We start from the raw sequence: 57671 nt of genomic DNA, 5'->3' as shown, positions 1-57671 counted from the left end.
CCGCCGCCGGTACCGGAACCGCGCTGGCGGCCCACGGCGTCAATCTCATCGACGAAGATGATGCACGGGCTATTCTGCTTGGCCTGCTTGAACAGGTCGCGCACGCGGGAGGCACCGACGCCGACGAACATCTCCACGAAGTCGGAACCGGAAATGGAATAGAAAGGCACGCCGGCCTCACCCGCAACGGCGCGGGCCAGCAGGGTCTTACCCGTGCCGGGAGGGCCGTACAACAGCACGCCGCGCGGGATTTTCGCGCCCAGCGCGTGGTAGCGCTCCGGATCATCCAGGAAGTCCTTGATCTCCTGGAGTTCATCCACCGCTTCATCCGCACCGGCAACATCCGCAAAGGTGTTGGTGGGCATGTCCTTGGTCAGCTCCTTGGCCTTGGAGCCACCAATGCCGAACATGCCGCCCGCGCCCTGCTGCATGCGGGTCATGAGCCAGAACAGCAGCGCGAAGAGGATCAGCATCGGCAGCAGGAAGCTGATCATGGAACCGATGAAGGAATCCTGCGTCACCTTGGTCTGGTACTTCTCCGCACCAGAGCCCTTCACCGCATTGAAGACCTGCTCGGAGGCGCGGGCCGGGTACTTGGCAATGACCTCTTCGACGCCCTCCTGCTCCTCCACCGTCACCGGCTTCTTGAGCTTGAGGCGCAGCTGCTGCTCGCGGTCATCGATCTGTGCTTCCTCGACGTTCTTATCCGTCAGCTGCTGCATGGCCACGGAGGTGTCCACCTGCTTGAAGCTGCGGGCATCATTGCTAAAGAACGTGAAAGCGTACAGCAGGATGAGAACTAGGCCCGCGATCGAGCCATAGCGGATGATGTTCTTATTTTTCATTAATTACCTTGCGAATTCGAGGCCTCATGCAACAGAGGGCAAGAAAAACTAGTCGTTGCTGTATACCGCAGGCTCCAGCGTGCCCACATACGGCAGGTCACGGTAGCGCTCCGCAAAATCCAGGCCATAGCCCACGACGAACTCGTTGGGGATATCAAAGCCCACGTCGAAGAGATCCAGCTCCGCCTTGACTACCTCAGGCTTGCGCAGCAGCGTGACCACTTCCAGGGAACGCGGCTGGCGACCCTGCAGATTGCGGATGAGCCAGGACAAGGTCAGGCCGGAGTCGATGATATCTTCCACGATGACCACATCGCGGCCCTCGATATCGCGGTCCAGGTCCTTCAAAATACGCACCACGCCCGAGGAGGAGGCCGAGTTGCCATAGGAGGACACCGCCATGAACTCCAGTTGGGACGGAATGGTGAGCTTGCGGGCAAAGTCCGTCAAGAAGAAGACCGCACCCTTGAGCACGCACACCAGGATGAGGTCATCATCGGCGTTGCTGTATTTCTCGGAAACGCGGTCCGCCATCTCTTGGATGCGCGCCTGAAGATCGTCTTCGGCGACGAGTACGTTTCTAATGTCCTCTCCATAAGGATTGGCGGGGACGGCTGAATCATGGTTGTCGTGCACGTGAGCGCTCCTTTGCTGACCGAGGCAATAGTGACAGTTTGCCACCAACGCGTGCGACTTCCAACCTTGTACCTCTCTTTTCACCACGGACGGCGACTGGCCCCTGCCCGTGCCACTGCACGCACAGGGCATCGATGCCGCGCACCGCCTCGCGCGTAACCTCTACCCCTTCCTCGCGCAGCCACGCGGCAATCGCCCGGCGGCGCTTCGGCTCGGGAAGGGCGGCCAGCTCGGCGCAGTCGGGGGTGGGGTGGGTGGTGAGGAAGGCGTCGTCAAGCGCGGCGTCATAGGCTGCCTGGGCCAAAGCCGGCACGGGGTCACCACCCAGGATCTCCTGCAGCTGTGGGAGGATCTCGCGGCGCAGCGCCACGCGGCGAAAGGCCGGATCCTGGTTCTGGGGATCGTGCCAGACGTCCAGCCCTAGCTCCGCGCAGGCGGCCTCGGTCTGGGCGCGGCGCACGCGCAAAAGGGGGCGCAGCACGCGCACGCCCTCCACCTCGGAGCGCTCGCACATGCCCGCCACCTTCCCCCGCAGGGCGCTCAGCAGCAGGGTTTCGGCCTGGTCATCGGCGGTATGAGCCACCGCCACCTCGCCCCAGGGCGCGAAGGCACGGTACCGGGCGGCGCGGGCTTCGGCCTCAACGGAGCCGTGCTTGGCGACGTCCACCGGCAACACCTCCGCCCCCGCTCCCAATCCACGAGCCTGGTCGGCAGCCCGGCGCGCCTGTGCGGCCGAGCCTTCCTGTAGGCCATGGTCGACGCAGAGCGCTGTGACCTCATGCCCTTCTGCGGCGAGGGCCGCGGTCAGCGCCAGCGAGTCGGCCCCGCCGGACAAACCCACCGCTATGGCCCGCGGTTGCTGCCCCACCACGGCGCGGGCGGCCACCCGGCAGGCCAAGAAGTTGGGGCTTTTGCGCGGCCAAAAAGGTTTCTTAGAAGTCATGGAGTGCGGCGGCGAGGGCGTCTTGGGCCTGGCGAGCGGAGGTGACTTCGCCGTCGTTGACCAGGAAGGCGAAGGCATAAACCCGGCCCGACTGGCCTTGGGCGGTGCCGGTCAGCGCAGAGGTTCCGGTGAGTGTGCCGGTCTTGGCGCGCACGAAGCCGCGGGCGGGCGAATCGGAATAGCGCTCATAGAGGGTTCCTTCGCCGCCGGCGAGGGGGAGGTAGCCCAACAGTGGGCGAAGCTCTTCGGTGGCCACGGCTTGGTCCGCGATGTGCGCGAGGAGGCCTGCCGGGATGCGATTATCGCGGGAGAGACCGGAACCGTCCTTTAAGGTGACGCCGTTGACGTCGATGCCGGCGCCGCTGAGCGTGTCGAGGGTGGCCTGCGCGGCACCGTCAAAACTTGCCTCCGCATCTTGGCTGATGGCCAGCTCGCGGACGATGGCCTCTGCCATGACGTTGTCGGAGTCCTTCGCCGCTTGCTGCGCGCGCAGGGCCAGCGGCTCGGACTCGCTGGAGGCGATGGCCTCCGCGTTGTCGGGTGCGGGGGCCATGTCGGCTTTATCGGTACCCAGGCGGTTGGCGAGCGCGCGGGCGACGTCGAGTGCCGGCTCATGGGAGCGCGGGACGTCCCCGGTCTTCTCCCCGATGCGCCCGCCGTAGAGCATGGCTGGCTGGATGGGTGCGACATAGCCACCGTCGATATTGTCATCGTCCCAGCCGGGAGCCTGGTCGGGGCCAGCCCAGACGGAAGTGTCGATGGATACTCGGTTGACGGTGCTCATGTGCTTCTTGATCTGCTCCGCGAGCTCATCGAGGCGCTCGTCCGTCAGCCACACATCGCCGGAGGCTTTGATGACCACGTCGCCATCGTTATCGCCCTTGACCACTTCCGTAGTGAGGCGCTCTTCTTCATCGAGCGCGAGCGTTGCTGCGGCGAGGGTGAGGACCTTGGTTGAGGAGGCGGGCGTGAGCGGCTTTGCGGGTTCGCGCTCCCACAGCACCTCGTGGGTGGTGGTGTCGATGACCTGACCGCCGAAAGTGGCGAGGGCTTTGTCTTTGCCCAGTTCATCCAACTTCGCTTTAAGCGCGGCGGTGTCTATCTCACCAGGCTCGACGGGTTGGAGCAGCGTTTCGGGTTCTGCCTGCTTATAAGGTTGGCCGTGGTCCAGTTGATCGTAGGTGCGCTGGACTTCTACGCCCACTGCGGCCGTCGCCGCCACGACGCCGGCCGTGACGAGGGCCGCAGTACTCCACCAGACATGCTTAGCTTTCATCGCCCTTTAGACTAGCGCGGTAGACTATGCGGAGCACATGCCAACCTATTAGTTATGGAGGATTCAGCCGTGAGCGTTGAAGTAACCATCGAGATCCCTAAGGGCTCCCGCAACAAGTACGAGATCGACCACGAGACCGGCAAGGTCCACCTCGACCGCTACCTGTTCACCCCGATGGCCTACCCGGCTGACTACGGCTTCATCGACCACACCCTGGGTGAGGACGGCGACCCGCTCGACGCACTAGTGATCCTCCCGGAGCCGGTCTTCCCGGGCGTTGTCGTGGAGGCCCGCATTCTCGGCGTATTCAAGATGACCGATGAGGCCGGCGGCGATGACAAGCTGCTTGCCGTCATCGATGACCCGCGCTGGGAGCGCTACCAGGACATCAACGATGTGGAGCAGCACATCAAGGACGAGATCGAGCACTTCTTCGTCCACTACAAGGACCTGGAGCCGAACAAGGAAGTTACCGGCTCCGGCTGGGGCGACAAGGCTGAGGCAGAGAAGATCCTCGAGGAAGCAAAGGCTCGCTTCAAGTAAGCCGCTGCTTCCGCGTGCCAGCGAGAGCACTGTCAGGTACGTTTTGGTAAATAAGGGCTGAAAACCTACCAGTTTTTCGCCACTATTTGCGAAAACGTACCTTTTTCGTTCCGGGGGGAACATTGATTGAGATTTATCGGGGACGCGATGTCTCCCGCGGGGCTCGGCGCAAGGGAGCCATCAAGATTGCGAATGGCTTTTACCTCTCAAAGGAGCCAACACCGCTTCAGCTAGCACAAATCATGTCGCGTGAATGGCCTGACTTAGCGCTTGACGGCTATTCCGCCGCTCGCCGGTACTTAGAACAGCCCCTTCAATTCCCGCTCGAGTTTATTCGCGACTCCACTCTCCCATCGAGCACGTACTTTCGCAGTCGGCGGGCGCGCCCCAAGGCGCTGGGCAGCATGAACGGAGTCAATGTATGTAGTCCCCTGCAATGCATTGAGACGATGGCGCAGGAGGATGCCGTAGCCTTCATCGAGGCCTTCTTCGCCGGGCCGCACGGACGCTCGCGCATCGAGACCGAACAGCTAGACTTTCGCCGCCTGCCCAAGCACACGCGTGAAATCCTAGAGAAAGCCATCGTTGGGGCGGATAGCAAGCCGGAGCGCGACCTCACCCGAGGCCTCGAGCCGCACGTCAAGGTCCGCAACAACGTGCGGGTTGGGTCCTACCGCTGGGACTTGGTGCTAGAGGAGTACAAGGTGGCCATCGAGGTGGACGGCTATGCCTATCACAAAGGCGAGAACCGGCAGCGTTTCGAAATCGACCGCCAGAAGCTTAACGACGCCATCCAGCGCGGCTACCGGCCCCTCCACTTCACCGCCGCCACGATTGAGCACCACCTCGACGTCGCTGTGTACCAGGTTCTCGCGGTCATACAAGGGCGGGGTGAGTTCGTGCCTCCGCCGTGGAAGTGGCACCACTACTGGCGGTGGGAAGGCGAGCGTTGGGCGGGCTAGCGTTGCAGCTGTTCAGCCGCAACGTGCCGACAACGAACTGGGCTGACTAACGCTGCGGCTTACTAACACTGCAGCTAACTAACTACAGTGGGACGCGAGCCAGCCGTCGAGCTCGGATTCCGGGGCATCGGGAGCGATGGGGTCCTCGGCGAATTCCTCGCCCGTGCGCGCCTTGTCCTTGGCCGTGGTGAGCATGAGCGAGCGGCCGTCCGGATAATCCAGGACCACGTTGGCAGAGGCGTAGCCGGCAGTCGGCTCACCGAAGGTCCGCACGTTGTCCAGCCCGCGGAAGGCCAAGAGGGTGGCTTCGGCGGAGGAGGCGGTCTCACCGTCGGTCAGCACGGCGACGGGAACGTCGAGCTTGCCGCCCGCTGTGGTGGTTGCAGTACCTCCGCCGGTCACGGAGTTTCCGTCGATGACCACGTCAGTTGTGCCCATACGGCTGACGAAGGAGAGCGCGGTGCCATCCGGTAGCAGGGGGCTTAAGCCCGCATACATCGGCCCCATGTCGCCGCCGTCATTGCTCCGCAGATCCACCACGGCAGCGCAGGCCTCCGGGTGCGCGGCCAGACCTTGAGCGAGCGTATCGGCGTAGGCCTGGCCGTCATCGTGGCGGCCGATGGAGGGCACGGTCGCGCGCAGGACGCCGTCCTCGAAGTCGACCGAAGGCTCGGTGCTTTCGGCGGCCTTTTCCTTTTCGGTGCTAAAGACCTTGGAGTGCTTGCCGCCGGCGGCGTTGATGGCAGCATCGAGGAGCTCGGTGTTCGTGGGGTCCTCCTTGAAGGCCTCGCGTGCGCGCTGGAATTCCTCACTTTCGCCATAGATTCCGGAGAGCGCTGCGGTATCCACCATCGCGGTATTGATGCGCTTCTCGCTGGCATTAAAAAGAAACACGGGTTTTCCGAAGAATGCCCCACCGTAAGAGGGGCCGAAGAAATACACGGCCGCAGCCACGGCGATGAGGGCAACGAGAAAAAGTCCGCCGAAGATTTTCAGTACAGTTTTCATTCTTTTCTCCCTCCGGTTCGCAGCACGTAGCCGCGCAGGGGCTCAACAAGGATAATGGCAAGCAGCGTGACCAGCCAGCCCACGGCTAGGAATCCGAAGGCCATGAGCAGACGGCCAAGAACGTCGACATTGCTTTGTTCGACGCTGGAGAAGAACATCAGCGAGGCGATCCCGCCGCCGAAAAGGAAGCCGAAGAAGCTCAATCCCACCACAGGCCCCATGATGGTCAGGACACCGGAGCGGAACTGGAAGCCGCGCGGCACGCCCATGAGATCCAGGGAGCGGATGAGCTCCTTGTCCTCAAAGATGCCGGAGACCTGCCCCAGAATGATGGACATGGTGGTCAGCGTAAAGCCGAAGATGAGGGTTAATAAGACGCCGGTGGAGATGTCCTTAAATACCACGTTCATCCCCGGGTCCTCTTTGAGAACCATGGCCAAGGCATCAGAGCCCAAGGGGGCGGCAACGAGGAAGCCCGCCAAGTAGCCGAAGAACGCGATGGCCGCACTTCGCTTCCATGCCGGGCGCGCATTGCCCGCCACTCGCTGGCAGGCCACGAAGTGCGCGGTGCCAGGAAAGAGAGACATGATGTGTGCGCCGAGCTGCAAGATAAAAGGGGAAATGAGGTTGATGCTCATCACCATGCCAAACATGACGACGATGACCATGGCGGTCGGCGGGCCCGCCTTCCCGGAGAGCAACACACCACCGATACCCGCGATGATGAGGAAGACGATGACGCGCCACCAACGATAGGCCGCGGGCATCTGGCGCTTGGCCACACCCAGGGGGCTCACGCGCACGCGCTGCATGCCGACGAGTGCCGCACCGATGGCCAACACAAAGAGCACACCGGCCACGGCTAGATAACCCCACCACGGGAGAAGAATCTCGGATACAGCAATAGAACGCATCTGGAAGTCCACCTGCGTAAAGACCGGCGCGATGAGCAGGCTGATCAGCCCACCGAGCACGATGCCGATGATGGCTTGCAGGCCCGTCTCCACGATGGCCATGCGCTCCACCTGGCGGGAGCTCAACCCCAGAAGACGCAGGGTGGCCAGGCGCTGCTCCCGGCCGGAGGCGCCGAGGACGGCGGCTTGGGCTGTGAGGTTAAACAGCGCCGGAAGAATGAAGGCGCAGGCCAGCAGGGCCAGGGCAAACCAAGGATAAAGAAAGGCCTCCATCTCGTTACCGAAGGCCTCCTTGAGCGCGGGCGCGGCTTCCTCGACGTGCTGGGCGCGTTGCCAAAACATCCACGTACCGCCCGCGACGAGGAAGGCAATGGCGGAACCAATGGTCAGGCTCACAATGGCCAGCAAGGAAACAATTCCTGTTCCGGAGCGCGCACGAATGGATTCGCGCTGCAGGTCAAAGACTAAAGTCGCGGTGTTCATCGGATCACCTCGAGGCGGCGGTCATCGTGGATGATGCCATCGCGAATCTCCACGCGGCGCTGCATCCAGTCGGCCACCTTCGGGTCGTGCGTGACCATGACCAGGCTCGCCCCGGACTGGCGCACGATGGTGGTCAGCATCTGCATGACCTCGTGACCCGTGGATTGGTCCAGCGCACCGGTGGGCTCGTCGGCGAAGACGACGCCCGGATTGGCCACCAGCGCACGCGCGATAGTCACGCGCTGCGCCTGGCCACCGGACACCTGCGCCGGGCGGCGATCCGCCAGGCCGCCCAGGCCCAGCTGGTCCAGCAGCTCCATCGCGCGCTTGCGTGCAGCACTCCGACCCATACCGTTAAGCATGGCTGGCAGCGCCACGTTATCCACGTTGCTCAGCTCCGGCAGCAATTGACCATCCTGGAAGACGAAGCCGAAGTTGCGCAGGCGGAGGCGGGAGCGGGGGCCGTCGCCAAGCGCGGAGAGCTCCTCATCTCCGTAGTGCACGCTGCCGTGCGTGGGGGTGAGCACGCCGGACATGCAGTGCAGCAGCGTGGACTTGCCGGAGCCGGACGGCCCCATGACGGCCACGAGCTCGCCCGGCGCGATGTCGAGGGAGATTCCGGCGAGCACCGGGCCGCCGCCAAAATCCTTGGTGATGTCTGTCAGGGAAAGTGTCTGTGCCATGTCTCTCATTCCACCGTGAAGGGCCCGCAGAAAGAACAGCCCTAGCGTTGCTCTTTACGGTAGTGCCAGCACTACCCCTGTAGTCGGTGGCGCCCGTTATGCTGAAAGCCGTGTTCCGAAGAAAGCCCCAGCCCGCCAACCATGAGCAACAGCAAGCACAGAAGATTGCGCAGCTCACGGCCTCGCGCCGCGCCATCGCGGATGCCTATGAGGTGGAGCGCGCACGCATCGAGCGCGACCTGCACGACGGCGCGCAGCAATACCTCGTGGCCGCGAGCATGAAGTTGGGTGAGGCACTTCTCGACGCCCCCGCAGACCTCGCTGAGCTGCTTACCGCCGCCAAACAGGACGTGGAGCGCGGCCTGCACTCCCTGCGTGCCACGGTGCACGGCATCCACCCGCAGGTCCTGCAGGATCATGGTTTGGTGGCCGCGCTTGCCGACGTCTCCTCTTCCCACGGCCCCCACGTCAGCGTCTTCGCCCCGCATCCTTTGCCAAAGCTCTCCGCTTCCGTGCTGGCCTGCGGCTACTTCTTCGGCACGGAAGCTCTGACGAATGCGGCCAAGCACGCGCCCGGCGCGCCGGTCTCCGTTTTAGTGACCGCAGATGCCTCTTTAAAAATCACCGTGGTGGATGAGGGGCCGGGCGGCGCGCAGGTTGTACAAGGCCACGGCTTGGCGGGGATGGCCGAGCGCCTCGCCGCTTTCGGTGGCGAGATGACGCTGTCCTCTCCCCCGGGCGGGCCGACGAGGCTGGCGTGCTCAATTCCCCTTCTTCTCGATCGCGGACAGTCAGGAGTTCAAGCATGAGTTTGAGAATCGTCGTGGCGGATGACTCCGCCATTCTGCGCGAAGGCCTCGCCGGCCTATTGGAACGCCGCGGGCATTTAATTGTGGGCCAGGCTGATTCTGCCCCTTCGCTGGAGGCCGTGGTAGACCAACTTCGGGATGAACTTCCGGACATCGTCATCACCGACGTACGCATGCCGCCGGGCATGGGCGATGATGGCTTGAAAGCCGCCGTGAACTTGAGAAATGCATACCCGGGCTTACCCGTCATGGTGCTCTCCCAGTATGTAGCGCCCGCATATGCGGTGGAGCTCTTCGACTCCCCCGATGCCGGCACAGGCTACCTGTTGAAGGACCGCGTCTCCGAGGTGCGGGACTTCCTCTCCAGCCTGGACGTGGTGGCTCAGGGCGGCACCGTCATCGATCCCACCGTGGCGCAGGCGTTAATGAGCTCCGGGCGCAGCGGTCTGGGCGAGCTCACTCCACGCGAGCGCGAGGTTCTCGAATTAATGTCCCGCGGCAAGTCCAACAAGGACATCGCCGCCGAGCTCGTCCTGTCTTCCGCCGCGGTGGCCAAGCACGTTTCCAATATCTTCACCAAGCTGCGGCTGGACCCCAGCGAAGACAACCGCCGCGTCAAGGCAATCTTGGAGTACCTCTCCGCGCACCGCTAAACCGGCCGCTGCCGTTTTGACCCCGTACTCCACACGGGTAGCAGCTGTATGCTTTCGCCCCTCGAGCACGTTATCTTGACTACGTTCACGGTAAATAAGGCCCAAATTTTCGCGATTTTTCGGCCTTATTTACCGTGAACGACATCAAACCCCCTCGCACACTCACACAAAGAACCGGTGCCACATCCACGGCGGGTCCAGATACCGTTTCGTCCCTTGTGCCACCCCGCGCACCTGCTCCACCACCTTGTCCAAATGATGCTCAATCGTGGTCGCGGTGAAGTGGAGGGGCGTATAGCCGCGATGCACCACATCATTCAACTTTTGGCGGTCAAGCTCGAACTGCCGGCGGTTTTCCCCGCGGTGATAAGCGTAGCCGTCGACCTCGATGGCAATCTTGTGCTCTTCCAAAAGGAGATCCCACCGGTAGGGGCCAATTTTCGCGTTGTTGAGCACCTTAAAGAAGGGCTCCAGAGCACGAGTAAGGGCCCGCTCGGGCACACTATCCGCACCGATGACTGCTTTCTCTAACACTCGCCGAGTGTGTTGCGGGAACCGCCGAAAGTCCATGGAGAGCAACTTCAGCCGCTTTTCCGCGTCCCTACCAGACAAGAACGTTTCCAGGAACTTCACCGCATGCGTTTCTTCTATGGCCTCCACCGCCTGCAGTGGATTGCAGACGTTTATCCCGTCATAGGGGAATACCCCCTTTGGGCGGGCACGGCGACCGACATAAAAGCGCGTATCCTCTAAGCCTTTTTCGCGAATGAGCTGCAGTGGAAAGCCAGGTTTCCGCTCAAGAAGCACCATCGCTGCGGAATATCCGTCCAACGCACTGTCTGGCCAATGCCGGCTGAGCACCTGCGCTAGCTCGTATGCCGTTGGTTCACGCGGTAGGTACAGCCCCCGCGTAATTTTGATCGCCTCACCTTTGGCCGCTGCCGCTGCGCCTGCGCGGCCGACAATCTCCTCCATTTAGCCCCCTCCGATTGATTACCCCACCCCGTACTCCTCACAGTAAAGTGCCCCAACCAGTCCCGCAAGAAAACCCCGTAAGCTGGTGCGCATGCAGAACGTACAACCCACTGAAGTACCTGAAAGCGCCCAGCTCATCGACGTCCGCGAGGGCCACGAGTGGAACACTGAGCATGCCCAAGGCGCCACGCACATCCCGATGGGAGACCTCGTAGAGCGCCTCGACGAGATTGACCCAGACCGCGATATCTACGTCATCTGCCATGCAGGCGGGCGCAGCATGCAGGTCTGCCAGTACCTCGAGCACGCGAAAGGCTGGGACGTCATCAACGTCGACGGCGGCACGGACGCATGGAAGGCCCAAGGCCGCCCCATGGTTTACCCAAACTAATGGGCCATAACCCATGATTTAAGTTTGCTACGGTAGGCGCGTAGTATCGTCGGCATGCCTACCTTTAACTCCGTATCGATTCCCACCTCGCTCCTCGAGTCCCCCTCCTTCCAGCTGGAGCGCCTCCGCCGCCGCACCCGCGAAGGCGTCGAGGCCGCGCTGCAAACGCAGCGGACCACCCTGCGCGAATACTGGGTTCTCACCTGCCTCGTTGCGGAGACCGCGTCCTCCCAGTCCGCCCTGTCGGAGACCCTGGCCATTGATGCCTCCGACATGGTGCGCCTCCTCGATTCACTGGAGTCCCGCCACTGGGTCAAGCGTGAGCGTGACTCCAAGGACCGCCGCCGCCAGATCATTGCTTCCACCAAGAAAGGCACCAAGGCCCACAAGGAGCTTGCGGTCTTGGTGGCGAAAGCGGAGGACGAGGCCCTCGACGAGTCCACCAACAAGCAGCTCAAGCACCTGCGCAAGCTGGCCACCGCCATCATCGCGGCCGACGCGCCCGGTGATGCAGAAAGCAGTGATGCCTAAATGACGGAGCCCGATAATCTTCCTAGTACCGGAGGCCGCCACGCCCTCCAGGCGGACGAGCCCGAGACCCCAGCAATGCCCGAGGTTCCCGCGCACTACCTCCTAGGTTCCGAGGCCGCACCGGCGCGCACCCTGTGGGACGTCGTGCGCACCACAGCAGAGAACTACCCCGAGGCTGCCGCCCTGGATGACGGTGAGATCCTGACCTACGCCGAGCTGCTTGCCGACGTCTCCGCCTGGGCCACCGAGCTCCACGCCAGCGGTGTGCGGCGCGGAGACCGCATCGGCATCCGCATGACCTCCGGCAAGCGCGAGCTCTACCTGGCCATCCTGTCCACGCTCGCCGCCGGCGCGGCCTACGTACCCGTCGACGCCGACGACCCCGATGAGCGCGCCGAGATGGTCTTCGGCGAGGCTGACATCGACGGCGTCTTCACCGACGAGGGCTTCCGTATGCTGCGAGAGGGTGGGGCGCGCCCCACGTTCGACGAAAAGGACAGTGGCGGCACCGCCCCCTTCGACGAACCGCGCCCCGAAGACACCGCCTGGATCATCTTCACCTCCGGTTCCACGGGCAAGCCCAAGGGCGTGGCCGTCAGCCACCGCTCCGCGGCCGCCTTCGTCGACGCCGAGGCAGCCCTCTTCCTGGCGGATAATCCACATGGCCCGCTCGGCCCGGACGACCGCGTTCTCGCGGGACTCTCCGTGGCCTTCGATGCCTCCTGCGAGGAGATGTGGCTGGCCTGGGGCCACGGTGCTTGCCTGGTCCCGGCCCCGCGCTCCCTAGTGCGCTCCGGCATGGACTTAGGTCCCTGGCTCATTCGCCGCGACATCACGGTGGTCTCCACCGTGCCAACCCTGGCTGGCCTGTGGCCCGCCGAGGCCCTGGATAATATCCGCCTCCTCATCGTCGGCGGCGAGGCTTGCTCCCAGGAGCTGGTGGACCGCTTGGCCACCGAAGACCGCGAGATGTGGAATACCTACGGCCCCACCGAGGCCACCGTCGTGGCCTGCGCGCAGCGCATGCTGCCGGGCCAGCCCGTGTCGATCGGGCTGCCGCTGAAGGGCTGGGACCTGGTGGTCGTCGATAAGCACGGCGTCCCCGTAAACACCGGTGAGGTGGGCGAACTCGTCATCGGCGGTGTGGGCCTGGCTGCCTACCTGGACCCGGTGAAGGATGCAGAGAAGTACGCGCCGCTGGAGTCCATGGGTTGGGAGCGCGCCTACCGCACCGGTGACCACGTGCGCTTGGAAGAGGACGGCCTGTACTTTGTGGGCCGGGTCGATGACCAGGTCAAGATCGGTGGCCGTCGCATCGAGCTCGGTGAGGTGGAAGCCAACGTCGCCTCCTTGCCGAACGTGTACAACTCCGCCGTGGCCGTACAGAAGACACCGGGCGGCGAGTCCGTGCTCGTCGGCTACGTTTCACTGGATGACCCGGATGCCGGTTTCGACCATGAGGCCGCGCATGCCCGCCTGGCGGAATCCATGCCGGCCGCGCTCGTCCCGCGCATCTGCGTCATGGATGAGCTGCCGATTCGCACCTCCGGCAAGGTGGATAAGAAGGCGCTGCCGTGGCCGCTGCCGGGAGTGGGCGTGGAGGCAGACGGCCTCAACCCCACCGAGCAGTGGCTGGCGGAGCTGTGGGTGGACACCCTGGGTGTTTCCGTGGAGGACGTCAACGCTGATTTCTTCTCCCTCGGCGGCACCTCGCTGGCCGCGGCGACCTTGGTCGGCCGCATCCGCGAGCGCTTCCCCACCGTGGCCGTGCGCGATCTCTACGACCACCCGCGCCTGGGTTCCCTGGCGGAGCAGCTTGCCGGTGCCGAGTCCGTCGAGGACGCCGGACCCGCACGCGAGGTGAAGCCCGTCGGCGCCGGCACGCGCCTCGCGCAAACACTCATCCAGATCCCCGTGATGACGCTGGCCGCCACGACGTGGCTGGCCTGGCTGCTGCTGGGCTCCAACCTGGCGAACCTGCTGGGCGTGGAGTGGGCCATGACCACGCCATGGTGGCTGGTCATCCTCCTTATCGTCATCTTTGTCACCCCCATCGGCCGCATCCCCATCGGCGGTTTCGGCGCGCGGCTTATCACCGCCGGGATTAAACCCGGCGACTATCCGCGCGGTGGCTCAACACACCTGCGTATTTGGGCAGCGGAACGCTGGGCCGATGCTTCTGGCTCGCGCTCGATTGCGGGTGCTACGTGGGTCAACAACTATGCCCGCGCGCTGGGAGTGAAGATGGGCCGCGGAGTGGACCTGCACTCGCTGCCGCCTGTAACGGGTCTGCTAACCCTGGGCAAGCACGCCGCAATTGAGCCCGAGGTCGATCTCTCCGGCTACTGGCTCGACGGCGATGTTCTGCACGTTGGTGCCATTGAGGTCAAGGAAGGTGCTCGCGTGGGCGCGCGCTCGACGCTGCTTCCGGGCGCCGTCGTGGGCAAGGATGCCCACGTCGAGGCCGGCTCCACCGTCACTGGGCGCAAGAAAATCAAGGACGGCCAGCGCTGGTCCGGCTCGCCCGCCAAGAAGGTGGGCCGCTCCAAGCATCGCTTCCCGTCGCGTGCCCCGAAGCGCCGCCCGTGGTGGGTAGCCATCTACGGCGCTACTTCTATCCTGCTGGCCCTCCAGCCCATCGTGGCGCTGGCCGTGGGTGCTGCCGTGGTCGTTGCCCTCATCGCGGTGACCGACGGTTCCCCTTACGTCGGCTCTATCTTCTTCGCTCCGCTCGGTGCCCTGGCGGCATTCGCCACCTTCATGCTGCAGACCTGGCTGGGCGTGCGCCTCCTGTCGCTGGGCATCAAGCCCGGTGTGGCGCCGGTGCGCTCCGCCAAGGGCTGGCGTCTGTGGGCCATCGAGCGCCTCATGGACGAGGCACGCACGCAGCTCTTCCCCATCTACGCCTCGCAGCTCACCCCGGCGTGGTTGCGTTCGCTGGGCGCGACGATTGGCAAGGACGTGGAGATTTCCACGGCCGTCATGGTTCCCAAGCTCACCGAGGTCAAAGACGGCGCCTTCCTGGCAGATGACACCATGATCGGCGGCTATGAGCTCGGTGGCGGCTGGATGCTCACGGGTGAGACCAAGGTGGGCAAGCGTTCCTTCGTGGGCAACTCCGGCATCACCGGACCCGGACGCAAACTATCGAAGAACTCGCTGGTTGCCGTGCTCTCCTCGACGCCGAAGAAGACCAAGTCCGGTGCCAACTGGTGGGGTTCCCCGCCGGAGCGCATGCGCCGCGTGGAGGCCCACGTGGACGGTGTGGAGGGCGAATCCCTCACCTATAACCCGGGCTTTGGGGTCAAGGCCGCGCGTGGTGCGATTGAAACCATGCGCCTGCTGGCGCCGATGACCTCGGCCATGTTGCTGGCGGGCACGTTGGCATCGCTCTACGCGCTTGCCGACGCCCTCGGCATCGCCGCCGCCTGGGCCCTCGGCGGCCTCATCCTCATGGTGGCGGGCGCCATCGCGATGGCGATCACCGTGGCGGTCAAGTGGATCTGCGTGGGCACGCAGACCGCCGGCGACCACCCGCTGTGGTCCGCTTTCGTGTGGCTCAACGAGCTGCAGGACACCTTTGTGGAGGCTGTTGCTGCACCGTGGTTCTTCACCCACACCTATGGCATGGGTGAAATCAACCAGGGCCTGCGCGCGCTGGGCGTGACGATTGGCCGCGGCGCGTGGATCGACTCCTACTGGTTCCCGGAAACGGACCTGTGCTTCGTGGGCGAAGGCGCTTCCGTCGGCCCCGGCACCGTGGTGCAAACGCACCTCTTCCAGGACCGCGTGATGAGCCTGAACACCGTGACCATCAAGGCCGGCGCGACACTTGCCTCGCATTCGGTGGCTCTACCAGCCTCGGTCATTGGCAGCGTGGCAACGGTGGGCCCAGGCTCCCTGGTGATGCGCGGCGACCAAGTCCCAGGCAACTCCGAGTGGCAGGGCAACCCGATTGAGCCCTGGAAGAAATAGATAAACAGAAAGGAGGCGGCAGGTTTTCCTGCCGCCTCCTTTTTATGCCTGACTCGCTAATAAGCGGTCGGGGTGCGTGACTAGTCACCGATCTGGTCGCGTCCGCGCTTCACAATCTTGTCATCCACCTGACCAACGACCTCATGGTCCTTGTTGGTGTACTCAAACTTGGAAAGCACGTAGCGCATAGCGTTGATGCGGGCGCGCTTCTTATCGTTGGACTTAATGGTGATCCACGGGGATTCTTCGGTATCCGTGTAGCGGAACTGCTCTTCCTTCGCGCGGGTGTAGTCGTCCCACTTGTCCAGGGAGGCCAGGTCCATGGGTGACAGCTTCCACTGGCGGACCGGGTCGATCTGGCGGATGGCGAAGCGAGTGCGCTGTTCCTTGCGGGTCACGGAGAACCACAGCTTGGTCAGGGAGATACCGGAACCCAGAATCATGTTCTCCAGCATCGGAACCTCACGCAGGAACTCTGCGTGCTGGGACTCCGTGCAGAAGCCCATGACGCGCTCCACGCCGGAGCGGTTGTACCAGGAGCGGTCGAAGAAGACGATCTCACCGCCGCACGGGAAATGCTCGATGTAGCGCTGGAAATACCATGAGGTGGACTCGCGCGGGGAGGGCTTCTCAAGCGCCACGGTGCGTGCACCACGCGGGTTGAGGTGCTCGTTAAAGCGCTTGATGGTACCGCCCTTACCAGCGGCATCGCGGCCTTCGAAGAGAATGATGTGGCGCTGGCCGGTTTCCTTGGTCCAGTTCTGCCACTTCAGCAGCTCAATCTGCAGGGAGCGCTTAATAGACTCGTACTCGTCACGCGTCATGCGCTCCTCATACGGGTAGTTCTCGCGCCAGGTTTCAACCGGTGAGCCATCCGGCATGATGAGCGAGGGATCGTCTTCATCAGAGTCATCGACGACGTAGCCGTCGGTCTGCGCAAGGTCGATCTCGGGGAGTTCGTCGTCTTTAATGTCAGCCATGCCTTTAATTCTATCTAGGAAGCAGACATCTGGCGCGATAAAAGAAGTTGTAGCCGCGTGTTTTACCCCCGTATGCCCGACGGGCGGCAGCAGCCACCCAGAATGTACGTTTCTAACAATTAGTGCCCCGAAAATCGAAGATCCGAGGCCCTAATTGATCGTTTCGTACCTGCCGCGCGTACGCGTTGGTACGTTTTCGCACGCAAGCCCATGAAACCGCCTGATTTCGGGAGCTTATTTGCGAAAACGTACCACGCCACCGAGCTGGCCGAACTCAGTCCGGCGGCCCAGTCCTGGGCGTCCGTCCGACGGCGAATTTTGGAAATGTGAAACCCCGCTGCCCAAATGGGTCAGCGGGGTTAACGCTTAGTTCTGCGTGAGCAGCGTGCTTTTTAGAGCAGGCCGATCAGCTTGGAAGCGCCGCCAGCCATGTCGCCCAGGTTGTACAGAACAGAGAGGATATCGCCGATGATACCGGTGGAGGAAAGGATTCCCATTGTAATTCTCCTTGGAAATTAAAGGTTTTATGTATGACGTGCCCTAAGGCACGTAAGGTTTACTTGGTGGAGGACATCCAGTCGAACTGCTCGGTCTTAGGAGCAAACTCGTAGGAGTCACCCTTCTGGACAGCGCCAGCGATGGTATCGAAGACGCCAGCGAAGCCCTGGAACAGGTTCTTGATACCGGATGCGAAGTCAGCGAAGTTACCGAGCTGGTCGCCGATGAAAGAAAGATCCATTATGGTCTCCTTTTTGTGAAGTCCGGGTAAAGAAATTGCCCGGAGGGGTTTGCGGTTTTGCAGACACCCTCAGCGGGCGTCACACGGAACTATTTTGGCACACCACCGAAACATTGCAAGTGGATTAGTGGGTGATTTTTCACGCAAAGCGCTTCGACAATCAGAATCACTTTTCAGGTTATTAATTCATCTTCTATTAACCTAGCCCGCAACAACGCGCCTATCTGCAGAAATAGGTAGCGCTTGAAATGAAGGCTTAAGAAATCTTCCTCAGAACGTAACGTTAGCTCCCTGAACCACGATTCATAGGCTTGCTTTACAGCATAAACTCGCGAAACATTTTTCGCAGGAGCGCTCCAAATTACCCCTATTTGGGGTGATACAAGGACACAAAAGGGTCTCAAGAGGAAGAAAGCTCCCCACGGTCAACCGTGGGGAGCTCGTAATTTGCTAGGGGGCTGAGGCCTAGAAGCCCATACCGCCCATTGCGTCGGCGTCCGGCATGCCAGCACCTGCACCAGCCGGTTCCGGCTTATCAGCCACAACCGCCTCGGTGGTCAGGAACAGAGCTGCGATGGACGCAGCGTTCTGCAGCGCGGAGCGGGTGACCTTCACCGGGTCGTTGATGCCCGCAGCCATCAGGTCCACATACTCGCCAGAAGCGGCGTTGAGGCCCTGGCCAGCCGGCAGGGAGGCGACCTTGTCAGCGACAACGCCCGGCTCCAGACCAGCGTTCTGAGCAATCTGCTTCAGCGGAGCAGACAGCGCCTCGCGGACGATCTTGACACCGGTTGCCTCATCACCAGTGAGGTCGGAAAGGGAATCCAGAACCTCGGCTGCCTGCAGCAGAGCCACGCCGCCACCGGCGACGATGCCCTCCTCAACAGCAGCCTTAGCGTTACGCACGGCATCCTCGATGCGGTGCTTGCGCTCCTTGAGCTCCACCTCGGTAGCAGCGCCAACCTTGAGGACTGCCACGCCGCCGGCCAGCTTGGCTAGGCGCTCCTGCAGCTTCTCACGGTCGTAATCGGAGTCGGAGTTCTCAATCTCGGCGCGGATCTGCTTGATGCGGCCGTCGATCTGCTCCTGGGAACCAGCACCCTGAACGATGGTGGTCTCATCCTTGGTCACGACAACCTTGCGGGCCTGGCCGAGGTACTCGAGCTCGGTGGTCTCCAGGGAGAGGCCGACCTCCTCGGAAATGACCTGGCCTCCGGTGAGGATAGCCATGTCCTGCAGGGTGGCCTTGCGGCGGTCACCGAAGCCCGGAGCCTTCACAGCGACAGACTTGAAGGTACCGCGGATCTTGTTGACCACGAGGGTGGACAGGGCCTCGCCCTCAACGTCCTCAGCGATAATCAGCAGCGGCTTGCCGGTCTGCATAACCTTCTCCAGCAGCGGCACAAGGTCCTTGATGTTGGAGATCTTGGAGGAGACGAGCAGGATGTACGGATCCTCAAGGACTGCCTCCTGGCGCTCCATATCGGTAGCGAAGTAACCGGAGATGTAACCCTTGTCGAAGCGCATACCTTCGGTGACCTCGAGGTCAACGCCAAAGGTGTTGGACTCCTCAACGGTGATAACGGAATCCTTGTTCACGGAGCCGTTGCCCACGGTGTACATAGCTTCAGCGATCTTCTCGCCGATTGCCGGGTCAGCAGCGGAGATACCTGCGGTGGTAGCGATCTCTTCCTGGGTCTCTACTTCCTTCGCGGAGGAGAGCAGGGAGTCTACAACCTTCTTGGTGGCGGCCTCGATGCCGCGCTTGATGCCCATCGGGTTGGAACCAGCGGCTACGTTGCGCAGGCCCTCGCGGACAAGCGCCTGTGCCAGAACGGTAGCGGTGGTGGTGCCGTCACCGGCGACGTCATCGGTCTTCTTGGCAACTTCCTTGACCAGCTCAGCGCCGATCTTCTCGTACGGGTCCTCGAGTTCGATCTCGCGCGCGATGGAGACACCGTCGTTAGTAATGGTCGGGGCGCCCCAGGACTTCTCCAGGACGACGTTGCGGCCCTTGGGGCCGAGGGTGACCTTGACGGCGTCGGCAAGCGTGTTGAGACCACGCTCGAGGCCGCGACGTGCCTCTTCATCGAAGGCAATGATCTTTGCCATGTGTTTGTGCTCCTTAAGCTTTGTTGAGGACGACACTCACGTCTGATCTATGACGGACGCCCGCGACGGCACGGCTGGCGAGTGTTCTCCAGCCCCAACCACATAGATGACTCTGTTTATTTCTGGCACTTGCCATGTGGAAGTGCTAGCGACCATTCTGGCACTCAGACCTAGCGACTGCAAGGTTCAACACGAACGCTATAAGCGAACGGGCGGTGCAACAGCACCGCCCGTTAATACGAACCGCCCACTAAATCGAACCGTCCATTAAACCGAAGTCCTAGCTCCGCTTAAGCCTCTGCCTTCTTCGCCGTCCACTTATAAGCCGCAGCAATACCGCCAACGAAGAGGATGACGCCAACAACCTTGGCTGCCGTCCCGCCCTCGAAGATCTCCAGCGGGGACTCGCCCGCCGAGGCCGCGATAATGCCCGCGTTGACCACACCAAAGAGGGACTCACCCACGATGAGTCCAGTAGCCAGCAGCGTACCCATTCGCTTGACAAAGTCCGGCTTGGACTGGCGTGCCGCCCAACGGTTGTAGAAGTAGCCCAGGAAAGCACCGATCGGCACCACAATGGTGATCGCCGCCGGCAGGTACATGCCCATACCCACGGCCAGCGGGGACAGGGAGTACTTGTCGGTGAAGTGGCGCAGGCACTCGTCCACGATGATGATGACGGCACCAATCGCCGCGCCCAGGCCAATAAGATCCCACGGCAGGGAGTTATCAAAAATACCGGAGGCCACCGAGGACATCAGTGCGGCCTGCGGTGCAGCCAGCGCATCCTCGCCAGCGCCCTCCATGCCCTGGAAGCCAAAGCCGGTGAGCATAACCTGCAGAATCGGCGGAATCACCAAGGAACCGAAGAGAACGCCAATGATGAGCGCTACCTGCTGCTTCCATGGCGTTGCCCCAACCAGCTGACCAGTCTTGAGATCCTGCAGGTTGTCATTGGAAATAGTCGCAATGCCGAAGACAATGGCCGCGGTAAACAGCGTGTAAGCCACCAGCGAGAGCGGCTCCGCATCCGTACCGCGGGTCACGGCGGCAATCAGCAGCGCGGCCGCGATGACCGCGATGATGCCGATAGATGAGATCGGCGAGTTGGACGCACCAATGAGACCAGCCATGTAGCCACACACCGACGCGATAACGAGGCCCACAAGCAAGGTAAAGAGTACAGAGACCGTGATGAGGACGGCCATGTGGTCATGAATATCGGTGCCGCGCACGAAGTTCCACAGCAGCAGTCCAATCGGGACCATGAGAAGAAGGATCGTGCCAACGACATACGGTGCCGGAATATCGCGCTCCTCCACCGCCACCTGGTGGCCGTCCTTGCGGTTGCGGGAGGACGCGAAGGACTCAGCCATGCCCTTGACAATCGGACCGGAAATCTTAATCAGCGTCCAAATGGCGGCGATGGCCATGGTGCCCACGCCGATGAAGCGGATCCTGTCGGAGAAGACCGTGTCGACGGTGTCCATGATCGTGGCCGGGTCACTCAGTGCCTCCCCACCGGTGAGGATGGGCAGCAGGATGAGGTAGGAAATGACCACGCCGACGAGCATGGCGATACCCACCGCCAAGCCCACGAGGTGGCCAACACCGACCAACGCCAGGGACAGGGAGGTGCCGAGCGTCGTCGCACCCGAGCCCAGCTTGAAATAGGTGGCCACCTCAGAGGCTGCAGCCTTCATCGCGGCAAGCAAAGCCATGACGGCGGAAAGGATGCCACCGAAGACGATGACGCGCAGGCCCTTCGCGTTTTCCTCGTGCGCGGCCTCACCGTCCTCACCAGAGCTATCGCCCACCTTGAGAACCTCGGCCGCGGCCACGCCCTCCGGGTAGGGCAGATCGGAGCCCGTCACCAGCGCACGGCGCAGCGGGATGGAGTACATCACGCCGAGCACACCACCGATGGCGCAGACAGCGGCGGTATCGACGAAGGAGAAGCCCTGCCAGTAGCCCACCATGACCAGGCCGGGGAGCACGAAGATGATGGCGGACAAAGTGCCGGCTGCCGACGCGATGGTTTGCACAATGTTGTTCTCTTTGACGTTGTGCCCGGCGAAGCGGCGCAGCACCGCCATAGAAATCACGGCAGCGGGAATGGACGTGGCAAACGTCAGACCCACTTTGAGGCCCAGATACACGTTGGCGGCGGTAAAAACGAGAGTGATGAGCCCACCAATGATGATGCCCCGGAGCGTAAGCTCGCGGACCGTGGACTGGGAACCTTCGGCGGTGGTAGTCGCCATGTCAGGTCCTTTCTAAAAGAATTTGGACTAGAACCATGAATATATTACTACCTAACGCTCGGCAGGCCGATTCGAGGATGCGAGTAGGTTGGAGGGCATGAGCAACATTTCTGAGTTTGTCAGCAACGACCGCGATACCATTTTCCAGCAACTCAAGGAGCTCGTCTCCTTCAATTCTGTCCACAACGAGCCGGGCCTCGAGGACCAGCCCGCGAAGGCTGCCGAGTGGGTTCAGGCCGCGCTTGTCGACGCCAACTTCACCCCCGAAGCCATCACCACCGCTGATGGTTCCACGGCGATCGTCGCCAAGCGCCCCGGCAAGGAGGGCGCGAAGACGGTGCTGCTGTACTCGCACTACGACGTGGTTCCTGCCGGAAACCCCGACGCGTGGGACTCCGATCCTTTCACCCTGACTGAGCGCGAGGGCCGCTGGTACGGCCGCGGCGCCGCGGACTGCAAGGGCAACGTGGCCATGCACCTCGCCGCGCTGCGCGCGCTCGACGCTCAGGGTGGAACCGATCTCAACCTCACCGCGCTCATCGAGGGCTCTGAGGAACGCGGCGGCGAGGGCCTGTCCGCGCTCATCGAGGAGCGCCCGGAGCTCTTCGCCGCCGACGCCATCCTCATCGCCGACGCCGGCAACGCCAAGGCAGGCGTGCCGACTTTGACCACCTCCCTGCGCGGCGGCTCCCAGATCAACGTCAAGGTCTCCACCCTCAACTCGGCAGTGCACTCCGGACAGTTCGGCGGCGCGGCTCCCGACGCCGTCAAGGCCCTCATGCGTGCACTGGATTCCCTGACGGATGAGTACGGCCGCACGACTATCGACGGCGTCGATTGTGAGGGCACCTGGCCGCTGGCCGAGGGGCAGGACACCGCCTACCGCGAGGAGGACTTCCGCGCCGACGCCCAAATGCTCGAGGGCACCGAGATCATGGGCGCGAAGGATCCGGAAGGCGCCACCGCCATCGCTGACATGATCTGGGCCCGCCCCGCCGTGACCGTGACCGGCTTTACCTCCACCCCGGTCTCCGAGGCGGTCAACGCCGTGCCCGCTACCGCCGAAGCCAACATCAACCTGCGCACCCCCGCCACCATGGACCCCCGCTCCACCGCGGAAGCAGTGGCCGAGCACCTGAAGAAGCACATTCCGTGGGGCGCGCACATCGAGGTCACCATCCTCGAGGCCAACCTGGGCTTCGAAACCGATCCGTCCAAGCCCGCCGTCGCCCTGCTCGGTGAGTGCCTGGGCGAGGCCTACGGTTCCGAGACCATCACCCAGGGCATGGGCGGCTCCATCCCGCTGACCGTGGAGCTGCAGGAGAAGCACCCGAACGCAGAGATTGCGCTCTTTGGTGTCGAGGAGCCGCAGTGCACCATCCACTCCGCTAACGAGTCGGTCGACCCGACTGAGATTGAGAAGATTGCGATCGCTGAGGCGCTCTTCCTCCAGCGTTTCGCTTAGGCGAAACGATCCCTGCCCGACCGCGCAATCCACTGGGCAGGGATCGTCTTCTTTTCAGTTGGCCGCTTGGCGACGTGGCGGAACGCCAACAGGAGACACAGGCATAACTGTATGAAACGAAAATCTGAAAATTGGGATTTCAGACTGTATCGTGAGCACTAGTGAACGCCCGCCGCTGCGGTGGGGTTTGCCCAGTCCCCGACAAGGAAAGGACGCCACCGCAACCTCGTGCTCACTCTCTTCAGCGCCTTGGTAGTAGCCACCATCGCCGCCCCATTCCTCATTTTCTACCTTGGCCGCCGCGCCTTCGGGCTCTTGGCAATCGCCCCTGCGGTCGGCTTCTTTTGGGTGCTCCAACAGCTCACCACTGGAACGCTGCGTGACGGCAATCAGCTGGCGTATGACCTCAACTGGATGCCCGCCGCGCACCTGACCATCAGCCTGCGCATGGACGCGCTTTCCGCGCTGTTCAGCCTCATTATTTTGGGCGTAGGCGCGCTGGTTTTGTTGTATTGCTGGGGCTATTTCAACCACTCCCGGCGGCGCCTCGCCCTCTTCGGTGGCCAGATGGTGGGCTTTGCCACAGCCATGTATGGCTTGGTCATTTCCGATAATTTCCTGCTGCTCTACGTCTTCTGGGAAATCACCTCCCTGCTGTCTTTCCTCTTGGTGAGCTATTACGGCGAGCGAGCCTCGTCACGTCGCTCAGCGCAGCAAGCTCTCATGGTGACTGTTCTGGGCGGCCTCGCCATGCTGGTGGGCATTACGCTCCTCGGCCGCCAGACCGGCGAGTGGTCTTTCAGCGGAATCGCCGCCACCGAGGACCTGGCCAACACGCCTTTCCTCACCGTGGCCATCGTGTTGATTCTCTGCGGTGCGCTCTCCAAATCCGCCATCGCCCCCGCCCACTTTTGGCTGCCCGGCGCCATGGCCGCGCCGACCCCGGTCTCTGCCTACCTACACTCCGCAGCAATGGTGAAGGCCGGCATCTACCTCGTCGCACGCCTAGCACCCTCGGTGCATGACATCCCCACCTGGCACCTCGTGGTCATCCCCTTGGGTGCCTTCACCATGCTGCTCGGCGGCTGGATGGCGCTCAAGCAGCGTGACCTAAAGCTGGTTCTGGCCTACGGCACCGTCTCGCAGCTGGGTTTTATCACCGCCATCATCGCCATCGGCTCCCGCGAGGCCATGCAGGCAGGCCTGGCGCTGACCTTCGCGCACTCCCTCTTCAAAGCAGCACTCTTCATGATCGTCGGCGCCATCGACCACTCGGCGGGCACGAGGGACATCGACAAGCTGGCAGGCCTGGGCAAGAAGAAACCCGCGCTGTACATCCTGGCCATCCTCCCCGCGATGTCGATGGCCGGTATCCCGCCGCTGCTGGGTTTTGTGTCCAAGGAGGCCACGCTCGAGGCGATTATGCACGAGGAGCTCTTGGTCGGCATGCCGCGCAACATGCTGCTCGTGACGGTCGTCGTCGGCTCCGCGCTGACCATGGCCTATGCACTGCGCTTCCTCTGGGGCGCGTTCTCCTCGAAGGGGCAGGAGGAGCCCTCTGAGGCAGTAGCGAATATGCACCACATCGGCCCCTTCCTGTGGATCCCGCCGACGGTGCTGACTCTGCTGACCATCTTCTTTGGTCTGCTGCCGCTGCCTTTGTCCCACGGCATCGCGCAGCACCTGGACAACACCTTTGGCGCGGAGCAGGCCTCCGAACTAGCGCTGTGGCATGGCTTCACCATCCCGTTGCTGCTCTCCGTGCTCATCATCGTGGCCGGTTCTCTCCTGCACTGGCAGCGCCAGGCCCTCGCGAAGGCCCAGTTCACCTACCCGGCCTTGGGCTCGGCCGATGACTCCTACGACGCCGTCATCAACGCCCTGCGCCAACTCTCCCTGCGCATCACCGCCTCCACGCAGCGCGGTTCGCTGCAGTTCAACCTCACGGTCATCTTTGCCACGCTCATGGTGCTGCCCATCGTCATGCTCATCCGCGGCGACCTCACCAACGTGCACATGATCGTGGCCGAGAACCCCTGGCAGGCCATCGCCGCGGTGGTCATCATCATCGCCGCCATCGCCGCCACGGTGCTGGATAACCGCCTCTCCGGCGTCATCCTGGTCGGCGCGACGGGCTACGCCTTGTCCTTCATCTTTGCGCTTCACGGCGCGCCGGACTTGGCGCTGACGCAGCTCCTCGTGGAGACCATCATCATGGTGCTCTTCATGCTCGTGCTGCGCCGCATGCCGGCGAATACCGAGTGGAAGCAGGACCCCAAATCCGGCCGCCTGCGCGCGTGGCTGGCGGTGGGCGTGGGCCTGGCCGTCACCGTGGTGGGCATGTTCGCCATCAACGCCCGGCGCGAGGAACCCATCTCGCAGTACATGCCGGAATTGGCCAAGGAGATCGGCCACGGCGCCAACACGGTCAACGTCTTGCTCGTGGACCTGCGCGCGTGGGATACCTTCGGCGAAATCACGGTGCTCATCATCGCGGCGACGGGAATCGCCTCACTGATCTACCGCACGCAGAGCTTCACCCGCTCCTCCCGCCGCCCGACTTTGCAGGTCACCGGCCGCCGCTGGCTGGCCGCGGGTGTGGAATCGGAGAAGGCGCTCAACCGCTCGCTCATGGTGGACGTGAGCACCCGCATCCTCTTCCCCTCGATGATGGTGCTCTCCCTCTACTTCTTCTTCGGCGGCCACAACGCCCCCGGCGGCGGTTTTGCCGGCGGCCTCGTGGCGGCCTTGGCGCTGATTCTGCGCTACCTGGCCGGCGGGCGCGCGGAGCTCGATGAGGCGCTGCCTCTCGACGGCGGCCGCACCATGGCGGTCGGCCTGCTGCTCTCCCTCAGCGCAGTCATCACCCCGATGCTCTTGGGCTACCCGCCGCTGACCACCGGGTACACGAAGGTCGGGGTGCCACTCATCGGTGATGTATCCCTGCCTTCGGCGCTGATTTTCGACGCCGGCGTCTACCTCATCGTCGTCGGCCTCACGCTCTACGTCCTGTCCTCCTTGGGCGCCAAGCTCGATGAGGAAGAAGAGATACGTAAGCAACGCGCCCGCGACCGCGCCCGCTCCCTGGCACGCCGGGCGAACGAGAAAGAAACCACTGCCACTGCAGAGAAAGGACGCGCCTAATGGATGCCAACCTCATGCTCCTACTCGCTGCGGGCGTGCTCTGCGGCGCCGGGGTGTACTTATTGCTGGACCGCGCCATGACCAAGATGCTGCTCGGCATCTTGATGCTGGGCAATGGTGCGAACCTCTTCATGCTCATGGCCGGCGGTAAGGCTGGCTCGCCGCCAATCGACGGCCGGACTTCCCTGCCCTATGGCGAGGAAATCGCCGATCCGCTGGCTCAGGCGATGATCCTCACGGCCATCGTCATTTCGATGGCGCTGACCGGCTTCATTCTCACCTTGGCCTACCGCCAATACCGCTACCGCACCGCGGACGTGATTGAGGATGACACCGAGGACACCGCCATCGCGGCGATTGCCTCGCGCCCGGGCAATGCCTCGGCCGCACCCGACCACGATGCCTCCAATGATCCGACCACCGGCCGCACCACGAAGGAAGGCGATAAGTTTGGCCCCGAGTTCTTCGAGGCTCCCGTGAAGGAGGCCACCGATGAGTGAGACCATCTCGCCCCTGGTGGATCTGTTGCTGCCGTATATCAGCTACCTGATCCCCCTGCCGATCATCATCCCGGCTTTGGCCGCCGCGCTGGCGATGCTCTTTGCGCGCAATGCCCATGCGCAACGTCGCATCGCCTTCTTCTCCCTGCTCACGCTCGCCACGGTGAACGCCGCGTTGATTTTCATCGCGGATACCACCGGCATTCAGACCGTGCAGGTGGGCGGCTGGGACGCACCGGTGGGCATCACGCTGGTGGCGGACCGTTTGTCCACGGTCATGCTCTTTACCTCCTCCGTCGTCCTGTTCTCCGTGATGTGGTACGCCATTTCCCAGGGCGTGCGCGACGGCACCAAGGACGAGCCGGTGGCGGTCTTCCTGCCCACCTACATGTTGCTGACCATGGGCGTAAACGTGTCCTTCCTGGCCGGTGATTTGTTCAACCTCTACGTGGGCTTCGAAATCTTCCTCGTGGCCTCGTATGTGCTGCTGACCCTCGGCGCCTCGCCTGCGCGCGTGCGTGCGGGCGTGGGATATGTCATGGTCTCCATGGCCTCCTCGCTCATCTTCGTGCTGGCCTTGGCTTATATCTACGCCGCGGTGGGCACGATGAACATGGCCCAAATTGGTATCCGCATGGAAGATATCCCGGCGGGCACCCGCTCCGCAGTGTTCGCCGTGCTACTCATTGCCTTTGGCATTAAGGCAGCCGTCTTCCCACTGGACGCCTGGCTGCCGGACTCCTACCCCACCGCACCTTCGCTGGTCACCGCAGTCTTCGCGGGCCTGCTCACCAAGGTCGGTGTCTACGCCATCATCCGCGCGCGCACCTCCATCTTCACCGCTGGTGGGTTAGATAACCTGCTTATGTGGGTCGCACTGGCCACGATGCTCGTGGGTATTTTGGGTGCCATCGCCCAATCGGATATCAAACGATTACTGTCCTTCACGCTGGTCAGCCACATCGGTTATATGATCTTTGGCGTTGCCCTCGGAACCGCGCAGGGCTTGTCAGGCGCCATCTTCTACGCTGTGCACCACATTCTGGTGCAGACCGCGCTCTTCCTGGTGGTGGGCCTCATCGAGCGCCAAGCCGGCACCTCTTCGCTGCGGCGCTTGGGCTCGCTGATTTATTCCGCACCGCTCATCGCCATTTTGTACTTCATCCCGGCCATGAACCTGGGCGGCATCCCGCCCTTCTCCGGCTTCCTGGGCAAGATCATGTTGATTCAGGCCGGCGCGAACGAGGGTTCCTGGATGTCGTGGGTCCTCATCGGCGGCGCTGTCCTCACTTCGCTGCTGACCCTCTACGTCATGATCCTCGTGTGGGCCAAGGGCTTCCTGCGTGACCGCAGGGATGCCCCCGAAGGCAACCTCGCCATGGCGCGGCCCTCCCCGCTCGGGGAGGTCACCGAGTACGTCGAATTGGAGGAGCGCGCCGATGTCGGCCGCGTACCCTTCGGCATGCTGGCTTCCACGTCCCTGCTCGTCATCGCTTCAGTATCGATGACCTTCCTCGCCGGCCCCATCTCCGGGGTTACCACCCGCGCGGCGACGTCCGCGCAGGATGACTCCATCTACCGCTACGCGGTACTGGGAGATTCCGCCGAGGACCCAACGCGGCACTTGGACCCCGCCGAACGCTACGAGGAGGGCGCCGACTCACGGAAGAACCGCAGCGAGCCCCTCCCGGATCCGGAGCCGGTGGCGCCGACAACGAGGACGTCGCCAAGCGCCACGCCTGCATTGCCCACCTCCGTGGATAAGGAAGAAAAGGAGGTTTCGCGATGAGATTCTCCGGAATTAAGCACCGCTTCCGCCCGTGGTTCATGGTGTGGATCATCGTCATGTGGTGCATGCTCATGGGCGAAGTCACCGTGGCGAACCTGGTGGGCGGGCTGATTGCCAGCCTGTTCATTGTCTTCGCGCTGCCGCTGCCGGCGATGCCCGTGGCGGGGATTTCGGTGAGCTGGGGCAAGCTGATTGTCTTCATGGCGCAGTGGTTTATAGAGCTCATGGAAGCTTCCATCAAGGTGGGCTGGCTGGCCGTGCGCCCGCAGGAGGTGCCGAAGACCGCGATTGTCAGGCTCCCGATGCGCGTGGAGAATGAGTTCGTTCTGGCGCTGGCGGTCAGCTTGTACAACCTGCAGCCGGGCGGCACGGTGTCCGATATCGACATTGCGAACCGCATGCTCACCATCCATCTCCTCGACGCCGATTCTGAAGCCCACCTGGGGCGTGAGATCGCCGCGGTGCGCAAGCTGGAGGCCGATATGATTGCCATCTTCGAAAGGAGCCACCCCTGATGGATACTGACGTGTATAACATCCTGCTCACCGTGGCCGCGGGCTTCCTCGTGGTGGCCTTCCTCATCACCACGTGGCGCATCGTCATCGGGCCCAACTCGCTCGACCGGCTCATCGCGATGGACGGGCTCGTGGCCATGTTCCAATGCGCCCTGGCCACCTATATCTGTTGGACGCTGGACACGACGGTCTCCAACGCGATGTTGGTGGTGGCGCTCCTCGGATTCATTTCGACGGTCTCCGTTACTCGCTTTAGGAAGAGGGACTCATGAGTTATGCAGTAGTTGCCGATATCCTCTCCATCATCCTCATTCTCCTTGGCTCGATACTCACCTTGGCGGCCGCGATTGGAGTGGCGCGTTTTAAGGACACGATGGCGCGCGTCCACGCCATTGCCAAACCTCAAACTACCGGGCTCATCTTCACGATTTTGGGTGCCATCATCAAGGTGACGGGTTCGGAGAGCTTCAGCGTGGCTGAGCGCGGCGACCTGGGCATCCTGGTGCTGCTCGTCCTTTTCGCCATGATCACCAGCCCGGTGACTGCACAAAGAACCACGCGTATCGCCCGCCGTGAGGGCCTGTACGGCCCGCCGGAGTCAATGCTGCGCAATGAGGCCCCTGCCGCGCGTTCCATGCGCCGAAAGTAGGGACACGGGCGCCTTCTCCCAGGAAATGAGGGGGAATTAATATAGGCTGCAAAAGGCAATAATTGGTGGTCATCCGAGGAGAGTCGACGTGAAGAAGCTGCAAGGCGTACCAACGATATGCGCTGTCCTCGCGCTGTGCATCGCCGTGATGGTGTACAAGTTCAGCCAGTTCGATGGCCCCCATGCCTTCATCAATATCCTCCCCTTCGACCTCTCCATCTACCGCATGGCGGGCGAAGACCTCAACGCGGGCGGCCTGCTTTACGACGCCCCCTACATCTTCGAGTTCCCCTTCACGTACCCGCCCTTTGCGGGTTTGCTGTTTAAGGTTTTGCCCTTCTTCAGCAAGGGTGCGCTGACCTTTATGTGGCCCTCGCTCATGTTCCTGGCGGTGTTGGCGATCATCATCATGATCTTCCGTGAGCGGGGCATGAAGGTGACCCCGGCGGCCGTCCTGGTAGCGGTGCTGCTCACCGCCCTGACCCCGGCGAATGAGGCGATGCACGGCTCGCTGTACTACGGGCAGGTCAACGTATTCTTGATGCTGCTCGTGGCCCTAGATTTCCTGCCGCTCAAGCGCCGCCTGCCGGGCGTTGGCATCGGCTTGGCCGCGGGAATCAAGCTGACCCCGGCTTATATGGGGTTGGCTTTGCTCTTTGAGAAGCGCTGGTGGGCAGCCCTGGGAGCGGTCATCACCTTCTTGGTGACCGTGGTGCTCGGTTTCCTCTTCGTGCCTGATGCGATGGTTTTTTGGACAGATGCCATGTTCAATTCTTCCCGCGTGGGCGAGCATGCCAACCCGGGGGCGAAGTCGCTGCGCTCGCTTATGTTCCGCGAGCTCGGCATCGACGGCGGCATCTGGTGGCTGCTGGCGGTCATCGTGGTCTTTGCGCTTACCTGCCTGGCGCTGCGTACCGCATACCTGCGTGGCAACCGCTCGGCGGCTTTCGCGTTGACGGGCCTGAGCACCTGCTTGGTCTCCCCCTTCTCGTGGTACCACCACTTCGTGTGGACTATCCCCTTCGTGGTCATGGTCTTCGTATCCGTCAACCAGGCACTCAGCGCGCGCCTGTCCGGAAAGTTCGGCGAGCAACTCGCCGGACTCGCCTCCGTGGCGGCGCTGTTCGTGGTGTCGCTGCCGTTTATGTCGGTGCCAGTGTGGTTCACCATGTCCACGGCCAACCTCGATGCGATCGAGTCCTTCCAGCCGTGGGCGACTTCTCTGTGGACGCTGTCCTGCGTTGCCTTCATCGCCGTCTACGCGGTGTGGGGATTCGTCGCGCCACGCAAGCGCGCGGTGGCGGAGAGCTAGGGGACGTTTCGATCAAATAAGGGGGCAAAACCCGCCCGTTTTAGCGCACTATTTGATCGAAACGTCCTCGTCGAGGCGAGGCAGCTTCCCAAAAGGACGTTTCGATCAAGTAAGGCCCGGAAAACCATCAGTTTCCGGGCCTTGATTGATCGTTCGGTACTCAGGCTAGAGCGGCAAGAGCTGCTCCATCTCATCCGCGGTGGCCTTGACCACCTTCTGCCAGCTGCCGGTCTCCTCGTACAGGCGGCGCTGGCGCTCATAGCCCGCCCCGGAATCGATGATTTCCTGCACCAGCTGCAGCTCCCGGGCACAGCCCAGCTCCTCGGACAACGGGGCCAGCTCCACCAAGAGATCCGCCAGCTCATCCTTGATCCAACGCTCATCGGTCTCGCGCGAGGTGATGACCAGCGCGTCCATGCCATAGCGCGCACCGCGCCACTTATTCTCCGCCACGTGCCACGGCTGGAGAGTCGGCAGCTTCTCGCCCGCGTCGATCATGCGGTCATAGTGCACCACCAGGCAGTGCGTCAGCGCCACGATGGCGGAAAGCTCGCGGAGGTTGGAGGCAGCGTCGGAAATGCGCACCTCCACCGTGCCCCACTTGGAGGCCGGGCGAACATCGAAGTGCATCGAGCCGGTGTGGTTGATGACCCCCGAAATAGCCTGGTCCCGCATGTAGGCCTGCCACTGCTCCCAATTCTCAAACTGGTAGGGCATGCCCGCGGTGGGCAGCTGTTGGTAGAGCATCGTGCGGTTGGAGGCATAGCCAGTATCGAGCCCCTCCCACCCCGGCGAGCAGGCAGAAATGGCCAGCAGGTGTGGGTACTTCGTCATCAGCGCGTTGATGATGGGCCACACGCGTTCCTCGTGGCTGATGCCGACGTGCACGTGCGTGCCCCACAGCAGCATCTGCTGGCCCCAGTACTGGGTGCGGTTGATGATTTCGGAGTAGCTCTCCTTCGCGGAGACGGGGTTCTTCCGAAAGTCCGTAAACGGGTGCCCACCCGAGGCCCACAGGCGCACGTCCATGGAATCGGCCGCCTCACGCACTGCGCTGAGCGACGCCCGAAGGTCCCCCATCGCCTCCGGCACCGTCCGGCACACCCCGGTCACCAGCTCCACCGTGTTTTGGAGGAATTCCTTTTCCAGGTGCACGGAGGGGTGGGAGGCGCGGACAACGTCGATAAGCTCGGCGCCGCGCGGCACGAGATCCCAGTTCACTGGGTCAACGAGGGCAACTTCCCACTCAACACCCAGCGTGGGCTCGGGCGAACGGGCGAAGTTCTCTTCCGGAATATTCACCCATTCATCCTATCCACCAACAGGGTGAATTTAATAAGTTTTTATTCCCTAGGCTTGGGGAACGGCGAGGACCACGACGACGGCATCGCCCTTGGTGTAATCCCCGGTCAGCTCGGCCGGGTACGGCGCGATGGCTTCCGCCGGAACGTTGCCGCCGTAGTACTGGGCGGCGACTTCCTTGGCCAGGTTCTCGGCCGCGGCATCACCCTGTGGGAAGAAGATGGTGGTCTTCGGCGCGACGAGGACATCATCGCTGATGTTTCCTACCTCGGCGACCCTAAACTTTTTGCTCTTGAGGCGCTCGGCCTCATCGGCGGCGTAGTTGACGCGGCCGGAGTTGTTGTAAACGTTGACGGGTATTTCCGCCTGCGGGCGATCGGCATTGCCTGCGGGTGCACCGGCCTCGGCGTTCTCACCATGCTCAGCGCCGACCTCAGCAGCGTTCTCCGAGTCGGCGTCGGTATCAGCCGGGCGCTCGTTCTCGTCGGCGTCGTTATTCTTGTCGGCTTCGCCCGCAGCGCCGCCGGTATGGGCGTCGCCCTCGGCGCCACCGGTGGCGGGTCCGGACACGGCGGCGTCGTTGGCGGGCGCGTCCTGGGCGGTGTCCTCGGAGCTATCCGAGGTCATGGCGTACAGAGCCCACATGCCGAGCATGACGGCCACGGCGATGAGCACCATGGCGACACCACGCAGCGGGAGCTTGCTAGCGGAGGCCGGGGCGGCGGCCGAGTCGGACTCGGCGGCGTGGCGCGCGCGGTCAGCGGACGAGGCAGAGTTTTCCGGATTCACATTAGTCACATTGGTCACTCTAGTATCTGCGAGCCCTAGTCCGGCGCATTGTCGCGTGCGGCGCGCCGGACGTCCTCGCGGGCGTCGCGAAGCCGGCGCAAACGCGTCACCAACAGCGGGTAGGAAGCGTGCGCGGCGGGGTTGTCGAGCAGCACGTTGAGGCGTTGGTGATAGCGCACCGGAGTAATGTCCAGCTGCGTGCGGATGGCCTCCTCCTTGGCGCCGATATCGCGCGGGGCGTGGGACTCGAACTCCAAAATCGCGGCGTCTAGGTCTGACAGGGAATGCATGCTTAAACTGTATTCCATGACTATTCGTCCCATCGTTATCCACGGCGACCCGGTCCTCCACAACCCCACCGAGCCGGTCACCGACCCCATCGACTCCCCCGAGCTGCAGGAGCTTATCGCGGACATGCACGAAACCATGGACGCCGCGCACGGGGTCGGCCTAGCCGCAAACCAGATCGGCGTGAACAAGCGCCTCTTTGTCTACCACTGCCCCGACACCGACGGGCCTGATGGCACCGAGCTTCCGGAAGGCGGCATGCGCCGCGGGTGCGTCATCAACCCGGTGCTGGAAACCTCCGAGATTCCGGAGACCATGCCGGCTGACGACGGCTCCGAAGACGAAGGCTGCCTCTCTGTTCCGGGTGAGGGCTTCCCCACCGGCCGCGCCGACTGGGCGCGTGTGACCGGCAAGAATGAAAAGGGTGAAGACATCTCCATCGAGGGCTACGGTTTCTTCGCGCGCATGCTGCAGCATGAGACCGGCCACCTCGACGGCTTCGTCTACACCGACGTACTCACCGGTCGTTACAAGCGCCAGGCCAAGAAGGCCATTAAGCGCAACGGCTGGACCGAGGCCGGCCTCACCTGGGTTCCGGGCGAGGACGAAGATCCCTTCGGGCACGAGGACTAATGTCCCGCATCTTCCGCTCCGATGCCGTCCAGGTGGGCGAGCGCGTGGTGGCCCGGCGCGATTTCGGCGGCGTGCACAGCGATGTGATTGGCCACGTGCTCAGCGTAGATCCGCTGGTCATCCGCCCGCAGGAAGTCGGCGGCTACCCCTCTTCGCTCGACGCGGTGGAGATTCCGCCGGAGCAGCTCAAGATTATTAAGCGCCTCTCCCCGCGCACGGTGCGCAATTCCGATATCCGCGCCGTCGAGGTGGCCACCGCGGCTGCCTTCCCGGGCAAGGAGCATACGTGGACCTCCGATGGCCAGTGGGTCATGCGCGCGGGTGATGGTGTGACGGGGCGCTCCAATTCGGCGATTCCGCTGGGACCTTCTGCGGGTTTCCTGCCGGTGCCCATGGAAGAAATTGAAGCGTTCTATGCGCGCCACGAACTGCCTGTGTGCTTGGCCATCCCGGAGCGCATCGGCAAGTCGGCTGAGAAGCTCGTGGCGACGCAGCCCGAAGCGTGGGAGCTCGAACCGGAAATCCTGGTGATGGTCCGAGACCTGGATGAGCTGCCGGCGCTTTCCGACGTCCACTTCGCCATCGATGAGCAACCCGATTCCGAGTGGCTCAACCTCTACCACTTCCGCGGCAAAGCCCTGCCGCCGCTGGCGCTGGAGTACCTGCGCAGCCACATTGAGGGCACGATGGGCTTCGGTCGCCTCCTCTCCCCTGCTGGTGAGACCATCGCGATTACGCGCGGCACGCTCACCGAATCCGGGGACGGCACCGTGTGGCTGGGCTACTCCGCCGTGGAGGTGGCCGAAGGCTGGCGCCGCAAGGGCCTGGGCACCGCGCTGGGCGCGCACATGCTGGCCTGGGGCAAGGCACAGGGCGCGGAGAAGGCCTACCTGCAGGTCGTAGCGCACAATACGGCAGGCATTCGGCTCTATGAGAAGCTCGGCTTCTTAGAGCAGCACCGCCACCGTTACGCCCGCCGCCTGCCTCAAGTACCCTAAACTACATGCGCATAGCTACCTGGAACATCAACTCCGTTCGCACCCGCCCGCAGCGCGCGGTGGATCTTCTGGCAAAGCACGACATCGACGTGCTTTGCCTGCAAGAAACCAAGGTGGCGGATGCAAAGTTCCCCCGTGAGCCTTTTGAGGAGGCCGGCTACCACGTCACCTGCCACGGGCTGAACCAGTGGAATGGCGTGGCCATTGTGTCTAAGGAGGAGCCGGAGAAGGTCCAGACCTTCTTCCCCGGTCAGCCGGGGTTCCACAAGGACACCGCCAAGGAGCAAGCGCGCGAGGCCCGGGCGGTATCGGCCCGCATCCGCGGGATTGAGATCTGGTCCCTCTACGTTCCCAACGGACGCGAGATCACGGACCGCCACTTCGACTACAAGCTGGACTTCCTCTACGCGCTGGCACGCTATGTGGAGACCCGCGCGCAGTCGAAACTCTTGCTCACGGGTGACTTCAACATTGCTCCGCGCGATGAGGACGTCTGGGATATGTCCCTCTTCCGCGGCAAAACACACGTCACCGAACCGGAGCGCGCGGCCTTCCAGATGTTGGAGGAGGCCGGGCTTGAGGAGGTCACACGCCGCTTCACCGAGGAAGACCGCTGGACCTACTTTGATTACAAGTCCTTGCGCTTCCAAAAGAACGAGGGCATGCGCATCGATTTCCAGCTGGCCAGCGAGCCGCTTGCACACCTGGTCCAAGGTGCCCAGGTGGATATGGTTGAGCGCGCCGGCGACAAGACCTCCGACCACGTGCCACTGATCGCAGATTTCGATGTCCCCGATTTCGCATCGGTGCGCTAGCCTGCCATGAACCTCAACATCGATCTCTCCGTCTGGCAGCTTGTGCTGCTGATCATTGACTACGGCATCAAAATCATCGCCATCGGCGTGGTCCCCGAAGGCCGCCGCCCGTCTAGCTCCACCGCTTGGCTGCTGGCCATTCTGGTGCTGCCTATCGTAGGCCTGCCCCTGTTCTTGCTCATGGGCTCGCCCTATATCAACCGCCGGCGCCACCGCATCCAGCAAGAGGCCAACGCACTGCTTAACGACGTCACCGCCTCCACCCCCAACCACCCCTCCGGGCGCCTCTCCCCGGAGGTGGAATCCCTCATCCAGCTCAACCGCAACCTCACCGGGCACCCGGCTCTGATTGGGCATAACAAGGGCTTGCACGCTTCCTATGAGGAGGCCATCCTGGCCATGGCCCGTGCGGTGGACCGCGCTGAGAAATACGTGCTCATTGAAATCTACATCCAGTCCTGGGATGAGGTGACCGATGTCTTCTTCCAATCCCTCGCGCGCGCCCGCCAGCGCGGCGTGGAGGTCAAGCTGCTGCTGGATCAGATTGGCAGCCTGAAATACAAGGGTTACTTCACGCTGGGCAAGCGCCTTACCGAGATTGACGTCGATTGGCGGCTCATGCTTCCGCTGCAGCTGCACAAGGGCCGCTTCCGCCGCCCGGACCTGCGCAATCACCGCAAGATCGTGGTCATTGACGGCCACACGGGTTTCTTGGGCTCGATGAACATGATCAAGCGCGAATACAAGACGAAGGACCGCGCATGGATCGACTACATGGTCGAGATGACCGGCCCTGTGGTGACGTCCTTGGCCTCGGTGTTCGCGGTGGATTGGTACCTGGAATCGGAGGAACAGCTGTCCTTGGACATGCAGCCCTATGACGACGCTATGACGGCGGACTCCAACCACCTCCAGTTGGTCCCCTCTGGTCCCGGCTACACCACGGAACCTAACCTGCGCATGTTCAACTCGGTGGTGCACCACGCGAAGGAGAAGCTCATCCTTTGCTCGCCCTACTTCATTCCGGACGAGTCCCTCTTGGAAGCGGTCACCACCGCGTGCTACCGCGACGTCGAGGTGGAGCTCTTGGTTTCAGCGAAGGCGGACCAGTTCATGGTCAACCACGCGCAGTCCTCCTACTACCAAGCACTTTTGGAGGCTGGCGTGCGGATCTTCCAATTCCCCGAGCCCTTCGTGCTGCACTCCAAGTTCATCCTGGCGGACCCGAATCTTCCGGAGCGCGACCCACTGTGCATGTTTGGTTCCTCCAACATGGACATGCGTTCCTTCGGCCTCAACTATGAATCAACGATGCTGGTGGCCAAGGGAGACCTCATCGAGGATTTCACCCAGCTGGCCAGGAATTACAAGAAGGTCTGCCACGAGCTCACCCTCGAGGAGTGGAACGAGCGCGGCCTGCTGCGCCGCTACGTGGACAACGTCATGCGCCTGACCTCCGCCCTGCAGTAACCTGACTTAGGTCATGGGTGGGTGAGTAACGTCACTCTTGACACTGTTACCTGTTGGTTTTCGTCGGTGGGGAGGATTTTTTCCGCACTAAGTGGGTAGTGCCGGGGGTATTCAGTAGTCTGATTTTTGTGAGTCCTTATATTCGCACCGTTAAGACCGCTTCTGGGGCGATGGCGGTGCAGGTGGTGTTCTCTGAACGCAAAGGTGCGAAAAGGATGAAGCATATCGGCTCAGCGCATTCAGAGTCTGAGCTTGCGCTTTTAAGAGCTGAAGCTCAACGCATCGTTGATGGTGACCAACTCGCATTGGACTTCGGCGAGGTAGAACACATCCCACCGGCAACAGGCAGCGTTTGCCACCCGCTGCCGGTAGTCGGTCAGCGGGCTGGATACTTGCTGGACTGTATTGATGCGTGTTTCAACGAGCTAGGTCTTGCTGTAGCAAGCGGTGATGATCAGGTGTTTCGGGATCTGGTGCGTGCCCGGATCATTAATCCCGGCTCAAAGCTGGATTCCATCGAGACTCTTGCCGAGGTTGGCATCACCAGCGCAAGCTACCGCACCATCCAGAGGCGTCTTCCCACCTTCGCAACCGAATCGTTCGGAGAGATACTAACCCAAGCGTTGGCCCATCATGCAGGTATCGGGCCAGGTACTTTTATTTTGTACGACGTGACCACCTTGTACTTTGAAACCGATACCGCTGATGAGCTTCGCAAACCCGGGTTTTCCAAAGAGCGCCGCCTAGAGCCGCAAATCCTTGTCGGGCTGCTTACTGATGCCACTGGGTTTCCACTACATGCGGGGGCGTTTGCTGGCAACTCGGCAGAAACCCACACGATGCTGCCGATGATCACACGGTTCCAAGAGGCCTACCAACTCGATGAAGTTACCGTCGTTGCTGATGCAGGCATGTTCTCCGCGGCGAACAAACAAGCCCTCATCGATGCAGGTCTGCACTACATCTTGTCGGTGAAAACCCCCACCGTGCCTGAGGTGATCGAAACCTGGCGGCGGGAACACCCCGGTGAAGACTACACCCACGGCCAGATCTGGACACAAGCCTCGGCAAGTGATGGGCGCAAACACACAACCCCGAATACGGTGACCCACTTCCAGTATTCCCACGATCGGGCCAGACGCAGCCTGCGCGGAATCAAAGAGCAAGTCGCAAAAGCAAAACGGGCTGTTGACGGCGATATCGCTATCAAGCGTAACCGCTATATCGATCTTTCCGCCCCGAACAAGAAGGTCAACTACGCTCTTGCTGCCAAACACCGAGCCCTAGCCGGAATCAAAGGCTATGAAACCGACCTGACCGCTCTTGACGCTAGTGAGGTTATCGGGCATTACCGCAGGCTATTCAACATTGAGAAATCATTTCGGATGTCGAAATCAGACCTGAAAGCACGCCCAATCTACGCCAGAAAACAAGACTCGATCACAGCACATCTCAACATTGTCATCGCAGCACTAGCCGTGGCCCACCTAATGGAGACCCGCAGTGGTCAATCCATCAAACGCCTCGTGAGAACACTCAAAAAATACCGCAGCTTCGAACTCAACATTGGTGGCGAAACCATCCACGCCGCCGTACCACTCCCGCCCGATATCACCGCCACCATCCAAACAATCACCGGCCGCGAACTTCCGCACTAAATTGGCCTAAGTCAGGTGGTCAACCACGCGCAGTCCTCCTACTACCAAGCACTTTTGGAGGCTGGCGTGCGGATCTTCCAATTCCCCGAGCCCTTCGTGCTGCACTCCAAGTTCATCCTGGCGGACCCGAATCTTCCGGAGCGCGACCCACTGTGCATGTTTGGTTCCTCCAACATGGACATGCGTTCCTTCGGCCTCAACTATGAATCAACGATGCTGGTGGCCAAGGGAGACCTCATCGAGGATTTCACCCAGCTGGCCAGGAATTACAAGAAGGTCTGCCACGAGCTCACCCTCGAGGAGTGGAACGAGCGCGGCCTGCTGCGCCGCTACGTGGACAACGTCATGCGCCTGACCTCCGCCCTGCAGTAACAAGCACATGTGGGCCCGCACCTTGCTGCGGTAGGGCTGACTAGAACCATCTCTGATGGATGGCAAGAGCTCGCACTGCCTCACCAACGTTAGGACGTTTACTACCCAGAATATGCACTCAGAGCGGCATCGTACGTCCACACTTCTGCGGTAATTCCGGTAGCGCGCTTATACAACTCGCGCTCAGTCAGAATACAAAGATCGCCGCCACCAATCTGCTGAGTCATCATATCCACCATTGATAGACCCGCACGATGTCGTGAGACGAGCTCGGTGATGAACTCCTTGTTCCACTGAAAGTCATGCAGGATCCATGGGGATTGTTGATGGGCGGTCAACTCGAGCATCTGGGAAAATTTTTCCGCAATATTGCGTCTCACGTCGCCCTGCGGAAGCTGCGCAATGTGATTTCCGGTTTCAATTACCGCGGTAATCGGCAGGATGAACTTCGCGTTCTCGCTTTGGCGTTCCGCAAAATCGATCTTGGATTGCTCCTTAGCTTGGCATTTGTGAGGAATCGCAAGCAGGTTATCCAACACAGAGGTATCGATGAAGTAAACGCGCATCAGCTGATCCCAAAGAGTCGATTCATGTTCTCGAAACTAGTCTGCGTTTCGGTGTCATCGACTAATTCACCAGCGGTGACCGCAGCACCCAAACTGTGCTTGGAAATGGATTCCACAAAATCCGGTAACTCCACCAAAGGCGAGAGCTCGCTTTGCCCGGTTCCGCTATCCCGGTAGCACACTGCTACCTGACTATTCTTCTCGCCAGAAATTTGGTCCAAGATGGCAGGACTGTGGGTCGTGACAAGAACCTGCGAGTCATGTTTGCGTGCGGATTCGCTAAGCATCTGCATAACTCTTTGTGCCTGCGAAGGGTGAAGCCCGTTTTCCATTTCTTCGACGACAATTTGAGCTACTGGGTTCTCTACGTCATCACCAAGTTCAAGAGGCTGCTCGATATCCAAGTCCTTGGGCGCTGTTTTGAGCGCCGTTGCAATTGCGAGGAACCGGAGGAGGCCATCACTCATTTCACGAGCAGGCGTTCTTTCCTGCTTTCCATCCTCGAAGTGTTCCACGAGGGTTAGCATGACTTCGTCCAACGGGGAGTCAATGAAGTCCAGTGTGGAATCCACTCCAGTCACATAAGCGGCCAGCTGTCCTAACTCTTGGAAAGTCTTGGGGGAATCCTTTTGCAGCTGCCACAGCACCGCCGAGAGGTTCTCACCGCTACGCTTCAGCTGCGTGCTCTTCCTTGGGACGTAATCCCGCATAAGGCTGGGGACTGGATCGAGGTGAAACACTGATCGAAGCGCCATGGACACAATCGACGCCCCTTTCAACACCGAATTCTCCGCACGGTTCTTTCCCGCTAGCACCGCCTTAATCTGTCCCAAAATAAGGCGAGAATCACGCAGAAGTGTGGTGGGGTTTGCCCCACGCTTTCCGCTAAAAATTAACGTGTAGATCCCAGCTCGGTTGTCTGCTGCCGGCTGGGTCTTAAACAACTCTGCATCGCTAGTGCGGGTGCCGCTCTTTACGGAATATCCGGTACCGATGAGGCTTTCTTTGACAACACGCAACTCCGGATACACCTGAACCTCGACGTCATAGCGGTACGTATCTCTCCCAGATTCAACGGTACAGCCCAGTTCAAAGCTCTCGGTACCATGCGGGGCGCAACCACGAGAGCCACCTCGGATTGGGCCGGTTTGGGTCATGCGCCCATCAAGTGCGTCTCCTAGTTCTGCCCCCGATGCCAAGCGGGACAAAACCTCCAGCCCATCCAAAGCATTCGACTTTCCGGAACTGTTTAAGCCAGTCAGAAAGGTGACTGGATGCAGAGTCAATACAGCATCATGGAAAGACTTGAACTTGCTCAGGCGAAGCTCGGCGAGACGTGGGGTAGCCATGCGGCCAATAATACGCATTAACGCTCTATGCGTTGTGCACATCTGTTGAACTTCACGCAGCGCCGCGGGCCAGCCGCGTGGACGCCACAAGGCCGCACAGCGAGATGAAGCTGCAGCACACCATGCCGATGGCCATCGTCAGCGCCGCATTTGAGCCCCATCCCATGAGCGGGCTGATGGCGCTGGCTAGCAAGGACTGGCCAAAGCCCATAATCGCGGAGACGCTGCCCGCGCGCGGGCGCATGAGGCCCGTCGCCAGCGCGGTGGCGTTGCCCATGATGAAGCCGGTCGGCGCCACACACGCAAAGAGCACGACGAGGCACACCCACACCGGGGCGCCGAACAGCACCGACAGCAGCAAGAGCACCCCACACGCAAGAACGCCGCAAACACCGATGCGCAGCATGACCGCCGGGGAGACCGAATCCATCGCCCGCGAATTCACCAGCGTGGCCATAAAGAGGCCCACGGAGTTGATGCCGAAAACCAGCGAATAGCCCAGCGGCGAAAAGCCCCACTGGTCTTGCACCACGAAGGCCGAGGCCGCGATGTAGCAGAACATCGAGCAGAAACCGAAGGCCATGGTCACCAGGTAGCCCCACACCCGGGCATTGGTCAGGACCGCCCAGTAGTTGCCCGCCACCGTGCGGAACAGCCCGGCGCGGGAGCGCCCACCCGCGGTTTCCGGAACGATGGCAATCGCCAGCACCAACTGCACCGCATGCAGCCCGGCGAGCACCCAAAAGATGCCGCGCCAGCCCAGCGGCTCCGCCAGAACACCGCCGAGCACTGGGGCCACCGCCGGCGCGATGCCCTGCAGCGCCATGAGCAGCGAATACGCCTTCGCGGCAGCCGCGCCGTGCACGAGGTCAGGTACCACCGCGCGGGCCAGTACCACGCACGCGCCGCCGCCGAGGCCCTGCAGCACGCGGGCGGCCACGAGCACGGTGGCGGTCGGAGCCAGCGCCGCCAACACGGAGGCCACTAGCGCGAGGCAGGCACCGGCGATGAGGAGGCGTTTGCGCCCGATGGCGTCGGAAAGCGGGCCCATCACCAGCTGTCCCACGCCCATGCCGATGAAGAAGCCTGAGATGGTCAGCTGGACCATCGCCCGGGTGGTGCCCAGATCGGCGAGGATCTCCGGCATCACCGGCAAGTACATATCAGTGGCAAAAGGCGCTGTTGCGGACAACAGCGCCAAGGTAGCCAGGAGTGGAAAAGGAATCACGCGTCGCGCTGCTCCAGCACGATGACGCCGAAAATCCACAGCACCGCGGCCCAACCGAAGAAGACGAGGGCCTCAAAGCCTACCGATGACCACGGCGCGTTCTCATCTACATAGTTCACCGCCCAGTTCTGGAAGGCAGTAAAGGGCATGAAGTGAATGGCCTTATCGCCCACCGTCGGCAGCACACGCACGATGTTTTCCAACCCCAAGTACAAGATGAGGGAAATCGCCACCGTGCCGGCGGTCTGCCGCAACAGCATGCCCAGGCCCTGCACGAAGGCAACCACGCCGAAGGCCGCGAGCGGGAAGGACCACAGCATGTACTTGCCATCCTCGCTGGCAAAGGGCTGGAAAGCCTCCGCCGCCGATTCGTTGGTCGTCATATCCGCCAACACGAAGATGTACACCAGGCTCAAGAAAGCAATGATGGCCGCGATGACGCCGTAGAGCAGCAGCTTGGCACAGGCCACTGTCCAGCGCTTCGGGTTGGCCATGAAGGTCAAAGATTGCGTCTTATAGCGGTATTCCGTGGTCACCACCATCGCGCCCTGGATCATTATGATCGGCATGCCCATGAGCAGGAGGATGGAGCTCAAGGCCCGCTCCTGCAGCGGGCTAATGCCCAACACCGCCTCGCCCGCGTTCAGCGAGTTCAGCAGCGTCCAGCCCGTCACGATGAGAATGATGAGCGCCGTGGTCCACCAGAAGGACTTCGTCGTGCGCAGCTTCGTCCACTCCGCATGCACAGTGTTGAAAAACATTAGCGCTATACCCCTTCCTTCGGTGCCGCCGCCTGGTACTGCACCGCGCGTTCCGTCATAGTCACGTAGGCCTCTTCCAGCGAGGCGCGGTGGAGCGTCAATTCCGTCAGCGGCACACCCGTGGAATAAGCCAGCTGACCCACGTAATCCGTGGTTTGGTTCGGAATAACCAAGGTGCGGCGCTGCTCCTCATCAACCGACTCGCTATACGTGATGCCGGCCTCCTTCAGCGCCGAGCCGAACTCGCGCAAGTGCTCCGAGCGCACGATAACCGAGGCACTGGAGTTTTCCTTCACAAAGTCATAGGTCCGCTGATTAGCCAAGAGCCTGCCGCGGCCAATCACCACGAGATGGTCCGCGGTTTGCGCCATCTCCGCCAGCAAGTGCGAGGAGATAAGCACCGTGCGGCCCTCCGCCGCCAGCGCCCGCACGAGCGAGCGCACCCAGCGAATACCTTCCGGATCTAGGCCGTTGACCGGCTCATCCAGGATCAGCACGCCCGGATCCCCCAACAGGGCGGCCGCCAGGCCGAGGCGCTGGCCCATACCGAGGGAGAAGCCGCCAGCCTTCTTGCCGGCAACATCAGCCAAGCCCACAAGACCCAGCACCTCGTCGACGCGGGAAGTAGGAATGCCATTGGCCTGCGCCATCCACGTCAGGTGGTTGGCGGCGGTGCGGTTGGCGTGGACGGCTTTGGCGTCGAGAAGCGCGCCCACCTCACGCAGTGGGTTCTTCAGCTCGCGGTAGGGCTTGCCGTGCACCAGAGCAGTGCCAGCGGTGGGCTTGTCCAAACCCAGAATCATGCGCATCGTCGTTGATTTTCCAGCGCCGTTTGGTCCCAGAAAGCCGGTCACTTGTCCCGGCTTCACCTGGAAGGTGAGGTCATCGACGGCGCGGACAGACTTGTACTGTTTGGTCAGTCCGGCTACTTCAATCATGTCCTACAGCGTGCCACAGGTTCCCGCCGCGCGCCTGTATCAGCTGCTGATTTCCTCCCAGCGCTCCAGCAAACGCGGCAGCGCTTCCCGGAAGGGAGCCAAGAGCTCTAGCTCTTCTACCTGGTTAAACGGCACCCAGCGCAGCTCGGCGGACTCCGCATTGGCGGTTGTCTCCAGCCGCTGGCCCGAGACAGTCCGCGCCAACACCGTGGTATAGGTCCAGCCTTCCTCGAAAGGCCCAGAGGTGACCAGCGCATCCAGCACCTCGATGTCTGAGGCCGAGATTCCGGTTTCCTCCGCCGTCTCCCTCAGCGCTGCCTGCTCCGGGGACTCCGGCTTATCCCGCGCCCCGCCCGGGATTCCCCAGGTCCCGCCATTATTCGTCCACGTGGCGCGGTGCTGGAGCAACACCTCATCCCCCGCCACCAAGAAAAGGCCAGCAGCTCCAAACTTGCCCCATACCGGCACCCCGCCCGGCCCCTTAGACCAGCCATCACCGGAGAGTTCTGGGTTTACGCGTGTACACATGCCTTCCACGATACGTCAGAAGCAGCCCGCGCCACCCTGCCCCAAATCATCGCGCGACGCGGTCGAGGGCGCTATCCTAAGGGAATGACCGGCCCGGCCACCGAACTGCGCGAGCACTCCCCCGAATCATGGGGCGATCACTGGCTCGATGAAGTCACCGAGCCCGCCAGCCCGGCATTTGGCCGCCCGACGCAGCTGGCCATGAGCTCCTTCGCCGGCCCCGCGCGCGTCATCCGGCGCCTCTATGGCTTCGCGGCCACCACGCCCGGCAAGCTTTTTACGGTCACCGTCATCCTCACCGTCGCGCTGGCGGCGGCCGGTTTTTCCATGTCTTCATCCTCGGCTTCAAGGCACGATGATTTGGATACCTTGCTGACCTCCACCGAGCCGATGTCGAATGCGGCGCACCACCTCTACACCAACCTATCCCTGGCGGATACCGTGGCCACCACCGGCTTCGTGCAGGCGGGCGTGGAGCCGGAGGTGAACAGCAACCGCTATAACGAGGCCATCGATGCCGCCTCCGTCGCCGCCACGGAGGCCATCGTGGGCACCTCCGCGGAGGATGAGCGCGTGCGCGAGCTCGTCACGTTTATCCAACGCAAGCTGCCGGTGTATACCGCGCTCGTGGAAAAGGCCCGCGTCAATCACCGCGCGGGCCACGCCGTGGCGAATTCCTATATGTCCAATGCCTCGGCGCTCATGCGGACCCAGATCCTCCCCGCCGCCGCGGAGCTGTTCACCTTGACGTCGGAAAAGGTGAGCCAACAGCAGCAGCGCCTGACCCGCCCGCAGTGGGTGCCACTATCTGGTCTGGTCGCCGCTCTCATCTTCCTCGGCCTGGCGCAGTGGTGGCTGTGGCGGCTGACCCGCCGGCGCTTCAACCGCGGTTTCGTGGTGGCCACGGGCCTGTTGTTCCTGGCGCTGGTGTGGGCCTCCGCCTCCAACTTCGCCACGTGGGCCTCGGGCCACCAGGGTTTCGAGACGGTATCGCGCCCCTGGGACTCGCTGACCGCCTCCCGCATCGAGGCCCAGCAGATGCGCACCTCGGAGACTCTCGCCTTAGTTCTGCGCTCCTCCCAGCAGGACATGTCCGTGCACTTTAATTCCACGGTGTACTCCGTCAACCAGGCTCTGCGGGACTATGAGCAGGCGCTTGTCGACGACGACTTCCCCTCCTCCGATCCCACCCTAATTCCCCACGCGAAGCAGGCAGTGGAAGATTGGACGACCACGCACGAGAACTTCATGGAGGATCTCTCCATGGGTGACTACGATGCCGCGCTGTACCAGGCCACCGCCATCGATCCGGACGGTGACCCCACCGCCGCCAGTGCCTTCAACGCCGTGGATAATTCCTTGGCCGCGCTCATCGACCAGGCCCGCGACGCCATGCGCACCTACCTGGTCCAGGGGCTCAATGCCATGACCATGGTGTCCACTGGCGTGCTCCTGGCTACCTTCGGCGCGATTATCGCCGTGTGGTTGGGAATCCGCCCCCGTCTGCAGGAGTACCTGTGATGCGCCGCCCTACCACGAACCGCCCGGCCTGGATCGCCGCCCTGCTCGTGCTCAGCAGCGCCGTGGCACTCAGTGCTTGCGAGCCGGAGCCGCCTAGCGCGCCGGATCCCATCCTGCCCTCTACCGCGAACCTCGATTCCACGCCGGGCCCGCCGCTGCCGGAGGACGCCATCATCGAGCCCGCAGGCAGCGGTGAGGTGTCCAAGCAAAGCGATGCAGAAGCCTACGGCTCTTACCGCCCGGACGATAAGTCGCCGAAGGAGCGCGTGCCCGAGCTCCTGGAGCGCGGCCGGCTCATCGTGGGCGTGGACCGCTCCAATAACCTGCTCAGCTACCGCGATACCGCCACCGGCGAGGTCCGCGGCTTCGAGGCCGACATCGCCCGCGAAATTGCACGCGATATCTTTGGGGACCCCAACAAGGTGGACTTCCGCTTCGTGGAAGCTTCCGAGCGCGCGCGTGCCCTCAACGACCGCACGGTAGACATCGTCATCCGCACCATGACGATTAGCCCCACACGCCAGCGCGAAGTCGCCTTCTCCATTCCCTATATGCAAACGGATGCCCGCTTGCTGGTGCTGAAGAACTCCGGCATTCACTCCATCGCGGATACCGCCGGGTTGACCTTGTGCGCGACGAAGGGTTCCACCATGGTGGATGCGATACGCAAGCACGCGCCTACTTCCGATATCTTGGAGACCCGCGCCTGGGGCGATTGCCTCATGGCGCTGCAGCTGGGGCAAACGGACGGCATCGTGGTGGATGATGCCCTGCTCTCCGGGATGCTGGCGCAGGATCGCTACACGGAGATCGTCGGCGATCCCCTCGAAAGCCAAAGCTATGGCGTAGCCGTGCGCAAACCCGATGGCTCTTATGACTCGCGCCCGCTCATCCGCCAGGTCAACTCCACGCTGGAGCGCATCCGCAAGGACGGGACCTGGCAGAAGCTCTTCAGCACGTGGTTGGGGGATTATATGGAACAGCCTTTGCTCCCGGCACCGAAGTACCTCGATGAGACTCCACCCGCGACGGAATCGCAGCCGAGTTCCCCAACCAGCAACCAGCCCGGTGAGAAGAAGGAGGGGCACTAATGTCGCACCGCTTCAGCGAGGATGAGCTCGACCACCTCACGCCCGAAGAGCACGAGACTGCGCAGCCCAAAGCCGCAGATCCCGCAGCCGTGGAGCCCGAAGCTCCTGCCGACGCCACCCAGGCCGTGCGCTTCGATCCCTTCGCCGATGAGGAGGACGATTTTTCGGAGGACCACCACCTCACCGCGTCGTCCGCGGAATCCGGCGGCCAGAACGCAGCAGCGCCCGGCGCCGACAGCACGGAAGCCTCAGACCGCACCGCGGCAGTCCCCTTCGATCCCTTCGCGGATGACCTCGAGGAGGAGGACCTCGGTGCCACCGGCGCCGTCCTCTCCCCAGCGGACCGCCCCGGCGCGCACGGCACCGCGACGGGCAAACCCGAGGACGGCGAATACGTCGATTCGGATAACATCGCGGCACTCATCGAGGAGCTGGGGCAGCTGCGTGATCGTCGCAAAGCAGAGGACCCCTCGCGGGCCTCCCGCCGCCGCGCGCTCGATACCTTCCGCCAGCGCCGCGCCACCAAGCGCACCGACCGCGAGGTGGCCGATGGCATGGCTACCTTGCCCTTCGTGGTCCCGGTAGATCCCAGCGAGGCGCTCATCGATCCGCAGGATGCGCCCCGCGCCGCCCCGCCGCAGCTCAAGCCGGGTGACATGGTGGCCGGCCAGTATGAGATCCTCGGCGTGCTCGCCCATGGCGGGTTGGGGTGGATCTACCTGGCCAATGACCACTTCGTCTCCGGGCGCATCGTGGTGCTCAAGGGCATGCAATCCACCAACTCCGCCGAAGAGACAGCGACTGCGGAGGCGGAGCGCGAGTTCCTCGCGGACATCACACACCCGAATATCGTGAAGATTTTCAACTTCATCGATGACCCCCGCGTCCCCGGCGGCTTCATCGTCATGGAATACGTGGGCGGCCCCTCGCTCAAGCAGCGCCGCAACGACCAGGTCAATGACCGCTTCCCGGTCGACACCGCGATTGCCTACATCCTGGAAATCCTGCCCGCCTTGGACTACCTGCACGCCCGCGGCGTGGTCTACAACGATTTGAAGCCCTCCAACATCATCGTCACCGAGGACCAGGCCAAGCTCATCGATCTGGGCGCGGTCTCCGGCATCGGCGCCTTCGGCCACATCTATGGCACACAGGGTTTCCAGGCCCCGGAGATCGCCACCCAGGGCCCCTCGGTGGCCAGCGATATTTACTCCATCGGCCGCACACTGGCCTGCTTGACGTTGAAGCTGCCGGTGGAGGATGGCGTCTATAAGCCCGGCCTACCCTCCCCTACCGAGGAGCCGCTGCTGCGCCGCTACCTCTCCTTCTACCGCCTGCTGTTGCGCGCTACCGATCCTGACCCGGAGCAGCGCTTCGCGTCCGTGTCCGAGCTCCGCAACCAGCTCTTCGGCGTGCTGCGTGAGGTCATCGCGCTGCGCGATGGCATCCAGCACCCGGCCCAACACTCCGTCTTCTCCCCGCAGCGTACAACCTTCGGCACGAAGCACCTAGTCTTCCGCACCGACCAGCTCATCGACGGCATCGACCGCACCGTGCGCATCACCGCCCCCGAGGTGGTCTCCGCGCTGCCCATCCCGCTCATCGTCCGCTCCGATATCGGCGCCCCGCTGCTTCAGGGTTCCTCCTATACCGAGCCGCAGGAAGCGCTGGAGACCCTGCGCCAGGCCATGCAGACCCCGGAGTACGAGGAGTCCGCGGAGATTCCCCTCGGCGTGGTGCGCGCCATGATTGATCTGGGATACATCGGCCAGGCACGCGAGTGGCTGACCTCCATCGAGGAGCGCTTGGGCAAGGACTGGCGCTTCCACTGGTACTCGGGCGTGACCGAGCTGCTGCTGGATAAGTACCGCGAGGCTCAGGCCCATTTCGCCCACGTCCTCGACGTGCTGCCCGGTGAGGCCGCCCCGAAGCTGGCCATCGGCGCGGTCAACGAGCTCATCCTGCAGCAGCTGGGTTTTTCAGAAGCCGCGCTTATCGACGCCTCCGTCGCCCGCGCCTGCGCCAACCTCACTACGTCGCTGGCGGATCTGCCCAACGATGCTTTCGAGGATCAGCCCGGCATCTGGGATCACGTCACCGATGATCCGGCCCACCTGCGCTTCAACTCTCTGCGCCTCTACGGCATCGTGTGGGCCACGAACCCGACGACGGTCTCCTCCGCCTTCGGCCTGGCCCGCCAGCTGCGCGCCGAGCACCAGGTTGAGCTCGCCGTGGCCACCTTGGATAAGGTGCCCAATGCGTCGCGCCACCACCGCATGGCCCGTCTGACCACGGTCCTGCAGCTCATCGTGCACGATCTCTCCGAGTCCCGCATCCGCCGTGCTGCCCGCCGCTTGGAGGAGATTCCGCAGAACGAGCCGCGATTCTTGCAGATCAAGATTGCGGTCATCTCCGCCGGGCTGACCTTCCTGCGCGAGTCAGACCTCGACGCCGCGGCCTCCCCCAACGACCTCTTCGAGTTCCCCTTTACCCAGCGCGGCCTGCGCTATGGCCTGGCGGATACCTTGCGGGCACTAGCCCGCCAGGCACCGTTCGCCCGCCACCGCTACGCGCTGGTGGACTTGGCCAACAAGGTCCGCCCAGTCACGATGTTCTAGACGTCGGCATAGCCGACGCTCGACTTAGTACAGGCCCGCCTCCCGGGCCATGGCCGCAATGCCCGCGGACTTCTGCGCGATGGCCAGCTCCTCGTTGGTCGGCACCACGAAGACCTTGACCTGGGATTCCACGGTCGAAATCATGCGCGGCTCCTTCGAGCGCACGAGGTTGGCTTCCTTGTCGAAGTCAATGCCGTACATGTCCAGGTTGTACAGCGAATCCTGGCGGACCTCGGTATCGTTCTCGCCCACGCCGGCGGTAAACGTAATCGCGTCCACGCGGCCCAGCGCAATCATGTATGCACCGATGAAGCGGCGCAGCTGGTGGATGTAGATGTTATAGGCCAGCCAGGCGTCCTGGTCCTCGTTGTTGATGCGCTCGCGCAGCACGCGGAAATCGTTGACACCCGCAATGCCCTTCACACCGGAGCGCTTGTTCAGAAGGTTATCGATCTCATCGATCGACATCCCTGCCTCACGGGAGAGGTGGAAGATGATACCCGGATCAATATCGCCCGAGCGCGTGCCCATGGCCAGACCCGCCAGCGGGGTCAGGCCCATCGAGGTATCAATCGGGCGGCCGTTGCGAATCGCCGCCGCCGAGGCACCGTTGCCCAGGTGCAGCGTGATCTGGTGGACGTGGCCCGGGTCGCGGTCCAAGAGCTTCGGCACCTGCTGCGAGACGAACTCGTGGGAGGTTCCGTGGAAGCCGTAACGGCGAATATCGTACTGCGAGGCCACATCGTTATTGATGGCATAGAGCGCGGCCGCCGGCGGCATGTGATTGAAGAAGGCCGTATCAAAGACCGCCACGTGCGGGATATCCGGCAGCAGCTTGCGCGCCACGCGGATGCCGTCCAGGTTGGCCGGGTTGTGCAGCGGCGCGAGCGGGATGAGGTCCTCGATCATGGACTCAATCTGGTCCACGATGAGCTGCGGCTCGCTGAACAGGCGCCCACCGTGCACAACGCGGTGGCCCACGGCGATGACCTCGACATCCGTCGGGCCCACGCCGTGCTCGTGCATGATGCCGAACGCGCGGTCGAGGCCGAAGGAGTGGGTAGGAATCTCCAGCTCTTCCTTGTATTCCTCACCGCCCGTCTTGACGGTCACCGCACCCTGCGGCTCTCCGACCTGCTCCACCAAGCCGGAGACCAGCGGGGTATCCGTGGCCGAGCTTTCCGGGTCCACCAGCTGGAACTTAACCGAGGAGGAACCCGAATTGAGAACGAGTACGTACGCCATCTACTTCACCCCTGCCTGGATAGCGGTGATAGCCACCGTGTTGATGATGTCCGGAACGGTCGCGCCACGCGAGAGGTCATTGACCGGCTTGTTCAGCCCCTGCAGAATCGGGCCCACCGCCAACGCGCCACCGGTGCGCTGCGCCGTCTTATAACCAATGTTGCCGGCCTCCAGGTCCGGGAAGACGAAGACCGTAGCCTTACCCGCAACGTCAGATTCCGGCGCCTTCTTGGCGGCCACGCCGGGGTCACAGGCAGCGTCGAACTGCAGCGGACCATCCACCGCCACGGAGGAATCGATGCCGCGAGCCACCTCGACGGCCTGCGTCACCTTCTCCACGTCCGGGCCAGCGCCCGAGGTACCCGTCGAGTAGGACAGCAGCGCCACGCGCGGGTCTAGGCCAAACTGTGCTGCGGTCTGCGCAGAGACGATGGCGATCTCGCCGAGCTGCTCCGGGGTCGGGTTCGGGTTCACCGCGCAATCACCGAACGCCCACAGGCGGCCCGGCATCACCATCAGGAAGATGGAGGAGACAACGGAGGCCTCCGGCTTGGTCTTGATGATCTGGAAGGAAGGCTTAATGGTGTGCGCCGTGGTGTGCGCCGCGCCGGAGACCATGCCATCGGCCAAGCCCTTGTGCACCATCATCGTGGCGAAGTAGGACACGTCCTTCATGGTCTCGCGCGCCTGCTCCAGCGTCACGCCCTTCTTCTTGCGCAGCTCCGCAAAGTCCGCTGCGAATTCCTCCGCCAACGGGGATTCCAGGTGGTTGATGATCTCCACGCTACTCAGGTCGATCCCGAGTTCCTGGGCGCGCTTTTCGACGTCCCCGTCACCCAGAATCGTCAGCTTCGCCACCTTGCCCTTAATGAGCTCACCGGCAGCCTCCAGGATGCGGTCATCCTCGCCCTCCGGCAGCACGATGTGCGCCCCGATTTCGCGGGCCTGATCCAGAAGCTGCTTCTGGAAGAGCTCGGCGCACATATAGGGTTCGATGTCCTCCAGGGAAGAAATCGCACTGGGAACGGAGGAGACGTCGCCCACCGCGCCCACCACAGTGGCGCCTACCGAGCGCGCGTGCTCCAACGCCAGCTCCGCGGCGCGGTCAGGCGCATCGGAAACCAGCACGAAGGGCAGGCCCAGAGCGGCCGCGGCCTTGGCGTCAAAGTCCATAACGCCTGTGCCCTGAAGGACCAGGTTGCCCGCGGGGGCGTTGTCCAAAACCTCGCTGAGCGTGGTTCCCAAGTCATCGACCTGGGCGAAGGTGGCTCCTAGTTCCTGAGCCACAGCAGCAACGTCCAAGCCGTCGAAGCCGCGCCCGATGACGCTGATAAAGGCAGAATTGCGTGAGGACTTGGCGGTCATGACCAACCTTTCTCTGCATAGAAGGTGTGTACCCGGGGTCACAATTTGGGACACACAGTGACACTACGACACTTTCACAGTACGGGAACACATCCCTGCTCGCCGCCCGCTTGACGCTTTTCCTCATCAACTTCCCAGGCCACCGACACCTAAGCCGGGACCACAGTGTGCTATCCCACAGAAACTTGTCTCCCGTGAGCACCCCGGAGTAGGCTCCTAACCAGGATTGTTACTTCGGGCAAGACCTAGGCTCCCCACTCTTAGCCGCGTGGGGATGGTTCGCTATGAACCATTGTGGCCTAGGTCTTTTGTGGTTTTCACAGGCCCTTAACTCGCGAAAGGATTCTCATGTCGACTGATATTCGCTCGGCAGCCGAGGCCATCCTGGATGGCATCGGCGGGGCGGAGAACATCACCTCTCTCACGCACTGCGCCACCCGCCTGCGCTTTGAGCTGGCTGATGCCTCCAAGGCAGACAAGGAAACACTCGAGGCCATCCCCAAGGTCATGGGTGCCGTGCCCCAGGGCGGCCGCAACTACCAGGTTGTCATCGGCGGTGACGTGGCCACGGTCTATGACGAGATCAAGGCCCTCCCGCAGATGAAGAACCGCAACCAGTCCGGCGGCCAATCTAATGACGATGTCAAGGCCGCCGCCCGCGCCAAGTCCAAGGGCAAGCTGCCGTGGATGGACGCCTTCTTCGAGTACCTCTCGGATTCTTTCCGCCCCATCCTGGGCGTGCTGCTGGGCGCTTCCCTCATCATCGCCTTCGCCTCCGTCCTGGACGCTTTCGGCGTCGTGGACTTCCGTTCCCCGGACAAGCCGGCCTCCTGGTTCTTCGTGGACGCCATGTGGCGCTCCGTGTTCTACTTCCTGCCGGTGATGGTGGCCTACAACGCTGGTAAGAAGCTGCGCATCGACCCGTGGGTCCCAGCCACCATCATGGCGGCGCTCTTCACCCCGGAGTTCCTGAATCTCTCAGAAAACCCCGCCGTCCAGTGCGTCACCAACGACACCCTCGGCGCTGAGCAGTGCTCCATCGAAATCTTCGGCATGACCATGCAGCTGCAGGACTACGGCGGAAACGTCTTCGTCCCGCTCATCATGGCGGCCGTCGCCGCGCTCTTCTACAAGGGCTTCCAGAAGATCATCCCGTCCGCGGTGCACATGGTCTTCGTTCCCTTCCTGACCCTGCTCTTCCTCATCCCGCTGACCGCCTTCATCATTGGCCCGTTCGGCGTGTGGGCTGGTAACGGCATTGGCGCTGGCCTGTCCTGGATGAATGACAACGCCCCGTTCGTCTTCGCCCTGGCCATCCCGATGCTCTACCCGTTCCTCGTCCCGCTGGGCCTGCACTGGCCGCTCAACGCCCTCATGCTGGTCAACATCCAGACCTTGGGCTATGACTTCATCCAGGGCCCCATGGGCGCATGGAACTTCGCCTGCTTCGGCGCCACCGCTGGCGTGCTGGCACTGTCCATTCGTGACCACGACACCGTGATGCGCCAGACCTCCGGCTCCGCCCTCCTGGCTGGCCTGCTCGGCGGCGTGTCTGAGCCTTCCCTCTACGGTATCCACCTGCGCTACAAGAGGATTTACCCGCGCATGCTGGTGGGCTGCTTCGCTGGTGGCCTGACCGTGGCCCTGTTGACCCTGGGCACGAACGGCATTACTACCGACGCCTTCGTCTTCACCTCCCTGCTGACCATCCCGGTCTTCACCCCGATGGCCAAGTACGCCATCGCCATCGCAGTGGCCTTCTTCGTGGCCTTCTTCCTCATCCTCTTCACCGACTACCGCACCCCGGAGGAGCGCGCTGAGGCTAAGGCCGCCCGCGAGGCAGCCGAGAAGGCCGAGCTCGACAACGCCAACACCGCCGACAACGCCGCGCTTGCCGACGCCCCCGCAGCAACCGCCGCTGCCGGCGCTGGCGCCGGTGCCGCCACCGCAACCGCCACCAAGGCTGACGCCCCGGCCAAGGCCGCTGAGCCCGCTGCTGGCACCACCACCGACATCGCCTCCCCGGCTGCCGGCAAGGTTGTCCCCATGGCTGAGATCAATGACCCGGTCTTCTCCGCCGGCACCCTGGGCGACGGTGTGGGCATCGTCCCCGAGAACAACGAGGTCTACGCCCCGGTCAGCGGCACCGTGATGAGTGCCATGAAGTCCGGCCACGCCTACGGCATCAAGACCGAGGACGGCGTGGAGGTCCTCGTCCACATCGGCATCAACACCGTGAAGATGAAGGGCGAAGGTTTCGCCCCAGCCGTCAAGAAGGGCGACACGGTCAAGCAGGGCGAGCTGCTTGCCACCGTTGACTTCGCCAAAGTCACCGAAGCCGGCTACGACACCACCATCGTCCTGGCCGTGACCAACACCAAGGCGCTGTCCGCCGTCACCCCGGCTGGCCTGAACCACGCCGCCGCTGGCGATACGGTCATCACCACGACCCGCTAAAGGACCCACTAGGGAACCTTGAGCACGCCTTTAACGAACCCTGACTAAGCTGGCTCGATGGAACCACCATCGTGGCCGGCTTTAGTCGTTTTAGCTCCAATCGGCTAGCTTTAACCGGTTAACCCCAACCAGAAAGGTGCCTTGTGCAACTGTTGCGAGTGTTCAATAACAACGTCGTGCTCGCACGCCGCGGCGCGGAGGACGTCATCGTCACCGGCCGCGGAATCGGCTTCCAGGCTCACCCCGGCACTGAGGTTGACCCCGCCAAGGTGGTCAAGGTCTTCGTACCGGATTCTGGCCGCGACCCGGACCACCTGGCCGCCATGATTGCCGGCATCCCCGGCGAATACGTTCAGCTGGTCATCGACGCCATGCACTCCGTCGACATGTCTGAGGCGCTGCGCAGCAAACTCACCTTGGTCGTCGCGATTGCGGACCACATCCACGGTGCCGTCAACCGCGGCAACGCCGTGTCTTATCCCCTCGAAGCCGAGGTGCGCCACCTCTACGCCGAGGACTTTGCCCTCGCGCAGCAGCTACTCACGGCCATCAACGGCGGCCTCCATAAGCCGTTGGCTCCCGACGAAGCCGTGGCCATCACACTGCACTTGGTCAACGCCGGCTTCGCAGTGGGGGATCTCTCCGGCACTTACCGCATGACGGGTCTGATCCAGCAGATTCTGGCCGTTATCGGCTCGCACATCAATACGGAGCTCAATAGCGAGGACATCTCCGTCGCCCGCTTCATCACGCACCTGCGCTATCTCTTCGTGCGCATGGCGGAACACCAGCAGCTGGACTCCGACGACCGCCAGGTGGCCACCGCCATCTCCGCGCGCTACCCCGATGCCGTCGAGACCGCCCAGATGGTAGCCAACCTCATTGAGCTTCGCCTCGACAACACATTAACCCCCGATGAGGTCTCCTACCTGACGCTGCACATCGCGCGCCTGGAGGAGGCCTCCGCCTAAGCCATCACCCCGCTTAGGCGATAAACCAACCAACCTAAGCTGCCGGTGCCTCTACAGCGCCCTCAGCGGGCGCGTCAACAGCACCATCGACCGGTGCCACCGGCTCTGCCACGGTGATGATGTTGTCCTCGTAGCCCAGCTCGCCGCCGACGAACTTGCCGCCGCAGGTGATAAGGACTAGGCGGTTCTCTCCCTGGGTGTCATTGACCACGTCCGGGAAACCTGAGCCCTTCGGCAGACGGTACGGCGCCTCCGTCACGCGGAACTGGCGCTCCTCGCCGTCGATGAAGACGGTGAATTCCTGGCCCTGCTCCAGGGTGGTGAACTTCTCCGCAAAGCCCGTTCCCTGCCCCTGGTAGTTGATATGGCCGGTGATAACGCTGGAGCCAACCGGGCCAGCCTCGCCCGGTACTGCGGAGGCGGAATACCAACCCAAGCGCTGCACATCGCGCGGCGGAATCAGCATGCCGGTATCCGTAACCTGAATCGGGTCCACGGCGGCGAACTCATCGTTAATGCCCAGGGACATGGCACCAAAGCCACGGAACTCACCCGGTGCGGCATCAATCTCCTGATCCTGCTCACCGGAGTCATCCACGAAGGGATCATTGTTCGTCGTGGGTGCGGCAGACTCAGAGCTTTGCGACGTCTCCGCCGAATCCCTTGCATTATCTTCCGCAGAATCATCGCCATTGCGGCCCGCATAGATCACCAATTGCACGATGACCAAGATGATCGCAATGAGCGCCACCAGACCAATGATGAGCTTCTTATTGCCCTTCTTTGATTCGCCCGCTGACTGCTCCTCACCGGCACGGTGCTTCGCCGCGGCAGCCTCCCCGGCAGTCTCCCCTGTGGACTCGGCGGGGTATTCCGGAATATCGTTCTGTTGGCTTTCGTCAGCCATAATCTCTGCTCCTTGTGACTGTCTTCTAGTTATGGGCTTCTAGCTTCTAATAGTCTTCGCTATGGGGTTTCGATGTAAACAATAGTCTAAGGATCATATGACGAATCCCCTCCAGCGTTTTTCACCCTGGAGGGGATTGTCCTAATCATTTCCTGCCCCTACCATGCCCAGCCGGTGAGGGCCGGGATGGTGTTGCAGTGCGGACTACTTGATGAAGTCCTGCATGCCTGGGTCAAGCTGGGTTGCACCAGAAGGTACGTGCTTGATCTCCACGCGGTGCGTGTTGGACGGCACCGGCTGACCGAAGTCCTGCGGCTGGTTAGCAGCATCCTCCGGCGGGGTTGCGTCCAGGACGGTAACCTCGCGGTCATCGCGGCCGGTGTTGTCGTGGGACTCACCGTGGTTGTTGCCACCATCATGGCCACCATTGCCACCATCATGACCGCCGTTGCCACCGTTATGGCCACCGTCGGCGATGATCTTGATCAGGCCCAGACCCGGGATGAGCAGCAGCCACCACGGCAGGTCCTTCTTCGAGCTGCCCTTGTCTCCATCATTGTCCTTGCCGTCGCCCTTATCCGGGGTGTCGGAAGGCTTGTCAGAGTCAGAAGTAACCGTCTGGTTCTTGTCGTTGATGTCCTTGTGCTCACCAATCTCGTTCGGCGTCTCATTACCCGGAGTCTCCTCACCCTTGGAATTAACTTC

The 57671-nt window shown here is 62.5% G+C and carries 50 protein-coding genes and 2 pseudogenes (1 of these 52 only partly in view); 26 read left to right on the top strand and 26 right to left on the bottom strand.

Features of this window, described 5'->3' with window-relative positions; translation table 11 throughout:
* The 4 genes in view from ftsH to dacB are tightly spaced (at most 48 nt apart) and all read right to left on the bottom strand, a layout consistent with a single transcriptional unit that may run on beyond the window.
* A protein-coding gene (ftsH, locus tag QP999_RS03780) for an ATP-dependent zinc metalloprotease FtsH (protein ID WP_284847714.1) crosses the window boundary here: on the bottom strand, nucleotides 1-845 show its 5' end (the start). The gene continues 1675 nt to the left of window position 1, outside the view; the window shows 845 of its 2520 coding nt (coding positions 1-845); the start codon lies at nucleotides 843-845; the stop codon falls past the left edge of the window.
* A 48-nt stretch (nucleotides 846-893) separates the two neighbouring features.
* Complete coding sequence (gene hpt, locus QP999_RS03775; protein ID WP_070622973.1) at nucleotides 894-1481, bottom strand: hypoxanthine phosphoribosyltransferase; 588 nt, start codon at nucleotides 1479-1481, stop codon at nucleotides 894-896.
* Complete coding sequence (tilS, locus tag QP999_RS03770) at nucleotides 1465-2424, bottom strand: tRNA lysidine(34) synthetase TilS (protein ID WP_284847713.1); 960 nt, start codon at nucleotides 2422-2424, stop codon at nucleotides 1465-1467. Before tilS ends, hpt begins: the two co-directional genes overlap by 17 nt.
* Nucleotides 2414-3700 carry a D-alanyl-D-alanine carboxypeptidase/D-alanyl-D-alanine endopeptidase gene (gene dacB / locus QP999_RS03765; protein WP_070622967.1) on the bottom strand — a complete coding sequence of 429 codons (1287 nt, stop codon included), beginning with the start codon at nucleotides 3698-3700 and terminating at the stop codon, nucleotides 2414-2416. The genes tilS and dacB overlap by 11 nt, the downstream gene beginning before the upstream one ends.
* 69 nt (nucleotides 3701-3769) lie before the next feature.
* Here dacB and QP999_RS03760 point away from each other — a divergent pair, with 69 nt between their 5' ends.
* A complete protein-coding gene (locus QP999_RS03760) occupies nucleotides 3770-4243 on the top strand; it encodes an inorganic diphosphatase (RefSeq protein ID WP_070522711.1) in 474 nt (157 codons plus the stop codon).
* 404 nt (nucleotides 4244-4647) lie between these two features.
* A complete protein-coding gene (locus QP999_RS03755) occupies nucleotides 4648-5205 on the top strand; it encodes a DUF559 domain-containing protein (RefSeq protein ID WP_236659381.1) in 558 nt (185 codons plus the stop codon).
* A 78-nt stretch (nucleotides 5206-5283) separates the two neighbouring features.
* Here the strand turns inward: QP999_RS03755 and QP999_RS03750 are convergent, their stop codons facing one another.
* The 3 genes from QP999_RS03750 to QP999_RS03740 are packed head-to-tail and all read right to left on the bottom strand — an operon-like array spanning nucleotide 5284 to nucleotide 8293.
* Nucleotides 5284-6213: a S41 family peptidase gene (locus QP999_RS03750; protein WP_070445869.1), complete on the bottom strand. Its 930-nt coding sequence runs from the start codon at nucleotides 6211-6213 to the stop codon at nucleotides 5284-5286.
* Nucleotides 6210-7610 carry an FtsX-like permease family protein gene (locus QP999_RS03745; protein ID WP_070564126.1) on the bottom strand — a complete coding sequence of 467 codons (1401 nt, stop codon included), beginning with the start codon at nucleotides 7608-7610 and terminating at the stop codon, nucleotides 6210-6212. Before QP999_RS03745 ends, QP999_RS03750 begins: the two co-directional genes overlap by 4 nt.
* The gene (locus tag QP999_RS03740) at nucleotides 7607-8293 is read right to left on the bottom strand and encodes an ABC transporter ATP-binding protein (protein ID WP_070445863.1); all 687 of its coding nucleotides are present in this window, start codon (nucleotides 8291-8293) and stop codon (nucleotides 7607-7609) included. Before QP999_RS03740 ends, QP999_RS03745 begins: the two co-directional genes overlap by 4 nt.
* A gap of 98 nt (nucleotides 8294-8391) precedes the next feature.
* On the opposite strand from QP999_RS03740, the gene QP999_RS03735 reads away from it, so the two are divergent.
* Nucleotides 8392-9102 (top strand): sensor histidine kinase, encoded by a 711-nt coding sequence (locus QP999_RS03735; RefSeq protein WP_284847712.1) that lies wholly within the window; start codon nucleotides 8392-8394, stop codon nucleotides 9100-9102.
* Nucleotides 9099-9755: a LuxR C-terminal-related transcriptional regulator gene (locus tag QP999_RS03730; RefSeq protein ID WP_269948734.1), complete on the top strand. Its 657-nt coding sequence runs from the start codon at nucleotides 9099-9101 to the stop codon at nucleotides 9753-9755. The genes QP999_RS03735 and QP999_RS03730 overlap by 4 nt, the downstream gene beginning before the upstream one ends.
* 162 nt (nucleotides 9756-9917) lie before the next feature.
* On the opposite strand, the gene QP999_RS03725 is transcribed toward QP999_RS03730, so the two are convergent.
* Complete coding sequence (locus QP999_RS03725; protein ID WP_070564135.1) at nucleotides 9918-10730, bottom strand: endonuclease domain-containing protein; 813 nt, start codon at nucleotides 10728-10730, stop codon at nucleotides 9918-9920.
* A gap of 91 nt (nucleotides 10731-10821) precedes the next feature.
* Between QP999_RS03725 and QP999_RS03720 the strand changes: the two genes are divergently transcribed.
* Genes QP999_RS03720 through QP999_RS03710 form a run of 3 tightly spaced genes read left to right on the top strand, consistent with a single transcriptional unit; the run spans nucleotide 10822 to nucleotide 15627 of the window.
* On the top strand, nucleotides 10822-11121 hold the full coding sequence (locus QP999_RS03720; RefSeq protein ID WP_070564138.1) for a rhodanese-like domain-containing protein: 300 nt from the start codon (nucleotides 10822-10824) through the stop codon (nucleotides 11119-11121).
* Between the two features lie 54 nt (nucleotides 11122-11175).
* Nucleotides 11176-11652 carry a MarR family winged helix-turn-helix transcriptional regulator gene (locus tag QP999_RS03715; protein ID WP_284847711.1) on the top strand — a complete coding sequence of 159 codons (477 nt, stop codon included), beginning with the start codon at nucleotides 11176-11178 and terminating at the stop codon, nucleotides 11650-11652.
* Nucleotides 11653-15627, top strand: coding sequence for a Pls/PosA family non-ribosomal peptide synthetase (locus tag QP999_RS03710; RefSeq protein WP_502870651.1), 3975 nt, complete (start codon nucleotides 11653-11655; stop codon nucleotides 15625-15627).
* 80 nt (nucleotides 15628-15707) lie between these two features.
* Here QP999_RS03710 and ppk2 read toward each other — a convergent pair whose 3' ends face one another.
* The 5 genes from ppk2 to QP999_RS03685 all read right to left on the bottom strand — a co-directional run bounded on the left by ppk2 (nucleotide 15708) and on the right by QP999_RS03685 (nucleotide 21722).
* Complete coding sequence (ppk2, locus tag QP999_RS03705; protein ID WP_070522677.1) at nucleotides 15708-16607, bottom strand: polyphosphate kinase 2; 900 nt, start codon at nucleotides 16605-16607, stop codon at nucleotides 15708-15710.
* Nucleotides 16608-16999: 392 nt separating this feature from the next.
* On the bottom strand, nucleotides 17000-17104 hold the full coding sequence (locus QP999_RS03700) for a porin (protein WP_284847710.1): 105 nt from the start codon (nucleotides 17102-17104) through the stop codon (nucleotides 17000-17002).
* A gap of 59 nt (nucleotides 17105-17163) precedes the next feature.
* Nucleotides 17164-17346, bottom strand: coding sequence for a PorH family porin (locus QP999_RS03695; protein ID WP_284847709.1), 183 nt, complete (start codon nucleotides 17344-17346; stop codon nucleotides 17164-17166).
* A 465-nt stretch (nucleotides 17347-17811) separates the two neighbouring features.
* Complete coding sequence (groL, locus tag QP999_RS03690) at nucleotides 17812-19458, bottom strand: chaperonin GroEL (RefSeq protein WP_070522669.1); 1647 nt, start codon at nucleotides 19456-19458, stop codon at nucleotides 17812-17814.
* 290 nt (nucleotides 19459-19748) lie between these two features.
* Entirely contained in the window at nucleotides 19749-21722 is a 1974-nt protein-coding gene (locus tag QP999_RS03685; RefSeq protein ID WP_284847708.1) for an OPT family oligopeptide transporter, read from the bottom strand.
* A 97-nt stretch (nucleotides 21723-21819) separates the two neighbouring features.
* On the opposite strand from QP999_RS03685, the gene QP999_RS03680 reads away from it, so the two are divergent.
* From QP999_RS03680 to QP999_RS03645, 8 genes are all read left to right on the top strand, one after another.
* Nucleotides 21820-23187 carry a dipeptidase gene (locus QP999_RS03680; RefSeq protein WP_284847707.1) on the top strand — a complete coding sequence of 456 codons (1368 nt, stop codon included), beginning with the start codon at nucleotides 21820-21822 and terminating at the stop codon, nucleotides 23185-23187.
* Between the two features lie 228 nt (nucleotides 23188-23415).
* Nucleotides 23416-26331, top strand: a complete 2916-nt coding sequence (locus tag QP999_RS03675) for a Na+/H+ antiporter subunit A (RefSeq protein ID WP_284847706.1) — start codon at nucleotides 23416-23418, stop codon at nucleotides 26329-26331.
* Nucleotides 26331-26831, top strand: coding sequence for a Na(+)/H(+) antiporter subunit C (locus tag QP999_RS03670; RefSeq protein WP_154737150.1), 501 nt, complete (start codon nucleotides 26331-26333; stop codon nucleotides 26829-26831). The genes QP999_RS03675 and QP999_RS03670 overlap by 1 nt, the downstream gene beginning before the upstream one ends.
* Nucleotides 26824-28620: a Na+/H+ antiporter subunit D gene (locus QP999_RS03665; protein ID WP_070522654.1), complete on the top strand. Its 1797-nt coding sequence runs from the start codon at nucleotides 26824-26826 to the stop codon at nucleotides 28618-28620. The genes QP999_RS03670 and QP999_RS03665 overlap by 8 nt, the downstream gene beginning before the upstream one ends.
* Nucleotides 28617-29135, top strand: coding sequence for a Na+/H+ antiporter subunit E (locus tag QP999_RS03660; RefSeq protein ID WP_284847705.1), 519 nt, complete (start codon nucleotides 28617-28619; stop codon nucleotides 29133-29135). Before QP999_RS03665 ends, QP999_RS03660 begins: the two co-directional genes overlap by 4 nt.
* A complete protein-coding gene (locus QP999_RS03655) occupies nucleotides 29135-29407 on the top strand; it encodes a monovalent cation/H+ antiporter complex subunit F (protein ID WP_010188770.1) in 273 nt (90 codons plus the stop codon). The genes QP999_RS03660 and QP999_RS03655 overlap by 1 nt, the downstream gene beginning before the upstream one ends.
* The gene (locus QP999_RS03650; RefSeq protein WP_070522648.1) at nucleotides 29404-29784 is read left to right on the top strand and encodes a monovalent cation/H(+) antiporter subunit G; all 381 of its coding nucleotides are present in this window, start codon (nucleotides 29404-29406) and stop codon (nucleotides 29782-29784) included. Before QP999_RS03655 ends, QP999_RS03650 begins: the two co-directional genes overlap by 4 nt.
* Before the next feature lie 88 nt (nucleotides 29785-29872).
* Nucleotides 29873-31096 carry a glycosyltransferase 87 family protein gene (locus QP999_RS03645; protein WP_284847704.1) on the top strand — a complete coding sequence of 408 codons (1224 nt, stop codon included), beginning with the start codon at nucleotides 29873-29875 and terminating at the stop codon, nucleotides 31094-31096.
* A gap of 165 nt (nucleotides 31097-31261) precedes the next feature.
* On the opposite strand, the gene QP999_RS03640 is transcribed toward QP999_RS03645, so the two are convergent.
* The 3 genes from QP999_RS03640 to QP999_RS03630 are packed head-to-tail and all read right to left on the bottom strand — an operon-like array spanning nucleotide 31262 to nucleotide 33477.
* Entirely contained in the window at nucleotides 31262-32398 is a 1137-nt protein-coding gene (locus QP999_RS03640; RefSeq protein WP_284847703.1) for a glutamate--cysteine ligase, read from the bottom strand.
* A 48-nt stretch (nucleotides 32399-32446) separates the two neighbouring features.
* Nucleotides 32447-33196 (bottom strand): LytR C-terminal domain-containing protein, encoded by a 750-nt coding sequence (locus QP999_RS03635; protein ID WP_284847702.1) that lies wholly within the window; start codon nucleotides 33194-33196, stop codon nucleotides 32447-32449.
* 26 nt (nucleotides 33197-33222) lie between these two features.
* The gene (locus tag QP999_RS03630) at nucleotides 33223-33477 is read right to left on the bottom strand and encodes a DUF3263 domain-containing protein (protein WP_070532179.1); all 255 of its coding nucleotides are present in this window, start codon (nucleotides 33475-33477) and stop codon (nucleotides 33223-33225) included.
* A 16-nt stretch (nucleotides 33478-33493) separates the two neighbouring features.
* Between QP999_RS03630 and QP999_RS03625 the strand changes: the two genes are divergently transcribed.
* The 6 genes and pseudogenes from QP999_RS03625 to QP999_RS03600 all read left to right on the top strand — a co-directional run.
* Nucleotides 33494-34108: a peptide deformylase gene (locus QP999_RS03625; protein WP_284847701.1), complete on the top strand. Its 615-nt coding sequence runs from the start codon at nucleotides 33494-33496 to the stop codon at nucleotides 34106-34108.
* Nucleotides 34108-35106: an N-acetylglutamate synthase, CG3035 family gene (locus QP999_RS03620; RefSeq protein ID WP_284847700.1), complete on the top strand. Its 999-nt coding sequence runs from the start codon at nucleotides 34108-34110 to the stop codon at nucleotides 35104-35106. Before QP999_RS03625 ends, QP999_RS03620 begins: the two co-directional genes overlap by 1 nt.
* 5 nt (nucleotides 35107-35111) lie before the next feature.
* On the top strand, nucleotides 35112-35921 hold the full coding sequence (locus QP999_RS03615) for an exodeoxyribonuclease III (RefSeq protein WP_284847699.1): 810 nt from the start codon (nucleotides 35112-35114) through the stop codon (nucleotides 35919-35921).
* Nucleotides 35922-35927: 6 nt separating this feature from the next.
* Nucleotides 35928-37391 carry a cardiolipin synthase gene (gene cls, locus QP999_RS03610; protein ID WP_070564175.1) on the top strand — a complete coding sequence of 488 codons (1464 nt, stop codon included), beginning with the start codon at nucleotides 35928-35930 and terminating at the stop codon, nucleotides 37389-37391.
* 128 nt (nucleotides 37392-37519) lie between these two features.
* The gene (locus QP999_RS03605; RefSeq protein ID WP_502870650.1) at nucleotides 37520-39049 is read left to right on the top strand and encodes an IS1634 family transposase; all 1530 of its coding nucleotides are present in this window, start codon (nucleotides 37520-37522) and stop codon (nucleotides 39047-39049) included.
* A gap of 15 nt (nucleotides 39050-39064) precedes the next feature.
* A pseudogene (locus QP999_RS03600) lies at nucleotides 39065-39421 on the top strand (phospholipase D-like domain-containing protein); the annotation flags it as partial.
* A 101-nt stretch (nucleotides 39422-39522) separates the two neighbouring features.
* Here the strand turns inward: QP999_RS03600 and QP999_RS03595 are convergent.
* Genes QP999_RS03595 through QP999_RS03570 form a run of 6 tightly spaced genes read right to left on the bottom strand, consistent with a single transcriptional unit; the run spans nucleotide 39523 to nucleotide 44791 of the window.
* Nucleotides 39523-39987 carry a hypothetical protein gene (locus QP999_RS03595; RefSeq protein WP_070564178.1) on the bottom strand — a complete coding sequence of 155 codons (465 nt, stop codon included), beginning with the start codon at nucleotides 39985-39987 and terminating at the stop codon, nucleotides 39523-39525.
* Entirely contained in the window at nucleotides 39987-41354 is a 1368-nt protein-coding gene (locus QP999_RS03590) for an AAA family ATPase (RefSeq protein WP_158014692.1), read from the bottom strand. Before QP999_RS03590 ends, QP999_RS03595 begins: the two co-directional genes overlap by 1 nt.
* A 34-nt stretch (nucleotides 41355-41388) precedes the next feature.
* Complete coding sequence (locus tag QP999_RS03585) at nucleotides 41389-42564, bottom strand: multidrug effflux MFS transporter (RefSeq protein ID WP_070564181.1); 1176 nt, start codon at nucleotides 42562-42564, stop codon at nucleotides 41389-41391.
* Nucleotides 42561-43325, bottom strand: a complete 765-nt coding sequence (locus tag QP999_RS03580; RefSeq protein WP_154737153.1) for an ABC-2 transporter permease family protein — start codon at nucleotides 43323-43325, stop codon at nucleotides 42561-42563. The genes QP999_RS03585 and QP999_RS03580 overlap by 4 nt, the downstream gene beginning before the upstream one ends.
* 5 nt (nucleotides 43326-43330) lie before the next feature.
* Nucleotides 43331-44263, bottom strand: coding sequence for an ABC transporter ATP-binding protein (locus QP999_RS03575; protein ID WP_070685794.1), 933 nt, complete (start codon nucleotides 44261-44263; stop codon nucleotides 43331-43333).
* A gap of 39 nt (nucleotides 44264-44302) precedes the next feature.
* A complete protein-coding gene (locus QP999_RS03570) occupies nucleotides 44303-44791 on the bottom strand; it encodes an NUDIX domain-containing protein (RefSeq protein ID WP_070685796.1) in 489 nt (162 codons plus the stop codon).
* An 84-nt stretch (nucleotides 44792-44875) separates the two neighbouring features.
* Here QP999_RS03570 and QP999_RS03565 point away from each other — a divergent pair, with 84 nt between their 5' ends.
* The 3 genes from QP999_RS03565 to QP999_RS03555 are packed head-to-tail and all read left to right on the top strand — an operon-like array spanning nucleotide 44876 to nucleotide 50021.
* Nucleotides 44876-46312 (top strand): GlnX family signal transduction membrane protein, encoded by a 1437-nt coding sequence (locus tag QP999_RS03565; RefSeq protein ID WP_284847698.1) that lies wholly within the window; start codon nucleotides 44876-44878, stop codon nucleotides 46310-46312.
* Nucleotides 46312-47403 carry a glutamate ABC transporter substrate-binding protein gene (locus QP999_RS03560; protein WP_284847697.1) on the top strand — a complete coding sequence of 364 codons (1092 nt, stop codon included), beginning with the start codon at nucleotides 46312-46314 and terminating at the stop codon, nucleotides 47401-47403. The genes QP999_RS03565 and QP999_RS03560 overlap by 1 nt, the downstream gene beginning before the upstream one ends.
* Nucleotides 47403-50021 carry a tetratricopeptide repeat protein gene (locus QP999_RS03555; RefSeq protein ID WP_284847696.1) on the top strand — a complete coding sequence of 873 codons (2619 nt, stop codon included), beginning with the start codon at nucleotides 47403-47405 and terminating at the stop codon, nucleotides 50019-50021. Before QP999_RS03560 ends, QP999_RS03555 begins: the two co-directional genes overlap by 1 nt.
* Before the next feature lie 24 nt (nucleotides 50022-50045).
* On the opposite strand, the gene QP999_RS03550 is transcribed toward QP999_RS03555, so the two are convergent.
* Together QP999_RS03550 and pta are read right to left on the bottom strand one after the other, a co-directional pair.
* Nucleotides 50046-51266, bottom strand: a complete 1221-nt coding sequence (locus QP999_RS03550) for an acetate kinase (RefSeq protein ID WP_193634694.1) — start codon at nucleotides 51264-51266, stop codon at nucleotides 50046-50048.
* A complete protein-coding gene (pta, locus tag QP999_RS03545; RefSeq protein WP_284847695.1) occupies nucleotides 51267-52631 on the bottom strand; it encodes a phosphate acetyltransferase in 1365 nt (454 codons plus the stop codon).
* Between the two features lie 348 nt (nucleotides 52632-52979).
* Between pta and QP999_RS03540 the strand changes: the two genes are divergently transcribed.
* Together QP999_RS03540 and QP999_RS03535 are read left to right on the top strand one after the other, a co-directional pair.
* A complete protein-coding gene (locus QP999_RS03540) occupies nucleotides 52980-55088 on the top strand; it encodes a glucose PTS transporter subunit IIA (RefSeq protein WP_284847694.1) in 2109 nt (702 codons plus the stop codon).
* A gap of 143 nt (nucleotides 55089-55231) precedes the next feature.
* Nucleotides 55232-56059 carry a PRD domain-containing protein gene (locus QP999_RS03535; protein WP_284847693.1) on the top strand — a complete coding sequence of 276 codons (828 nt, stop codon included), beginning with the start codon at nucleotides 55232-55234 and terminating at the stop codon, nucleotides 56057-56059.
* A gap of 34 nt (nucleotides 56060-56093) precedes the next feature.
* On the opposite strand, the gene QP999_RS03530 is transcribed toward QP999_RS03535, so the two are convergent.
* A complete protein-coding gene (locus QP999_RS03530; protein ID WP_284847692.1) occupies nucleotides 56094-56966 on the bottom strand; it encodes a class F sortase in 873 nt (290 codons plus the stop codon).
* Nucleotides 56967-57170: 204 nt separating this feature from the next.
* Nucleotides 57171-57671, bottom strand: a pseudogene (locus tag QP999_RS03525) (VaFE repeat-containing surface-anchored protein); the annotation flags it as partial.

The sequence above is a fragment of the Corynebacterium sp. MSK004 genome (genome assembly GCF_030232515.1).
Taxonomy (GTDB): domain Bacteria; phylum Actinomycetota; class Actinomycetes; order Mycobacteriales; family Mycobacteriaceae; genus Corynebacterium; species Corynebacterium hesseae.
Note: the sequence above shows the minus strand (reverse complement) of the source record. Positions and strands in the feature narration are given on the sequence as shown.

Coding starts and splice junctions, on each gene's coding strand:
- QP999_RS03550 (WP_193634694.1), bottom strand. CDS start 51,266: ATGGCGTACGTACTCGTTCTCAATTCGGGTTCCTCCTCGGTTAAGTTC.
- QP999_RS03745 (WP_070564126.1), bottom strand. CDS start 7,610: ATGAACACCGCGACTTTAGTCTTTGACCTGCAGCGCGAATCCATTCGT.
- QP999_RS03750 (WP_070445869.1), bottom strand. CDS start 6,213: ATGAAAACTGTACTGAAAATCTTCGGCGGACTTTTTCTCGTTGCCCTC.
- QP999_RS03560 (WP_284847697.1), top strand. CDS start 46,312: ATGCGCCGCCCTACCACGAACCGCCCGGCCTGGATCGCCGCCCTGCTC.
- pta (WP_284847695.1), bottom strand. CDS start 52,631: ATGACCGCCAAGTCCTCACGCAATTCTGCCTTTATCAGCGTCATCGGG.
- QP999_RS03530 (WP_284847692.1), bottom strand. CDS start 56,966: ATGGCTGACGAAAGCCAACAGAACGATATTCCGGAATACCCCGCCGAG.
- QP999_RS03695 (WP_284847709.1), bottom strand. CDS start 17,346: ATGGATCTTTCTTTCATCGGCGACCAGCTCGGTAACTTCGCTGACTTC.
- QP999_RS03575 (WP_070685794.1), bottom strand. CDS start 44,263: ATGATTGAAGTAGCCGGACTGACCAAACAGTACAAGTCTGTCCGCGCC.
- QP999_RS03595 (WP_070564178.1), bottom strand. CDS start 39,987: ATGCGCGTTTACTTCATCGATACCTCTGTGTTGGATAACCTGCTTGCG.
- QP999_RS03650 (WP_070522648.1), top strand. CDS start 29,404: ATGAGTTATGCAGTAGTTGCCGATATCCTCTCCATCATCCTCATTCTC.
- QP999_RS03685 (WP_284847708.1), bottom strand. CDS start 21,722: ATGGCGACTACCACCGCCGAAGGTTCCCAGTCCACGGTCCGCGAGCTT.
- QP999_RS03590 (WP_158014692.1), bottom strand. CDS start 41,354: ATGCGTATTATTGGCCGCATGGCTACCCCACGTCTCGCCGAGCTTCGC.
- tilS (WP_284847713.1), bottom strand. CDS start 2,424: ATGACTTCTAAGAAACCTTTTTGGCCGCGCAAAAGCCCCAACTTCTTG.
- QP999_RS03730 (WP_269948734.1), top strand. CDS start 9,099: ATGAGTTTGAGAATCGTCGTGGCGGATGACTCCGCCATTCTGCGCGAA.
- QP999_RS03665 (WP_070522654.1), top strand. CDS start 26,824: ATGAGTGAGACCATCTCGCCCCTGGTGGATCTGTTGCTGCCGTATATC.
- ppk2 (WP_070522677.1), bottom strand. CDS start 16,607: ATGGCTGACATTAAAGACGACGAACTCCCCGAGATCGACCTTGCGCAG.
- QP999_RS03540 (WP_284847694.1), top strand. CDS start 52,980: ATGTCGACTGATATTCGCTCGGCAGCCGAGGCCATCCTGGATGGCATC.
- QP999_RS03655 (WP_010188770.1), top strand. CDS start 29,135: ATGGATACTGACGTGTATAACATCCTGCTCACCGTGGCCGCGGGCTTC.
- cls (WP_070564175.1), top strand. CDS start 35,928: ATGAACCTCAACATCGATCTCTCCGTCTGGCAGCTTGTGCTGCTGATC.
- QP999_RS03755 (WP_236659381.1), top strand. CDS start 4,648: ATGAACGGAGTCAATGTATGTAGTCCCCTGCAATGCATTGAGACGATG.
- QP999_RS03580 (WP_154737153.1), bottom strand. CDS start 43,325: ATGTTTTTCAACACTGTGCATGCGGAGTGGACGAAGCTGCGCACGACG.
- QP999_RS03660 (WP_284847705.1), top strand. CDS start 28,617: ATGAGATTCTCCGGAATTAAGCACCGCTTCCGCCCGTGGTTCATGGTG.
- QP999_RS03670 (WP_154737150.1), top strand. CDS start 26,331: ATGGATGCCAACCTCATGCTCCTACTCGCTGCGGGCGTGCTCTGCGGC.
- QP999_RS03720 (WP_070564138.1), top strand. CDS start 10,822: ATGCAGAACGTACAACCCACTGAAGTACCTGAAAGCGCCCAGCTCATC.
- QP999_RS03555 (WP_284847696.1), top strand. CDS start 47,403: ATGTCGCACCGCTTCAGCGAGGATGAGCTCGACCACCTCACGCCCGAA.
- QP999_RS03735 (WP_284847712.1), top strand. CDS start 8,392: ATGCTGAAAGCCGTGTTCCGAAGAAAGCCCCAGCCCGCCAACCATGAG.
- groL (WP_070522669.1), bottom strand. CDS start 19,458: ATGGCAAAGATCATTGCCTTCGATGAAGAGGCACGTCGCGGCCTCGAG.
- dacB (WP_070622967.1), bottom strand. CDS start 3,700: ATGAAAGCTAAGCATGTCTGGTGGAGTACTGCGGCCCTCGTCACGGCC.
- QP999_RS03725 (WP_070564135.1), bottom strand. CDS start 10,730: ATGGAGGAGATTGTCGGCCGCGCAGGCGCAGCGGCAGCGGCCAAAGGT.
- QP999_RS03615 (WP_284847699.1), top strand. CDS start 35,112: ATGCGCATAGCTACCTGGAACATCAACTCCGTTCGCACCCGCCCGCAG.
- QP999_RS03620 (WP_284847700.1), top strand. CDS start 34,108: ATGTCCCGCATCTTCCGCTCCGATGCCGTCCAGGTGGGCGAGCGCGTG.
- QP999_RS03565 (WP_284847698.1), top strand. CDS start 44,876: ATGACCGGCCCGGCCACCGAACTGCGCGAGCACTCCCCCGAATCATGG.
- QP999_RS03740 (WP_070445863.1), bottom strand. CDS start 8,293: ATGGCACAGACACTTTCCCTGACAGACATCACCAAGGATTTTGGCGGC.
- QP999_RS03700 (WP_284847710.1), bottom strand. CDS start 17,104: ATGGGAATCCTTTCCTCCACCGGTATCATCGGCGATATCCTCTCTGTT.
- QP999_RS03715 (WP_284847711.1), top strand. CDS start 11,176: ATGCCTACCTTTAACTCCGTATCGATTCCCACCTCGCTCCTCGAGTCC.
- QP999_RS03630 (WP_070532179.1), bottom strand. CDS start 33,477: ATGCATTCCCTGTCAGACCTAGACGCCGCGATTTTGGAGTTCGAGTCC.
- QP999_RS03625 (WP_284847701.1), top strand. CDS start 33,494: ATGACTATTCGTCCCATCGTTATCCACGGCGACCCGGTCCTCCACAAC.
- QP999_RS03680 (WP_284847707.1), top strand. CDS start 21,820: ATGAGCAACATTTCTGAGTTTGTCAGCAACGACCGCGATACCATTTTC.
- QP999_RS03710 (WP_502870651.1), top strand. CDS start 11,653: ATGACGGAGCCCGATAATCTTCCTAGTACCGGAGGCCGCCACGCCCTC.
- QP999_RS03570 (WP_070685796.1), bottom strand. CDS start 44,791: ATGTGTACACGCGTAAACCCAGAACTCTCCGGTGATGGCTGGTCTAAG.